The 57,029-nt window shown below is 62.4% G+C and carries 52 protein-coding genes (2 of these 52 cut by a window edge); 29 read left to right on the top strand and 23 right to left on the bottom strand.

Features of this window, described 5'->3' with window-relative positions; translation table 11 throughout:
* Positions 1-730, top strand: the 3' portion of a protein-coding gene (gene serA, locus ACUN9V_RS14765) for a phosphoglycerate dehydrogenase (protein WP_445511960.1). It extends 521 nt beyond the left edge of the window; the window shows 730 of its 1,251 coding nt (coding positions 522-1,251); its start codon lies off the left edge, out of view; it ends in the stop codon at positions 728-730.
* A gap of 103 nt (positions 731-833) precedes the next feature.
* Here serA and ACUN9V_RS14760 read toward each other — a convergent pair whose 3' ends face one another.
* The gene (locus ACUN9V_RS14760; RefSeq protein ID WP_110693390.1) at positions 834-1,013 is read right to left on the bottom strand and encodes a hypothetical protein; all 180 of its coding nucleotides are present in this window, start codon (positions 1,011-1,013) and stop codon (positions 834-836) included.
* 113 nt (positions 1,014-1,126) lie between these two features.
* Positions 1,127-3,211 (bottom strand): TonB-dependent receptor family protein, encoded by a 2,085-nt coding sequence (locus ACUN9V_RS14755; protein ID WP_445511959.1) that lies wholly within the window; start codon positions 3,209-3,211, stop codon positions 1,127-1,129.
* Positions 3,212-3,424: 213 nt separating this feature from the next.
* Between ACUN9V_RS14755 and ACUN9V_RS14750 the strand changes: the two genes are divergently transcribed.
* The gene (locus tag ACUN9V_RS14750) at positions 3,425-4,222 is read left to right on the top strand and encodes an SDR family NAD(P)-dependent oxidoreductase (RefSeq protein WP_445511958.1); all 798 of its coding nucleotides are present in this window, start codon (positions 3,425-3,427) and stop codon (positions 4,220-4,222) included.
* A gap of 78 nt (positions 4,223-4,300) precedes the next feature.
* Here ACUN9V_RS14750 and ACUN9V_RS14745 read toward each other — a convergent pair whose 3' ends face one another.
* On the bottom strand, positions 4,301-5,041 hold the full coding sequence (locus ACUN9V_RS14745; protein ID WP_139313558.1) for a DUF481 domain-containing protein: 741 nt from the start codon (positions 5,039-5,041) through the stop codon (positions 4,301-4,303).
* A gap of 484 nt (positions 5,042-5,525) precedes the next feature.
* Entirely contained in the window at positions 5,526-6,761 is a 1,236-nt protein-coding gene (locus ACUN9V_RS14740; RefSeq protein ID WP_445511957.1) for an amino acid deaminase, read from the bottom strand.
* A gap of 165 nt (positions 6,762-6,926) precedes the next feature.
* On the opposite strand from ACUN9V_RS14740, the gene ACUN9V_RS14735 reads away from it, so the two are divergent.
* The 4 genes from ACUN9V_RS14735 to ACUN9V_RS14720 all read left to right on the top strand — a co-directional run bounded on the left by ACUN9V_RS14735 (position 6,927) and on the right by ACUN9V_RS14720 (position 11,430).
* Positions 6,927-7,790, top strand: coding sequence for a MurR/RpiR family transcriptional regulator (locus tag ACUN9V_RS14735; RefSeq protein ID WP_110693395.1), 864 nt, complete (start codon positions 6,927-6,929; stop codon positions 7,788-7,790).
* A gap of 43 nt (positions 7,791-7,833) precedes the next feature.
* Positions 7,834-9,303, top strand: coding sequence for an N-acyl-D-amino-acid deacylase family protein (locus tag ACUN9V_RS14730; protein WP_445511956.1), 1,470 nt, complete (start codon positions 7,834-7,836; stop codon positions 9,301-9,303).
* 52 nt (positions 9,304-9,355) lie between these two features.
* Positions 9,356-9,748 (top strand): RidA family protein, encoded by a 393-nt coding sequence (locus ACUN9V_RS14725; RefSeq protein ID WP_075560924.1) that lies wholly within the window; start codon positions 9,356-9,358, stop codon positions 9,746-9,748.
* A gap of 188 nt (positions 9,749-9,936) precedes the next feature.
* Positions 9,937-11,430: a sodium:solute symporter family protein gene (locus ACUN9V_RS14720; protein WP_445511955.1), complete on the top strand. Its 1,494-nt coding sequence runs from the start codon at positions 9,937-9,939 to the stop codon at positions 11,428-11,430.
* A gap of 60 nt (positions 11,431-11,490) precedes the next feature.
* Here ACUN9V_RS14720 and ACUN9V_RS14715 read toward each other — a convergent pair whose 3' ends face one another.
* Complete coding sequence (locus tag ACUN9V_RS14715) at positions 11,491-11,976, bottom strand: ureidoglycolate lyase (protein ID WP_445511954.1); 486 nt, start codon at positions 11,974-11,976, stop codon at positions 11,491-11,493.
* Positions 11,977-12,377: 401 nt separating this feature from the next.
* Between ACUN9V_RS14715 and ACUN9V_RS14710 the strand changes: the two genes are divergently transcribed.
* Complete coding sequence (locus ACUN9V_RS14710; RefSeq protein ID WP_445511953.1) at positions 12,378-13,805, top strand: NCS1 family nucleobase:cation symporter-1; 1,428 nt, start codon at positions 12,378-12,380, stop codon at positions 13,803-13,805.
* 28 nt (positions 13,806-13,833) lie between these two features.
* Here ACUN9V_RS14710 and ACUN9V_RS14705 read toward each other — a convergent pair whose 3' ends face one another.
* A complete protein-coding gene (locus tag ACUN9V_RS14705; protein WP_332779875.1) occupies positions 13,834-14,727 on the bottom strand; it encodes a LysR family transcriptional regulator in 894 nt (297 codons plus the stop codon).
* A gap of 158 nt (positions 14,728-14,885) precedes the next feature.
* On the opposite strand from ACUN9V_RS14705, the gene ACUN9V_RS14700 reads away from it, so the two are divergent.
* The 6 genes from ACUN9V_RS14700 to ACUN9V_RS14675 all read left to right on the top strand — a co-directional run bounded on the left by ACUN9V_RS14700 (position 14,886) and on the right by ACUN9V_RS14675 (position 21,096).
* Entirely contained in the window at positions 14,886-15,599 is a 714-nt protein-coding gene (locus tag ACUN9V_RS14700) for an SDR family oxidoreductase (RefSeq protein ID WP_445511952.1), read from the top strand.
* A gap of 63 nt (positions 15,600-15,662) precedes the next feature.
* Complete coding sequence (locus ACUN9V_RS14695; RefSeq protein ID WP_445511951.1) at positions 15,663-16,715, top strand: SDR family oxidoreductase; 1,053 nt, start codon at positions 15,663-15,665, stop codon at positions 16,713-16,715.
* 241 nt (positions 16,716-16,956) lie between these two features.
* Positions 16,957-17,913: a 4-hydroxyproline epimerase gene (locus ACUN9V_RS14690; RefSeq protein WP_445511950.1), complete on the top strand. Its 957-nt coding sequence runs from the start codon at positions 16,957-16,959 to the stop codon at positions 17,911-17,913.
* Positions 17,914-17,979: 66 nt separating this feature from the next.
* Positions 17,980-18,927 carry a dihydrodipicolinate synthase family protein gene (locus ACUN9V_RS14685; RefSeq protein ID WP_445511949.1) on the top strand — a complete coding sequence of 316 codons (948 nt, stop codon included), beginning with the start codon at positions 17,980-17,982 and terminating at the stop codon, positions 18,925-18,927.
* A 150-nt stretch (positions 18,928-19,077) separates the two neighbouring features.
* Positions 19,078-19,740, top strand: a complete 663-nt coding sequence (locus tag ACUN9V_RS14680; RefSeq protein WP_439302936.1) for a GntR family transcriptional regulator — start codon at positions 19,078-19,080, stop codon at positions 19,738-19,740.
* A gap of 42 nt (positions 19,741-19,782) precedes the next feature.
* The gene (locus ACUN9V_RS14675) at positions 19,783-21,096 is read left to right on the top strand and encodes an NAD(P)/FAD-dependent oxidoreductase (protein ID WP_445511948.1); all 1,314 of its coding nucleotides are present in this window, start codon (positions 19,783-19,785) and stop codon (positions 21,094-21,096) included.
* 16 nt (positions 21,097-21,112) lie between these two features.
* Here ACUN9V_RS14675 and ACUN9V_RS14670 read toward each other — a convergent pair whose 3' ends face one another.
* The 3 genes from ACUN9V_RS14670 to puuE are packed head-to-tail and all read right to left on the bottom strand — an operon-like array spanning position 21,113 to position 23,566.
* Complete coding sequence (locus ACUN9V_RS14670; RefSeq protein ID WP_445511947.1) at positions 21,113-21,961, bottom strand: bifunctional allantoicase/(S)-ureidoglycine aminohydrolase; 849 nt, start codon at positions 21,959-21,961, stop codon at positions 21,113-21,115.
* 27 nt (positions 21,962-21,988) lie between these two features.
* Complete coding sequence (locus ACUN9V_RS14665; protein WP_445511946.1) at positions 21,989-22,609, bottom strand: hypothetical protein; 621 nt, start codon at positions 22,607-22,609, stop codon at positions 21,989-21,991.
* 36 nt (positions 22,610-22,645) lie between these two features.
* Positions 22,646-23,566, bottom strand: coding sequence for an allantoinase PuuE (puuE, locus tag ACUN9V_RS14660; RefSeq protein WP_445511945.1), 921 nt, complete (start codon positions 23,564-23,566; stop codon positions 22,646-22,648).
* 134 nt (positions 23,567-23,700) lie between these two features.
* Between puuE and ACUN9V_RS14655 the strand changes: the two genes are divergently transcribed.
* On the top strand, positions 23,701-24,432 hold the full coding sequence (locus ACUN9V_RS14655; RefSeq protein WP_445511944.1) for an aspartate/glutamate racemase family protein: 732 nt from the start codon (positions 23,701-23,703) through the stop codon (positions 24,430-24,432).
* 6 nt (positions 24,433-24,438) lie between these two features.
* On the opposite strand, the gene ACUN9V_RS14650 is transcribed toward ACUN9V_RS14655, so the two are convergent.
* The 3 genes from ACUN9V_RS14650 to uraH all read right to left on the bottom strand — a co-directional run bounded on the left by ACUN9V_RS14650 (position 24,439) and on the right by uraH (position 27,065).
* Positions 24,439-25,209 (bottom strand): GntR family transcriptional regulator, encoded by a 771-nt coding sequence (locus ACUN9V_RS14650; RefSeq protein WP_445511943.1) that lies wholly within the window; start codon positions 25,207-25,209, stop codon positions 24,439-24,441.
* Between the two features lie 111 nt (positions 25,210-25,320).
* Positions 25,321-26,688: an 8-oxoguanine deaminase gene (locus ACUN9V_RS14645; protein WP_445511942.1), complete on the bottom strand. Its 1,368-nt coding sequence runs from the start codon at positions 26,686-26,688 to the stop codon at positions 25,321-25,323.
* On the bottom strand, positions 26,688-27,065 hold the full coding sequence (uraH, locus tag ACUN9V_RS14640; protein WP_445511941.1) for a hydroxyisourate hydrolase: 378 nt from the start codon (positions 27,063-27,065) through the stop codon (positions 26,688-26,690). The genes ACUN9V_RS14645 and uraH overlap by 1 nt, the downstream gene beginning before the upstream one ends.
* Before the next feature lie 114 nt (positions 27,066-27,179).
* Here uraH and uraD point away from each other — a divergent pair, with 114 nt between their 5' ends.
* Both uraD and ACUN9V_RS14630 read left to right on the top strand, forming a co-directional pair.
* On the top strand, positions 27,180-27,719 hold the full coding sequence (gene uraD / locus ACUN9V_RS14635) for a 2-oxo-4-hydroxy-4-carboxy-5-ureidoimidazoline decarboxylase (RefSeq protein ID WP_445511940.1): 540 nt from the start codon (positions 27,180-27,182) through the stop codon (positions 27,717-27,719).
* A gap of 70 nt (positions 27,720-27,789) precedes the next feature.
* Positions 27,790-28,719, top strand: a complete 930-nt coding sequence (locus tag ACUN9V_RS14630) for an IclR family transcriptional regulator (RefSeq protein WP_445511939.1) — start codon at positions 27,790-27,792, stop codon at positions 28,717-28,719.
* A 48-nt stretch (positions 28,720-28,767) separates the two neighbouring features.
* On the opposite strand, the gene ACUN9V_RS14625 is transcribed toward ACUN9V_RS14630, so the two are convergent.
* Entirely contained in the window at positions 28,768-29,622 is an 855-nt protein-coding gene (locus ACUN9V_RS14625) for an SDR family oxidoreductase (RefSeq protein WP_445511938.1), read from the bottom strand.
* Positions 29,623-29,865: 243 nt separating this feature from the next.
* Here ACUN9V_RS14625 and ACUN9V_RS14620 point away from each other — a divergent pair, with 243 nt between their 5' ends.
* The gene (locus tag ACUN9V_RS14620) at positions 29,866-30,945 is read left to right on the top strand and encodes an aspartate carbamoyltransferase (RefSeq protein WP_445511979.1); all 1,080 of its coding nucleotides are present in this window, start codon (positions 29,866-29,868) and stop codon (positions 30,943-30,945) included.
* Position 30,946: 1 nt separating this feature from the next.
* Here the strand turns inward: ACUN9V_RS14620 and ACUN9V_RS14615 are convergent, their stop codons facing one another.
* The gene (locus tag ACUN9V_RS14615; protein WP_445511937.1) at positions 30,947-31,783 is read right to left on the bottom strand and encodes a response regulator transcription factor; all 837 of its coding nucleotides are present in this window, start codon (positions 31,781-31,783) and stop codon (positions 30,947-30,949) included.
* 193 nt (positions 31,784-31,976) lie between these two features.
* On the opposite strand from ACUN9V_RS14615, the gene ACUN9V_RS14610 reads away from it, so the two are divergent.
* Positions 31,977-32,789, top strand: a complete 813-nt coding sequence (locus tag ACUN9V_RS14610; protein ID WP_445511936.1) for a carbon-nitrogen hydrolase family protein — start codon at positions 31,977-31,979, stop codon at positions 32,787-32,789.
* A gap of 86 nt (positions 32,790-32,875) precedes the next feature.
* Positions 32,876-34,195, top strand: coding sequence for an APC family permease (locus tag ACUN9V_RS14605; RefSeq protein ID WP_445511935.1), 1,320 nt, complete (start codon positions 32,876-32,878; stop codon positions 34,193-34,195).
* Positions 34,196-34,290: 95 nt separating this feature from the next.
* Here ACUN9V_RS14605 and ruvX read toward each other — a convergent pair whose 3' ends face one another.
* The 3 genes from ruvX to gshB all read right to left on the bottom strand — a co-directional run bounded on the left by ruvX (position 34,291) and on the right by gshB (position 36,477).
* Positions 34,291-34,728: a Holliday junction resolvase RuvX gene (gene ruvX / locus ACUN9V_RS14600; RefSeq protein WP_445511934.1), complete on the bottom strand. Its 438-nt coding sequence runs from the start codon at positions 34,726-34,728 to the stop codon at positions 34,291-34,293.
* Positions 34,728-35,285 carry a YqgE/AlgH family protein gene (locus ACUN9V_RS14595; RefSeq protein WP_110693414.1) on the bottom strand — a complete coding sequence of 186 codons (558 nt, stop codon included), beginning with the start codon at positions 35,283-35,285 and terminating at the stop codon, positions 34,728-34,730. The genes ruvX and ACUN9V_RS14595 overlap by 1 nt, the downstream gene beginning before the upstream one ends.
* A gap of 217 nt (positions 35,286-35,502) precedes the next feature.
* Positions 35,503-36,477 carry a glutathione synthase gene (gene gshB, locus ACUN9V_RS14590; RefSeq protein WP_110693415.1) on the bottom strand — a complete coding sequence of 325 codons (975 nt, stop codon included), beginning with the start codon at positions 36,475-36,477 and terminating at the stop codon, positions 35,503-35,505.
* 439 nt (positions 36,478-36,916) lie between these two features.
* On the opposite strand from gshB, the gene ACUN9V_RS14585 reads away from it, so the two are divergent.
* The 4 genes from ACUN9V_RS14585 to ACUN9V_RS14570 all read left to right on the top strand — a co-directional run bounded on the left by ACUN9V_RS14585 (position 36,917) and on the right by ACUN9V_RS14570 (position 40,765).
* Positions 36,917-37,927: a TRAP transporter substrate-binding protein gene (locus ACUN9V_RS14585; RefSeq protein ID WP_110693416.1), complete on the top strand. Its 1,011-nt coding sequence runs from the start codon at positions 36,917-36,919 to the stop codon at positions 37,925-37,927.
* A gap of 63 nt (positions 37,928-37,990) precedes the next feature.
* Positions 37,991-38,542 (top strand): TRAP transporter small permease, encoded by a 552-nt coding sequence (locus ACUN9V_RS14580; RefSeq protein WP_445511933.1) that lies wholly within the window; start codon positions 37,991-37,993, stop codon positions 38,540-38,542.
* Positions 38,539-39,819: a TRAP transporter large permease subunit gene (locus tag ACUN9V_RS14575; RefSeq protein WP_075561606.1), complete on the top strand. Its 1,281-nt coding sequence runs from the start codon at positions 38,539-38,541 to the stop codon at positions 39,817-39,819. Before ACUN9V_RS14580 ends, ACUN9V_RS14575 begins: the two co-directional genes overlap by 4 nt.
* 10 nt (positions 39,820-39,829) lie before the next feature.
* Positions 39,830-40,765, top strand: a complete 936-nt coding sequence (locus tag ACUN9V_RS14570) for an amidohydrolase family protein (protein ID WP_445511932.1) — start codon at positions 39,830-39,832, stop codon at positions 40,763-40,765.
* A 75-nt stretch (positions 40,766-40,840) separates the two neighbouring features.
* On the opposite strand, the gene ACUN9V_RS14565 is transcribed toward ACUN9V_RS14570, so the two are convergent.
* Together ACUN9V_RS14565 and ACUN9V_RS14560 are read right to left on the bottom strand one after the other, a co-directional pair.
* Positions 40,841-43,015: a prolyl oligopeptidase family serine peptidase gene (locus ACUN9V_RS14565; protein WP_445511931.1), complete on the bottom strand. Its 2,175-nt coding sequence runs from the start codon at positions 43,013-43,015 to the stop codon at positions 40,841-40,843.
* A gap of 110 nt (positions 43,016-43,125) precedes the next feature.
* A complete protein-coding gene (locus ACUN9V_RS14560) occupies positions 43,126-44,703 on the bottom strand; it encodes an FMN-binding glutamate synthase family protein (protein ID WP_445511930.1) in 1,578 nt (525 codons plus the stop codon).
* A gap of 160 nt (positions 44,704-44,863) precedes the next feature.
* Here ACUN9V_RS14560 and ACUN9V_RS14555 point away from each other — a divergent pair, with 160 nt between their 5' ends.
* From ACUN9V_RS14555 to ACUN9V_RS14545, 3 genes are all read left to right on the top strand, one after another.
* Positions 44,864-46,243: a GntP family permease gene (locus tag ACUN9V_RS14555; RefSeq protein WP_445511929.1), complete on the top strand. Its 1,380-nt coding sequence runs from the start codon at positions 44,864-44,866 to the stop codon at positions 46,241-46,243.
* Positions 46,244-46,268: 25 nt separating this feature from the next.
* Positions 46,269-47,036, top strand: coding sequence for a glucose 1-dehydrogenase (locus ACUN9V_RS14550; protein ID WP_445511928.1), 768 nt, complete (start codon positions 46,269-46,271; stop codon positions 47,034-47,036).
* A 201-nt stretch (positions 47,037-47,237) separates the two neighbouring features.
* Entirely contained in the window at positions 47,238-48,371 is a 1,134-nt protein-coding gene (locus ACUN9V_RS14545; RefSeq protein WP_445511927.1) for an alkene reductase, read from the top strand.
* 89 nt (positions 48,372-48,460) lie between these two features.
* Here ACUN9V_RS14545 and poxB read toward each other — a convergent pair whose 3' ends face one another.
* Complete coding sequence (poxB, locus tag ACUN9V_RS14540; protein ID WP_445511926.1) at positions 48,461-50,197, bottom strand: ubiquinone-dependent pyruvate dehydrogenase; 1,737 nt, start codon at positions 50,195-50,197, stop codon at positions 48,461-48,463.
* Between the two features lie 235 nt (positions 50,198-50,432).
* Positions 50,433-51,155: a ribonuclease PH gene (gene rph, locus ACUN9V_RS14535; protein ID WP_110693424.1), complete on the bottom strand. Its 723-nt coding sequence runs from the start codon at positions 51,153-51,155 to the stop codon at positions 50,433-50,435.
* A 173-nt stretch (positions 51,156-51,328) separates the two neighbouring features.
* Between rph and ACUN9V_RS14530 the strand changes: the two genes are divergently transcribed.
* From ACUN9V_RS14530 to ACUN9V_RS14520, 3 genes are read left to right on the top strand one after another with little or no spacing between them, the layout of a single operon-like run.
* On the top strand, positions 51,329-52,192 hold the full coding sequence (locus ACUN9V_RS14530; protein WP_445511925.1) for a YicC/YloC family endoribonuclease: 864 nt from the start codon (positions 51,329-51,331) through the stop codon (positions 52,190-52,192).
* Between the two features lie 52 nt (positions 52,193-52,244).
* Positions 52,245-52,991, top strand: a complete 747-nt coding sequence (locus ACUN9V_RS14525; protein ID WP_445511924.1) for a HipA family kinase — start codon at positions 52,245-52,247, stop codon at positions 52,989-52,991.
* Positions 52,988-53,821 carry a DUF3037 domain-containing protein gene (locus ACUN9V_RS14520; protein WP_445511923.1) on the top strand — a complete coding sequence of 278 codons (834 nt, stop codon included), beginning with the start codon at positions 52,988-52,990 and terminating at the stop codon, positions 53,819-53,821. The genes ACUN9V_RS14525 and ACUN9V_RS14520 overlap by 4 nt, the downstream gene beginning before the upstream one ends.
* Positions 53,822-54,047: 226 nt before the next feature.
* On the opposite strand, the gene ACUN9V_RS14515 is transcribed toward ACUN9V_RS14520, so the two are convergent.
* Together ACUN9V_RS14515 and ACUN9V_RS14510 are read right to left on the bottom strand one after the other, a co-directional pair.
* Positions 54,048-54,686 (bottom strand): hypothetical protein, encoded by a 639-nt coding sequence (locus tag ACUN9V_RS14515; RefSeq protein ID WP_445511922.1) that lies wholly within the window; start codon positions 54,684-54,686, stop codon positions 54,048-54,050.
* 87 nt (positions 54,687-54,773) lie between these two features.
* Positions 54,774-57,029 carry the 3' portion of a DEAD/DEAH box helicase family protein gene (locus ACUN9V_RS14510; protein ID WP_445511921.1) on the bottom strand. 1,146 nt of this gene lie beyond the right edge of the window, so 2,256 of the gene's 3,402 nt are visible here — the last part of the coding sequence; its start codon lies off the right edge, out of view — the gene reads right to left on this strand; its stop codon occupies positions 54,774-54,776.

Below are 57,029 nucleotides of genomic sequence, written 5' to 3'. Positions count from 1 at the left end.
CCTCGACGTGCTCTACTACGACGTGGTGACCAAGCTGGCGATGGGTAACGCGCGTCAGGTGGGAAGTCTCGAGGAGCTGCTGGCGCGGGCCGACGTGGTCAGCCTCCACGTGCCGGACCTGCCCTCGACGCGCTGGATGATCGGTGCCGAGCAGATCGCGCTGATGAAGCAGTCCGGCATCCTGATCAACGCCTCCCGCGGTTCGGTGGTGGATATCGACGCGCTGGCCGATTCGCTCAAGAGCGGCAAGCTGCTGGGCGCGGCCATCGACGTGTTTCCGGTCGAGCCCAAGGGCGCCGAAGAAGAGTTCACCTCGCCGCTGCGCGGACTCGAGAACGTGATCCTGACCCCGCACATCGGCGGCTCCACGCTGGAAGCGCAGCAGAACATCGGCATCGAAGTCGCCGAGAAGCTGGTGACCTACTCCGACAACGGCACCACCATCACCTCGGTCAACTTCCCCGAAGTGGCGCTGCCGTCACATCCGGACAAGCATCGTCTGCTGCACATTCACGAGAACGTGCCCGGCGTGCTGTTCGAGATCAACCGGGTGCTCTCCGAAGACGGCATCAACATCGCCGGCCAGTTCCTGCAGACCAACGACAAGGTCGGCTACGTCGTCATCGACGTCGACAAGGCCTACGGCAAGCAGGCGTTGGAAGCGCTCAAGCAGGTAGAGCACACCCTGCGTCTGCGCGTGCTCTACTCCGAGAGCGATTATCAGGCCTGACCTGGACTTTTCTGACACGCAGGTTGATGACGCAGAAAGCCGCCTACGGGCGGCTTTCTGCTATGGCGGTATAACGGCATGACGGCGAGCAAACGGTAAGCGTTTACGGCAGTTCGCCGGATCCATTCTGACCGCGCGAGGCGTCCGCCGGGTTGCTGGTGGGGCCATTTTGAGGCACTCCGGGCTCGACCTCGCGCTGTCCATCGTTGTAGCGATTGAATGTGCAGCCGCCGATCAGGGACAGCAGGACCAGAGCGCCGACAAACGGGATGAAAACACGCATAACGTTTCCTTGAATCATCGTTGTATCAACTCGAGTGTCTCGAGTCATAGTGGACGGCGGCGATACTCGGTCGCCGCTCTCGTGTTGCCAACCTCGACGCGCAAATCTCCGCGTCAGAAGTCGATGCCGATACCAGCATAGACCGTTCGCCCCGGTGCCGGCTCGAAGTAGCGATCGTTATTGGCGTTGATACGCACATTGGCGTAGTGCTCGATATCGAACAGGTTGCGAACACCGCCGTAAAGCTTGAGCACGGTGTCGCCACCCAGGCGCCAGCCGTCGCCGCCGCGCAGGTTGACCAGCCAGTAGTCGCCGACATCCACGTCGTTGGCGTTGTCCGCCACCATGTCGCCGACGTACTGGGTTTCGAGCGCGGCAAAGCGCTGTCCCAGCCCCTGCCACGTCAGGCGATTGACCCAGGTCTGCTCGGGCAGGCCGGGAATGCGATTGCCGCTGTAGTCGTCCGCCTCACCGTCGTAGCTATCGAATTCGTACTTGGCCAGCGTCAAGGCGCTGTCGATTCGCCAGCTCGGATCGAACTGCCAGCCCAGCGCAACCTCGAGTCCGTCACGATCGCTGTCGCCGGCGTTGTCGTAGAAGGTGCGGCCGTCGTCGCCCTCGTAGGGCACCAGCTCGTCGCGGACGCGCACCGAAAACAGCGCTACGTCGTAGTCGAGCCCGTTGTCGAAGTTGCCGCGCAGGCCGATTTCCCGATTCCAGGACTTCTGCGGTTCGATATCCGGATTGAAGCCGCCGATACCCGCCGGATTGGCGAACTCGGAGAAGGTCGGCGTCTCGTAGGCGGTTCCGGTATTGACGTAGACCTGATGGTTGCGACGATAGCGGTAGCTCAACCCGGCCGAGCCGCTCCATTCGTGGAATACGCGGTCGCCGCTGTTGTCGCCGTCGCTGAGATAGTCGTCGTCGATATCCAGATCGACCCGGTCGTAACGACCGCCCAGCGACAGCGTCCAGCGCTCGGTAAGATCGAGATCGCCCTGCAGAAAGGTACCCACCGACGTGGCGGTCTGGGTTTCATCGGCGACCTTGCCAGTGACGTCGCCATTGAAGGCGACGTTCTGGCGACCGCGATCGTCTTCCTGGCGCGCCAGATCGACGCCGGCCACATAGCGCAGCGGCATGTCGCCCAGGCTCAACGTCTGATGATATTCGGCACTGCCGCCGTAATAGTCACGGTCGTAGTCGATCAGGCTATCGCCGGGGTAGGGCAACTGCTGCTCGAAATCGCGCTGGAGGTAGAACCCCTTGAGGTAGAACTCGCCCGGCCCCGCCGACAGATCCTCGTACTGAAGCCCCAGCACCTGCTGATCGACGCTCTGGCCGGTGTCGTACTCCTCGGTAAATGCGCCCGCCTGATCGCGATCTTCGTGGACCTGTTCGCGGGTCAGCCCGCCCGGATCTTCCGAACGAGGGTTGTCGAGCAGATTGACGATCGCCGTCAGCGCCCGGTCACTGCCCAGTTCGCGGCGCAGCTTGGCGTTGAGCAGGTATTTCTCGGTCGAACTGTGATCGCGATAACCGTCGACGTTGAGCGCGGAGACGCTAACATGATGCGACCACGGGCCGTTCACGCCGCCGTTGCTGACAGCATACTTCTGATAGCCGTCACTGCCGCCTTCCATGCGAATGTGACTGCCCGGATCGTCGCTGCCATCGGCGGTGGTGACGCTGATCACGCCACCGGCGGCGTTGCCGTACTGCACCGCCGCCGGCCCGCGAATCACCTCGATGCGCTCGGCGCTGTCGAGATCGATGGCGTCGAGCTGCGCCTGCCCGTCCGGCAGGGTGTAGGGAATTCCGTCGACGATCACCGTGATGCCGCGCACCCCAAACGGCGCCCGCGCGCCGAAGCCGCGAATGGAGACGCGCTGGCCCTGGGCGAAGTTGTCGCGATTCTGCAGGAACACGCCGGGCACTGTGACCAGCGACTCATCCAGCCGAACCCGCTGTTGGCCCTGCTGGATCTCGTCACGCTCGACGACCGACACGGCGGCCGGCGTGGCGTAAAGCTCGCGAGAAAGCCGGGGCGCGGTGACTTCGATCACCGGCTGCGCTTGTGCCTGCGAACTCGTGGAAGACGGTGCCGAGGCTGGGGGCGTCGAGGCGGATTGCGCCAGCGCCGCGCCGGGCGTGGCGACGCCCAGACATAGCGCCGTCGACAGATAACGGAATTTCATGGCGTTCCCTGCAATGAGAATGTCACCGCTTTTCCAGCGGTTTTGAATCGATGATATCGAGTGCGGAGCCCTATTCTTGCGCCGCGATGCCACCACCGCAAGACAAAGCCCGTTTGCAGCCGGAATTGGCGAGAATCCGCGACCTTGACCATGCTGGAGATTCGAAAATCTCTACCTTCGCAGCAATCCGGCATTGAGCAAGGAGGCTTGACCATGGATCTGGCTATTCGCGGCAAGACAGCGCTGATCACGGGCGCTCAGAGCGGTATCGGTCTGGCAACGGCAAGACAGCTGGCCGCCGAAGGCGTCAATCTGATTCTCAGCGATCTCGATGCAGACGCCCTCGCCCAGGCTGCCAGCGAAATCGATGGCGATCCGCTCTGTGTCATCGCCGACGTGACCCATCAGGAAGAAGTCGATGCGCTGGTTCGCCAGGGAGTCGAGCGCTTCGGTGCGGTCGACATCGTCGTCCACACGGCAGGCGTCACCGGCGCCAAGGGCGATCCGCTGGAACTCAGCGACGACGATTACCGCGACGCCTGGGAGATCGATTTCTTCTCGGCGGTGCGACTGGCGCGAGCGACGATTCCGACGATGCGCGAGCGCGGCTGGGGCCGCTTCATCTGCATCACCTCGGAAAACACCGTTCAGCCCTACTGGGAAGAAGCGGTCTACAACACCGCCAAAGCCTCGCTCAGCACGTTCATCAAGAATCTCTCCTACCAGGAAGCCGCCCATGGAGTGCTCTGCAACACCGTGGCCCCAGCCTTCATTGCGACTCCGATGACCGACGGCATGATGAAACAGCGCGCCGAGCAACTCGGCTGTTCCTTCGAACAGGCGATCGAAAGCTTTCTCGAGGAAGAACGTCCCGGAATCGTCGCCAAACGCCGTGGCGAGGTCGAGGAAGTGGCTTTCGTCATCGCCATGCTGGTGTCGCAGCACGCCTCGTTCGTCAACGGCAGCAACGTTCGTGTCGACGGGGGCTCCGTCATATCGGTTCAGAACTGAACCGGCGGAGATGACGGCATGGAGCAAACGAGAAACGGGGCCGAGGCCCCATTTTTTGATTTCGCGATCATGCGGCGATCACAAATTATAGACCAGCGAGACACCCGTGGTGGTATCGGTCTGACTGGAAGCGCCCGGCGGCGGGTTGTCGTTGAACTCGACCTCGTAGGACACCTTGAGCGACAGCGTATCGTTCATCGCCACCGTCAGTGCCGTTTCCGAGCGGCCGATGATGTTCTCCTCCGAGGCCTCGGTCGCCAGCGCTTGCGAGAACTTCGACGTCTCGGAGAATTGCCAGTCGTAGTCCAACCCGGCGTAGAGCAGGCCGACGTTGTCATGGCCGCCCTCTTCATACTCGTCGTGGCGTACACCCGGGCCCGCTTCCACGGTCAGCGATTGCGGCGGACCGATGAGCAACTGTCGCCCGTAGCCGCCAACCAGGGTCGACTGAGAGTCGTAACCCGAGAAGCGGTCCTTGTCCCAGCGGGCCAGGCCAAACAGATAGTTGTAGGTGGAGAGGTTGTAACGCGTGCGCCCGGCGACCAGATACTCCTCCGCCGAGGTCTCGTCATCGTCACTGGCGCTCCTCGCGCTCAGCTGCAGATTGTAGGACCAGGGCGCGTTGAACCAGGTCATGTCCGCTCCGGCAAGCAGGCTCTCGCTATTACTATTGCCGCTGATCTTGTGATAGCCGAGCTCGGCCGTGCCCTCGAAAGGCTTTTCCGCCGTGGCCGGATTCTTCATGACATCCAGCTCCTCGAGCTGTGCCTGAGCCAGCCCGGCACAGGTCAGGCTCGTGATTCCCAAGCCAGTGACCATGAGCGCTTTCAGCCGCTCTGAAACTCCTTGAGCGGGCGTTCGTCCTTGATGAGTCACACTATCGCCTCTTGTGGCAGTCGAGATACGCCATACGTCGAGTTGACGTCAGCACTTTGCATTAGACTTAACCCACGGCAAGGAAACAACCAAACAGCGTTTTGATTCACATTTCCCATCCTGGCATCGAGCTCGGCCCAACCCGATCCGGCTCGAAAGACAGGCATAAAAAAGGCGAGCCAAATGGCTCGCCACAACAACTTCCGTCAATGATTCGTTAGGTCTCATCCCGACGGAAGAGCGCTCGGGAAATGAACCGCGCAATCGCCGAGTCGGCTTGCCGCGCGCTTCATCCTGAATGTCGGCACCGATAACGAGACCCGCCCGTTACCGAATGCTCACGAACGCCAAGTTAAGCGAGCAACGGCCGGCCGTCAATATTTATGGAAACCATTTCCACTTTTTTAATTGCCGAAGCGACAGCCGCTCAGAACCAGGTCTCCAGCACTTCCATAACCGCCAGCTGCTCGTCGACCAGCAGCATGCGCCGCCACTTGTCGAAGGTCAGACAGGGATGCGAGGTGCCGAAAGCGATGACATCGCCAACGGCGATCTCGGCAGTCGTCGGCACCTCGAGAAAGACGTGCTGATCCATGATGTTTGTCGTTCGCCACCCGCTGATGTCGATCGGCGCCGCGTTCTCGCCATGCAGGGAATAGAGCCGTAGCGGCAGCGGCAGATCCGGCTCGTGGCCGATATCGCGCTTGCCCAGCGCAATGATCGCCAGACCCGGCTCGGGTAGCGACTGCACGTGGGCGAACACCTCGAGCGCCGGCTGTAGCTCGCCTTCGAGCTTGGGGTCACGAGCCTTGACCGCATCCATCGCGCCGGCATAGAGCTTGTGATCGTGCACCACGTAGCAGCCCGGTCGCAGCACCGGCGTGTAGTGTTCGCGCAGTTCTGCTAGGTCAAACGCCTCGGCGATCAGGTCGAACCATTTGGAACCGGAAGCGGTAACGATCGGCGCCTGACGTTTGAGCACACCGCTGGCCTGCAACGTGCGAACGGTGTCGACCAGCCGCTCACCGTAGGCGCGTACGGCCGCGACCTCGTCACCGCCGCCAATCATGCCTTCGTACCCTTCGATGCCCACCAGCGCCAGTGCCGGCTGCTCGGCAATGGCGGTTACCAGCGCGTCGACCTGCGAGGCAGTACGGCAGCCGCAGCGGCCGCCATCGATGCCCAGCTCGATCAGTACATTGAGCGTAAGACCTCGTGCGGCGAAGAACGCCCCCAGGTCGCGAACGTTATCCGCACCGTCGACCACGCAGTAGTAATCCAGCCCTGCCTCGATGGCGTCCGCGACCAGCGCCATGTTGGGTCGCCCCACCAGTTGATTGACCATCAGCACCCGGTCGATGCCGTGAGCATGCGCCGCCACCGTCTGCACTGCCGTCGCCAGCGTGACGCCCCAGGCCCCCGCTTCGATCTGACGTTTGAACAGCTTGGGTGCCATGGTCGTCTTGCCGTGAGGCGCGAGCTTGGCGCCGTGGTCGTCCGCGAAGCGCTGCATCCAGGCCAGATTGTGCGCCAGCGGCGCCTCGAAGATCGCCGCCGCCGGCAACGGGACGTCCATCAGCAGATTGGCGGGGGTCGAAAGCGGCGTGCCTTTCTGTTTCGCAGGAATCACAGCCCTTCCCGGAAACTTGATTGAGTCAGCCATTGGCGTCTTCTCCTGAAACAGATGTTGTGTTTGTGGAACGGAATCGGCAGTAGCACTTCGGGCCAGATACGTCGTCTGCGCCCTTTGGGGTATTTACTAACACACAAAATAAAAATATGTTAGCAACTAACACGTGCCGACTACTCATCGATTACCGAGACCAATGTGAGCCAGCAGATCGACATCCTGTCGCATATCACCGCCTGTCTGCCGAGTCTGCGGGAGGCGGAGAAGAAGGTCGCCAACCTGATCTTCGATGATATCGATTTCGTCGCGGAAGCGAGCATCGGCGAGATCGCCAGGCGCGCCGAGGTGAGCGATGCCAGCGTGACTCGTTTCGCCCGCGCGGTGGACTGCCGCAACGTGCGCGATCTCAAGACGCGCCTGACTCGGGCGCTGGCGGCCGGTCGCCGTTTTATCCAGGAAGCCAGCGAGGACGATGGACTGGGGGTGATCTACGACACCGCCGCCCAGACCCTGGCGCTCAATCGCACGCTGATGGAGCAGGCCGACGTCGAGGGCGCGGTGGCGATGCTCGACGATGCCCGCCAGATTCTGGTGTTCGGTGCCGGCGGCGGTTCGACGGTGATGGCGCAGGAGATGCAGTTCCGGCTGGTTCGTCTCGGCTATGCGATCAGCGCCTATCCCCAGTCGCTGTTGCCGCGCATGGTCGCCTCGACCCTGGAACCCGATGACGTCGTGGTGGCGCTTTCGGTCACCGGCTATACCCCGGAAATCGTCGAGGCGGCCGAGCTGGCTCGCCAGTATGGCGCTCGGGTGCTGGCCGTCACCGCGGCCGGTTCGCCGCTGGCCAAGGTCGCCAATATCACGTTGCCGCTGGCGGCCCGCGAGACCGACTACATCTATTTTCCGTCGTCGTCGCGCTACGCCATGATGGCCGCCATCGACATGCTGGCGCTTGGCCTGGCCTTGCGGCATCGCTCGCGCACTCGCGACAAGCTGCGACGACTCAAGATCACTCTCGATGCCCACCGCGGCGGCGACAACCGCCAGCCGCTGGGGGATTGAGCGCCCAGGAGCGCTCTCCGGGAACCATCATCCAGGAGTCACGATGTCCCACGATTTGTTGATTCGCCGCGCCAGCATCATCGACGGCAGCGGACGCGAGCCTTTCATCGCCGACATCGCGATCGACGACGACAGAATCGTCGCCATCGGCGATCTGGACGGCGAGGAGGCGGGAACGGTCATCGATGCCGAAGGGCTGATTCTCACCCCCGGCTTCATCGATGTGCATACCCATGACGACACCAATGTCATTCGCCAGCCGGAAATGCTGCCGAAACTGTCCCAGGGCGTCACCACGGTAGTGGTCGGCAACTGCGGCATCAGCGCCAGCCCCGTGCGGCTCTCCGGCGAAGTGCCGGACCCGATGAACCTGTTGGGTCGGGCGGAAGACTTCCGCTATCCGACTTTTGCCGCCTATGCCGAGGCGATCGCCAAGGCACAGCCGAGCGTCAACGTGGCGGCGCTGATCGGCCACACCAGCCTGCGCAGCCAGGTCATGGATCGCTTCGACCGGGCCGCCAGCGATGGTGAAATTGCCGCGATGCGCGAACAGCTGGAAATCGCGCTGGCCGAGGGCGCCGTGGGCATGAGCTCCGGGCTCGCCTACCGCAACGCCTATCACGCGCCCACGGCCGAGATGAATACGCTGGTCGAGGCCGTCGGCCGCGCCGGTGGCGTCTATACCACGCATCTGCGTGATGAGTTCGCGGGCCTCCCCGAGGCGATGGACGAGGCCTTCGCCACCGCCAGGCACGGCCAGGCACCGCTGGTGATCTCGCATCTCAAGTGCGCCGGCGCCGGCAACTGGGGCAACGCGCCCAAGGCGCTAGCCAAGCTCGACGATGCCGCGCTATCCCACGGCGTGCACTGCGACTGTTACCCCTACACCGCCGGCTCCTCGACGCTGGATCTGGGTCAGGTCACCGACGAGATCGACATTTTCATCACCTGGTCCGACCCGCATCCGGAGATGGCCCGCCAGCCGCTGAAGGCGATCGCCGAACAGTGGGAGCTGTCGCTGATGGACGCGGCCCGTCGTCTGCAGCCGGCCGGCGCGGTCTATCACAACATGAGCGAGGCGGACATGCGTCAGGTGCTGTCGCATCCGTTGTCGATGGTCGGCTCCGACGGCCTGCCCAACGATCCGCATCCGCATCCGCGGCTGTGGGGCGCGTTCCCGCGGGTACTGGCGCATTACAGTCGCGATCTGAAACTGCTGCCGCTGACCGAGGCGGTGCGCAAGATGACCGGGCTTTCCGCCGCCAACTTCGGCCTGACCGATCGCGGCGTGATCCGTGTCGGCGCCTTCGCTGATCTGGTGCTGTTCGACCTCGACACGCTCGAGGACACCGCGACCTACACCGTGCCGATCGCCAGGGCCGGCGGCATCGAGCTGGTCGTCGTCAACGGCGTGGTCAGCTATCGCCAGGGCGAGGCCAGCGAACATAGGGCCGGACGACTGCTGCGGCGTCAGGTCCGGCTGTCGGCCCGGCCTTCCCGCACCTCATCATGATTTTTACTCGAGTTACCCACCCGATCATTGAGACAACCCAGGAGAAAACCGTATGAGCATCAAACGTTATGGCGTCGAAGGCGGCGTCGGCACCGGTGGCCAGAAACTGCCCTTCGCCCGCGCCACCGAAGCGGCCGGCTGGCTGTTCGTCTCCGGCCAGACTCCGATGACCGACGGCGAAGTCGTCGAAGGCAGCATCGTCGAGCAGTCGCGGCTGGCGTTCGCCAACTGCCTGAAGATCGCCGAGGAAGCCGGCTACGGCGTGGAAGACGTGGTTCACGTCACCGCGGTGCTGACCGACGCGCGTTATTTCAGCTCGTTCAACAAGGTGTTCAAGGAAGTGTTTGGCGATCACCCGCCGGCGCGGATCTGCAGCGTTCAGGATCTGGTCGTCGACTGCAAGGTTGAGGTCGACATCAAGTGCTATCGCGCCGATCGCGCCTGATAAGCGCCTGCGCGTACATATCGCCCGAAAGTTGATCGAATGCGTTGAAGAGACGCTTTGGAACATCTGCAAGAAAGGTGGCCGCGCCCCGGCAAGGGCGCGACCGCAGTGAAAAACCCCATAGGCCATGACATTCCACACTGCTCCGGTCGCGGCAACGACCGGAACGACAATTATAAGAGGTCATTATGAACAGTCACGTTTTCCTCGGGACCTTTATCGCCTACGTGATCATCATGATCGCGTTCGGGTGGTGGGTTTCTCGCAACAGTCGCGGCAGCGGCGACGATTTCCTGCTCGGCGGACGTAGCGTCCCGATCTTTCTGACCATCGGCACCACGGTGGCAACCATGGTCGGTACCGGTTCCAGCATGGGCGCCGTCGGTTTTGGCTACGCCAACGGCTGGGCCGGCGCGCTCTACGGTATCGGCGGTTCCATCGGCGTGATCCTGCTGGCGTTGTGCTTCGCGCCGGTACGCCGCTTCCGCTTCATGACCATGAGCGAAGAGCTTTCCTACTACGTCGGCGCCAACCGTTGGGTGCGCAATATCGTCGCCGTGCTGATCTATATCGCCTGTATCGGCTGGCTGGGCGCGCATATCCTCGGCGGCGGGCTCTATCTGTCGTGGATGGCGGGGATCGATCTGACCACGGCGCGCATTCTGGTCGCGCTGGGCTTCGGTATCTACTGCGTGATCGGCGGCTACATGGCGGTGATCTGGACCGATACCGTGCAGGCCGTGATCCTGTTCGTCGGTTTCATCGTGATGGCGATCATCGCGCTGGTCGAGGTCGGCGGCTTCTCCGGTCTCGGCACCAACATGGACATCGCCTCCACCAGCTTCCTGGGTGTCGACAAGATCGGGGTAGTACCGGCCATCTCCCTTGCCGCCGTCATCGCCGTCGGCGTGCTGGCAACGCCCTCCTACCGCCAGCGGATCTACTCCGGCAATTCGGTCGGCTCGGTGCGCAAGTCGTTCATCATCACCGGCGTTCTCTATCTGTTCTTCTCGATCATTCCGGCGATCATCGGCATGGCGACCCATGCGCTGAACCCTAGCCTCGACAACAGCAACTTCGCTTTCCCGTTTCTGGCCACCGAGATTCTGCCGCTGTGGCTCGGCCTGCTGCTGCTGGTCGCCGGGCTATCGGCGACCATGTCCAGCGCGAGTTCGGATGCCATCGCTGGCGTCTCGATCCTGCTGCGCGACGTCTACGTGCTGTTCACCGGTCACACACCGTCGGCCCGCAAGGTCGTGGGCCTATCACGGCTGGCGCTGGTCGCCACCATCGGCCTGGCGCTGCTGTTCGCGCTGACCTCCAACAACGTCATCAGCTATATCACCAGCATGATCGCGACCGTAATGGCGGGGATGTTCGTATGTGGCGTACTGGGCCGATTCTGGCCACGCTACAACTGGCAGGGCGCCATCGCTACGCTGATCGCTGCGTCTGCCACGTCTCTGGCGGTGATCAACGTGGATAGCTGGACGGCCTTCTGGGGCAACCCCAGTATTCCGGCGGTGCTGGTCGCGCTGGTCGTTGGCGTCGTCGTCAGCCTGGTCACGCCGGCCTCCAAAGTGACTCCGGAGCAGGCGCTCAAGATCATCGATGACGAACGCGAGCGCATGGAGCTGGATGAAGATCCGGCTGCGGCGATCAGCGGCAGCAAATCGGTCTGAGCCAATGGCAAGATGATGCCTTCGACGCCCCGCTCTCTAGCGGGGCGTCGTCGTTCCATGTCATGCCATCAGCACCCGAATCGCCATCGGTCGCTCGTCGAGATTGTCCGAGCCGCCGCGGTCGACGACCAGAAACTCGCCTTCATGCTCCAGCACCGAATGGATCGCATGCCAGGTACCGGCGCGATAGTTGACGCCCTGGCGACCGTCGGTGACGAAGGCACAGACCCTCATCGGATCGATCTCGTATCCCGGCGGCGCCACCACGACGATGAAGCGCTCCTCGTGGAGCGGCATGAACGCCTGGCTGCCCAGCGGATGGCGCTCCAGCAGCTCGATCTCCAGCGGCAACGAGACCGGCTGGCTCACGAACACGCTGATCAGCGGTCGTGACGGCGCGTCCAGAATCTCCACCCGAGCCAGATCGTGATGTCGCTGGGTGCGCCCGTTGTTGATCGGGAAAGCGGCGCTGGTGCGCGCATCGATCACGTCCCCGAACGGCGCGAACGCCTCCGCCGTCAGGGGCCGCGCGGTCAATTCCATCATGATCTCTATTCCCCTTTGGTCAGTTTCAGATGTCGGCCGCAAATGTTGGTTTCGGCTTCCTGAATCCGGCTATCGTACACAAAACCCACCGATACCGTTTCTCGCACCGATAGAGTGCAGAGGAACAATATTTTGCGCCTTGATCATGCTCTGCCACTCATCATGAGCCTCTAAACCTGTTTAATGGTCTCTGTAGAGCGCGCTTTACCGAGATCCAGCGAACAGGTCCTTATGAAACCCCACGGCCTAACGCCTTGGTCTGCGACGTGATTATTCGTCGCCGACCGTCTCCTGCCCAATTGCGACAACCTTAGACCATCGTTAATGGCCAAAATGGCACACATCTTGTATACAAAAAATGTGATCACAATCACAAGACGGCCCCGCGGAGGGCACACGCCATGTCGCAACAACCTCCCGGCTACAGCGATCGGCTCTACAACGCCGACCTGGCGCCAACCACGCAGAACTGGAACTGGTACAACATCCTCGCTTTCTGGCTCTCCGACGTTCACAGCGTCGGCGGCTACGTGGTCGCCGCCAGCCTGTTCGCGCTCGGCCTGGCCGGTTGGCAGGTGCTGATCTCGCTGTTGGTGGGCATCTGCATCGTCCAGATCTTCGCCAACCTGATGGCGAGGCCGAGCCAGAAAGCCGCAGTGCCGTTCCCGGTGATCTGTCGGCTCTCGTTCGGTGTACTGGGCGCCAACATTCCGGCGATGATTCGCGGCCTGATCGCGGTGGTGTGGTACGGCATTCAGACGTTTCTCGCCTCCAACGCCCTGACCATCGTGATCCTGCGCCTGTTCCCCGGCATGGAATCGCTGGCCGGACCCAGCTTCCTGGGGCTCTCCTACCTGGGCTGGATCAGCTTCATGCTGCTGTGGTGTCTGCAGGCGATCGTATTCTGGCGCGGCATGGATTCGATCCGGCGCTTCATCGACTGGAGCGGCCCGGCGGTCTATCTGGTGATGTTCGCGCTCGCCGCCTGGCTGGTGTGGCAGGCGGGCTGGGCCAATATCAGCTTTACCCTGAGCGATATCCAGCTCTCTCCCGGCGAACAGCTGTGGCAGATGGTGATCGCGGCCGCCATCGTCGCCGGCTATTTTGCCGGCCCGACGCTCAACTTTGGCGATTTCACCCGCTATGCGCGCACCTTCGATGACGTCAAACGCGGCAACTTCTGGGGCCTGCCGGTCAACTTCCTGGTGTTCTCGGCGACCACGGTGATGATGGTCTCGGCGACGATTCCGGTATTTGGCGAGATGATCGACGACCCGATCGAGACCGTCTCGCGCCTCGACAACACCTTTATCGCCGTACTGGGGGCCGCGACGTTCGTGACGACGACCATCGGCATCAACATCGTCGCCAATTTCGTCGCCCCGGCGTTCGACTTCTCCAACATGGCACCGAGCAGGATCAGCTTTCGCACCGGCGGCTACATCGCCGCCGTCGGCTCGATCTTTCTGACCCCGTGGAACCTGTTCAGCAACCCGGAGATCATCCACTACACCGTCGATCTGCTGGCAGCGGCCATCGGCCCTCTCTACGGCATCCTGATCATGGACTACTACCGCATCCGCCGCGGGCATATCGATGTCGATGCCCTGTTCAGCGTCGATCCCGGCGGCCCCTACTGGTATCGCAACGGTTTCAATCCGGCGGCGGTGAAGGCGGTGATCGCGGCGAGCGTGATCGGCATCGTGATCAACTTCCTGCCGCTGGGCGATCTCGGGCACTTCTCGGTCTTCATCGGCGGCGCGCTCGGGGCGATGTTCTATTCGATGGCGATGCGCCGCGCCACCGCCGCGGCGGCTGTGGCGTCATGAGCTGAGCAACGCTTTCGGCCTGCCAAGGCTACGGCCGGATATCCGCCAGAGCCGCGACCATAGCATCGAGAAACAGGCGCGTCTTACGCGGTAACTGCTTCCCCATGGGATACAGCGCCATGATCGGCGCTTCGCCGAGATGCCATTCCGGCAGCACACGCTCGATGGTTCCCGCCGCCAGATCGGCGGCGACATCGACCTGAGACTTGATAAGAATCCCCTGGCCCGCCCGCGCCCAATCGTAAGCCGCATCGGCATTGTTGACCGACAGCCGCGTTTGGCCGATCCCGGAAGCGGCTCGCCCGTCGTCATTTATGAGCCGGACGTTCGCGGTGAAGCTGCCATGGCGAATGAAGGCATGCGCCTTCAACGCATCAGGCGTGGTGGGTCGACCATAGCGGTCGAGATATGCGGTCGAGGCCACCAGTATCCGGCGATTGTCCGCCAGTTTTCTCAACCGAAGCGTGCTATCGGCTGGCTGCCCGATGCGAATCGCGATATCCACGCCATCCGCGACCAGATCGACCAGAGAGTCATCCAGTCCGAGCGATACCTTGAGCTGGGGATGGTCCTCGCTGAGCTGAAGCAGGACCGGCGAAACGTGGCGACGTCCGAAAGAAACGGGAGCCACGACCGTCAAGGTGCCGAAAACTTCATCGCGGCCCGAGACCAATCTGGCTTCGCCGATCGCCAAGGCCTCTAAGGCTCGCTCGACATCGTTGCGTAGTCGCTCGCCCTCTTCCGTCGCGGAAAGAGCCCGGGTGGTGCGATGGATCAATTCGACGCCGACACGCTGCTCCAGCGATTTCAGCCGTTTGCTGACAACGGCAACACTGGTATCTAGCTCGCGTGCCGCGGCAGAAAGACTGCCTAAGCTTAATATGTAGCAGAAGGTCTTGAGTTCATTGAGATCATCAAGCACACGACACCTTTATCAACCCATATTTGAATATGTTTCTAACCTAAGACCATTTTTATCGCTCAATGCAACAGCTAAGCTGATTTTCGATCACGGTTGATACGAACAATTCAATCTTTGGCCATCCCCCCTGAATAGAAAGACACGTCGGGAGTCATCATATGTTTTCACTCGAGCAACAGCGCGTTCTCGTCATCGGTGGTAGCTCCGGCATCGGCTTGGCAACGGCCATGAGCGCTGTGGCAGCGGGAGCTGCTGTCACCATCGCCTCACGTTCGCAGGACAAGTTGGACACCGCCGCCGCTCGAATCGCCGGCAGCGTCGAAACTGCGACACTCGACACCAGCGACAATGCAGCCATCGAAGCGTTCTTCGCCAATTATGCGCCTTGGGATCATATCGTTATATCAGCAGCCCAGACTCCGACTGGACCGGTAAGGGAGTTGCCGCTAGATCAAGCCCACGCCGCGCTCGAAAGCAAATTCTGGGGGACATACCGCATTGCGCGTGCAGCATCGCTCAATCAAAGCGGCTCGCTGACGTTCGTTTCCGGCTTTCTTGCCGACAGACCGTCGGCCAGCTCGGTGCTGCAAGGCGCGATCAACGCAGCGCTGGAAGGCTTGGCCCGCGGCTTGGCACTCGAACTGGCCCCGGTACGCGTGAATGCCGTTTCACCCGGCATGATTGATACGCCGTTGTGGCATGGCATGGACGAGGCCAAGCGCAACCGGACCTTCGAAGCGGTCGCTGACGCATTGCCCGTCGGGCGAGTCGGCCAGGCCCAAGATATCGCCAACGCTATCGTTTATCTGATGGCGACCGGCTTCGCTACGGGCTCCACGGTCCGCGTGGATGGCGGCGGCGCCATCGCCTGACGCCCCGCCCCCGAAAACAGCTTCGAACACGATATCGCCAATGCACCATCCAGGAGTCATGTCATGAGCACAGGCACTCAGAATCCCGTTGCCCTTGTCGCCGGCGCCGGCGGAATCATCGGCCATGCTACCGCTCACGAGTTGGCCGACAGCGGCTGGAAGGTACGCGCTCTAGGCCGACGAGACGTAGAAGGTTTCGATACCCTCAAGGCCGATCTCACCGACCCCGAGACCACACGCGAAGCCCTGAAACGGGCGGCCGACACGACGCATGTCTTCTATGCGGCGCTAAAGCCGGGAGACGATCTCGCCAAGGAAGCGGAAGAGAACGGCCAGATGCTGGCCAATCTCCTCGATGGGCTGAAAGCCGTCGGCGCACCGCTCCAACGTGTCGTGATCTACCAGGGGTTCAAGATCTACGGTATTCATCTGGGAGCCAAGGTTCGCACGCCCGCGCGTGAATCCGATCCGCCGCACATGCCACCCAACATCTACCAATCACAAGAGGCTCAGCTCAGCGCGCGTGCCGAAAAGGCGGACTGGGACTTTGTCGCGTTGCGGCCAGACGTGGTGGTGGGCGATATCCATGGCAATCCGATGAACATCGCACTGGTGATCGGCGTCTATGCCGAAATTTCTCGCGCGCTGGGGATTCCGCTTCGATTCCCCGGCAGCGACAAGGCGTTCCAGCAACTCGTGCAGACCACCGATTCCGCCCTGCTCGGACGCGCCAGCCGCTGGGCCGCTCTACACGCGCCGGGTGGCGAAGCCTTCAACGTCACCAATACCGATACCTTCCGCTGGGAGCGGATGTTTGGCGACGTCGCCAGACATCTCGGCATGCCATCTGCCGAACCGGTGCCGCTGAACCTTAAGACGCACATGGCTGACAAGGGCCCGCTCTGGCGCGAGCTGGCTTCAAAGCACAATCTGGTGGAGCCGGACCTCGCCAAACTCGTTGGCTGGGGATTTGGTGACTTCATCTTCCACACTGAAACCGACGTCGTCTCCGACACCAACAAGATCTACTCCGCGGGTTTCACCGAACGCATGGATTCGAGTCAGTCGCTGCTGGCCGCCATCGATAGACTCAAGGCCCAGCGAATCATTCCTTGAGCCTGCATGCCGCAGGAAAACGGGATTCTCGAAAGGGCGTGATTCACGCTGAGATCTTCTCTCCTTTCCTGGTCTTCTCTTGCCGGCGCCTTTGGCGCCGGCTTTTTCGTTTTCCCTTTGTCATACGGTATGACTTCACATCGCGCCATGAAGATTGTATAAAATCTACAATATTGGGAAATTCATGCGTTCGGTGCCTGCCGAACGTTTCGCAGGTCCGCTCAGATCGGGGGAAACCAGCATGAAGCGAATCCACGTCATCGATTCCCACACCGGGGGAGAACCGACGCGCCTGGTCATGTCCGGCTTCCCGGCGCTGCCCGGCGACACTCTCGTCGAGAAGCGCGACGCGCTGCGGGAATCCCACGACCACTGGCGGCGCGCCTGCCTGCTGGAGCCACGTGGCAATGACGTACTGGTCGGCGCGCTCTACTGCGAACCGGTTACGCCAGGCGCGACCTGCGGCGTGATCTTCTTCAACAACTCAGGCTACCTGGGCATGTGCGGCCACGGCACGATCGGTCTGGTGGCATCGCTGCATCATCTCGGAATGATCGCGCCCGGCGAACACAAGATCGACACCACCGTCGGTCCGGTCAGCGCCACGCTGCACCAGGACGGCACGGTGACGGTGCGCAACGTGCCCGCCTATCGCTACCGCCAGCGCGTGCCGGTCGAGGTGCCGGGCTACGGCGTGGTGCATGGCGATATCGCCTGGGGCGGCAATTGGTTCTTTCTGGTCGGCGAGCATGATCAGACGGTAACCCTGGCCAACGAGGAAGCGCTGACGGCCTTTACCTGGGCGATCCGCCAGGCCCTGGACACACAGGCAATCACCGGTGAAAACGGCGGCCACATCGATCATATCGAGCTGTTCGCCGACGACGCTGGCACGGAAAACCCGGCCGATAGCCGCAACTTCGTGCTCTGCCCCGGCAAGGCCTACGACCGCTCCCCCTGCGGCACCGGCACCAGCGCCAAGCTGGCCTGTCTCGCCGCCGACGGCAAGCTGGCTCCCGGCGAGATCTGGGTCCAGGCCAGCATCACCGGCAGCCGCTTCGAGGGACGCTATGCATGGGAAGACCAGGCGCAGGGCATGGTGCGCCCGTTCATTACCGGCAGCGCTTACATGACCGCCGATGCCACCCTGCTGATCGACGAAAACGATTCATTTGCCTGGGGTATCACTGCGTCGTAGCCATACGGGAAATAGCCATCCGTAGGCTCATCCCGACAGATCATCAACAGATTCCAGAGGACAACCATGAACGACTCCATCTTTACCGGCTGCATTCCTGCCCTGATGACCCCCTGCACCGCCGATCGCACGCCCGACTATGGCGCGCTGGTTGCCAAGGGACGCGAGCTGGTCGATCTCGGCATGCGCGCGGTGGTCTACTGCGGCTCGATGGGCGACTGGCCGCTACTGAGCGAGGCCGAACGCCAGGAAGGCGTGGCGCGACTGGTTGCCGCCGGCGTACCCGTCATCGTCGGTACCGGCGCGGTCAACTCGAAGGAAGCCGTCTCCCACGCCGCCCACGCGGCCAAGGTCGGCGCCCAGGGGCTGATGGTCATTCCTCGCGTGCTCTCTCGCGGTACCGCGCCCGCGGCGCAGAAGGCGCACTTCTCGGCGATTCTGAAAGCCGCCCCTGAGCTGCCGGCGGTGATCTACAACAGCCCCTATTACGGCTTCGCCACCCGCGCCGAGCTGTTCTTCGCGCTGCGACGCGAACATCCCAATCTGATCGGATTTAAGGAGTTCGGCGGTGCAGACGACCTGCGCTACGCGGCCGAGCACATCACCTCCCAGGATGACGACGTCAGCCTGATGGTGGGGGTCGATACCCAGGTGTTCCACGGTTTCGTCAACTGCAACGCCACTGGCGCCATTACCGGGGTCGGCAATGCGCTGCCACGGGAAGTGCTGCAGCTGGTCGCGCTGAGCCAGAAAGCCGCCAAGGGCGATCCCCAAGCCCGGCGCCTGGCCCAGGAGCTGGAGTCCGCGCTGGCGGTGCTCTCCTCCTTCGATGAAGGCGTGGATCTGGTGCTTTTCTACAAGTACCTGATGGTACTCAACGGCGACAGCGCCTACGAACTGCACTTCAACGAAAGCGATGTCCTGAGCGATGCGCAGCGCCGCTACGTCGATACCCAGTACGCGCTGTTCCGAGAGTGGTATGCGCAGTGGTCGGCGCAGCTCGACGCGGCGTGAGCCGGTCTTGCCGCCACACCGATCTTGCCACACCGATCGTGCAACGCTGATCTTGCAACGCTGATCTTGAAGAGAGCACGGGCCTGAAAAGTCGGCGGGAGCCATATGGATTGCATACAATATCCAGATTCTGCGAAACGACGAGACTTCATGGCGACTTTCAAGACCCGAGCCCAGTACGTAGCGGACGATCTGCGCGAACGCATTCTCGGCGGCGAGTTCAAGGGTGGCTCCCAGCTACGCCAGGATGCGCTGGCCAAGGATTACGACGTCAGCCGCATCCCCGTCCGTGAGGCACTGCTGACGCTGGAGTCCGAAGGGCTGGTGGAATTCCACGCCCATCGTGGCGCTTTTACCACCGAGCTCTCCGTGGCGGCGATTCGCGAGCTGTTCGACCTGCGCGTGCTGCTCGAGACCTACGTGCTGCGTTACGCGATTCCGAACCTGACGACGGCGGATCTCGATCACGCCGAAAGCATCCTGCGCCAGTACGATGCGGCGCTCGACTCCGGCAGCCAGATCGACAACTGGAGCGACTACAACTTTGCGTTTCATCACGCCCTGTACGCGCCCTCGAAGCTACCGGAAACACTGGCCATGATTGGCCAGCTCAACACCAAATCCGGGCGCTATATCCGCATGCAGCTGGTCTACACCCGCGAGATCGAGAAGGCGGAAGCCGAGCATCGCCAGCTTCTGGAGCTGGCCCGCCAGGGCGATGTCGACAGAACCTGCCAGTTGCTGGAAACCCACATCAAGGACGCCGCGGAAGGTATCGCGGCGGTGCTGGAAAAGAGTCTGCGCAACGCCTGATTCGTCAGCCTTTCCCCTATTGCCCCGGTCGTGAGGTAGCGCATGTCGGACCCATCTCATCCTGTTCCGCCTGAGACAGAGAGCAATGCCGACATCATCATTGTCGGGGCCGGTCTCGTCGGTGTCACCAGCGCCCTGGCGCTGGCGCGTCAAGGTCACCGTGTGCTGGTGCTGGACAAACAGGAGCCGGGACGTGGCGCTTCCTACGGTAACGCCGGACACATGGCCACGGAGCAGGTCTTCCCGATCGCCGATGCTTCAATTCTCAGATCGCTGCCCGGCATGCTGATGGACCCGATGGGGCCACTGCGGCTGGACTGGAAATACCTGCCCCGGGCGCTGCCGTGGCTGACCCGGCTGGTACTGAATCTGCGCCCGGCGCCTTTTCGCCAAAGCGTTGCCGGTATCCGCGCCCTCAACGAACGCAGCCTGGCGGCGTGGCAACGCCTGCTGGCATCGGTCGATAGCAGCCACCTGCTCAAGGCGGACGGCTCGCTGCTAGTCTACGAGAAGCCGGAGTCGCACTCGAAGCTCGAAGCGCTCGAGTCGCGCATGCGCGAACAGCAGGTGCCGGTCGAGCTTTGGGATAGGGACGCGATTCAGCGCGCGGCGCCGAAGCTCTCGGACGCGCTGCAGGGCGGGCTGTTCTTTCCCGCCACGGGCCACGTGCTGGATCCGTGGCGGGTGGTCACCACCCTGATGGAAGCTGCCCGGCGCGAGGGCGTTCGTTTCCAGCAGGAAACCGTGCAGTCGACTCGGTTGACCGCGAAAGGCGTCGCCGTGACGACCAATGCTGCCGAACGCGAGGCCGGGCAGGTGCTCGTCGCCTGTGGCGCCCACTCGGCGGCGTTGACCGCCCAGCTCACCGGCAAGCGCGTACCGCTGGATACCGAACGCGGCTATCACCTGATGCTGCCCCGCGAGTCCGACCGTCTGCCCTTCGCGGTCACATCATTGGAGCGCCGCTTCATCATGACGCCGATGGAAACCGGCCTCAGGCTCGCTGGCACCGTGGAGTTCGCGGGACTGGAGGCACCGCCCAACATGGGGCGAGCGTGGCAGTTGCATCGCCTGAGCCAGGGCCTGTTCAAGACCGATCTCGACGCCGAGGACGCGACGCCGTGGATGGGCTTTCGCCCGTCGCTGCCGGACTCGCTGCCGATCATCGATCGCGTGTGCGACGGCCGTGTGCTGCTGGCGTTCGGCCACCACCACCTGGGGCTGACCCAGTCGGCAATCACCGCAGAGCTGATCGCCGATCTGGCCGGCCCCGGCGAACACGCCACGTCCGTCACGACGACCCACCGCGACGACCTGCCACCACTGGAGCCCTATCGGCTTTCCCGCTTTGGCTGAAAGCGGTTGATCGCCGTCAGGACAGGCTGAGCTTCATGTGTCGATTGACGTCCTTGTAGAGCAGGTAGCGGAACGGCTCCGACCCGGCGGCATAGCAGGATTGCGGGCAGAAGGCGCGCAGCCACATGTAGTCGCCGGCCTCGACCTCGACCCAGTCCTGGTTGAGGTGATAGACCGCGCGGCCCTCGAGCACGTAGAGCCCGTGCTCCATCACGTGGGTCTCATCGAAGGGAATCACGCCGCCCGGCTGAAAGGTGACGATGGTCACGTGCATATCGTGGCGCAGATCCGCGGGATCGACGAAGCGCGTGGTCGCCCAGCGCCCGTCGGTATCCGGCATCGGCGTCGGCGCGATAGTCTGCTCGTTGGTCACGAACGCCGGCGGTGCGTCGATACCTTCGACGAATTCGTACGCCTTGCGGATCCAGTGGAAGCGCACCGGAGTATCGCTCGCGTTGCGAAGTTGCCAATCGCAGCCCGGCGGCAGATAGGCGTAGCCGCCCGGTGCCATCTCGTGCGTCTCTCCCGCGATAGTCAGCGTCATCTCCCCTTCGACCACGAACAGCACGCCTTCGGCGCCACTGTCCGGCTCCGGGCGCTCGCTGCCGCCGCCGGGGGAGACTTCCATGATGTACTGGGAAAAGGTTTCGGCGAAACCGGACAGCGGCCGCGACAGTACCCATAGCCGGGTCTTTTCCCAGTGCGGCAGGAAACTGGTGACGATGTCGCTCATCACGCCCTTGGGGATCACCGCATAGGCCTCGGTGAAGACCGCGCGACCGTGGATCAGCTGACTCTGCGGCGGCAAGCCGCCGTGGGGGGCGTAGTAGGTTCTATCGGGCGTGTCGTGACTGCGTTGCGGCATGCTCTCTCCCCTAGTAAATAAATGATTCTACGATCTACTTGCTTTCGCACGCTGTATTTTTATTGCACTATGATATGGCCAATTCAACGAGCTAAAAATCAACGCCGCGAAGAGCAGCAAAACACCACCACCTAATAAACCTAAAAACCTTAATTTATCGTCAAACAGAGAAATAAATGCGACTAAAAAGACTAATAATGCATATACACCAACCAAGTAACTAAATGCGCTTACCACCCATCTCCAAATCACGTCTTTCGACCGAATTTTTACATCAATTGAATCTTTTCGTTGAACTAGGTAAGGATAGGCTCTTCTGAGATTGTGCCAGCCTATGAGGCTCTGATGAGCTTTATAAAACCGAAAAAGAGAATTACGCATCCCTGCACAAGCATTTATGCGATAAATTTTTTTAAAAATATATCCATCTATATATTCTTCTATATGCTCCTTTGAGTCCTGCGTTATATCGACACTTTGAGATATGTTGATCAAATGATCGATATTTTTATGTTTTTGCTCATGAAAATGAATAAATATTTTGGACGGCTCTTTTTTAACAAGATAGATAAGCGCCAACGTAACGATTGCTGTTCCAAAACCTTCGAGTCCTAAATTACTGACAATACCTTCTAATTGCTCCCACATAATTTATCCTTAAATTCCATACGAGTTACGACATCGTTATCTAGCGTGCACCGTCGCCCAGTGACGGGCGATATCCACACGCCGAGTTATCCACACCCGGTCGTGCGTTTCGAGATAATCGAGGAAGCGCTGCAACGCCCGAAACCGCCCGGGGCGACCGACCAGCCGGCAGTGCAGCCCGATCGACAGCATCTTCGGCGTCTCCGCGCCTTCTGCGTAGAGCACGTCGAAGGCGTCGCGCAGATACTGGAAGAACGGTTCGCCGTGATCGAAGCCGGTCGGCGAGGCGAAGCGCATGTCGTTGGTATCCAGCGTGTAGGGGACGACAAGATGCTGATGGGTATTGCCCTGGCTGTCCTCAGCCGGCATCCAGAACGGCAGGTCGTCACCGTAGTAGTCGCTGTCGTAGAGGAAGCCGCCCTGGTCGAGCAGCAAACGCCGGGTATTGGGGCTGTCTCGGCCGGTGTACCAACCCAGCGGCTGCTCGCCGTAGAGCAACTGGAAAATGGCCAGGGCGCGCTGAAGATGCTCGCGCTCGACCGCTTCCGGCACGTTCTGGTAGTGGATCCAGCGATAGCCGTGGCAGGCGATTTCATGGCCCAGCTCATGGAACGCTTTGGCCACTTCCGGGTTGCGCTCCAATGCCATCGCCACGCCGAAAATCGTCAGCGGCAGACCGCGGCGCTCGAACTCGCGCAGCACGCGCCACACCCCGGCCCGCGAGCCGTACTCGTAGATCGACTCCATGCTCAGGTGGCGGTCAGGATAGGCGTCGGCACCGGCGATTTCGGACAAAAACTGTTCGGAATGGCTATCGCCATGCAGGACGCTGTTTTCGCCGCCCTCTTCGTAGTTGAGCACGAACTGCACGGCGATGCGCGCCCCGCCCGGCCAGTTGGCGTGCGGTGGCGTACGGCCGTAACCGATCAGGTCGCGAGGATAGTCTGGAGAGAGCATGCGCAACGCCTTTTTGTCTTTCGTCGAGATGCCGGTTTCGGACCGGCCTTCATCGATATTGTATTCAAAATCGGTTATTTTTGTGGACAAAACAAACCTATCGCGATTTTCTCGCCTCGCCAAGGTGGCATGCCATGCAGATCCACGTCATCAACCCCAATACGACCGCCAGCATGACCGACAAGATCGGTGCCTGCGCCAGCCGCGTGGCCGCGGAAAGCACCCGGATCCATGTCAGCCAGCCGGATAGCGGGCCGGTATCGATCGAAAGTCACTTCGACGAGGCGATTAGTGCGGTCGGCGTACTCGAGGAGATTCGCCGGGGTGAAGCGCTGGGCATGGACGCCTATGTCATCGCCTGCTTCGGCGATCCGGGCCTGCTCGCCGCCCGCGAGCTGACTCGCGCTCCGGTCATCGGCATCGCCGAAGCGGGCTTTCACCTGGCGACGTTGATCAGCACGCGCTTCTCGGTCGTCACCACACTCACGCGCACCGCGATCATCGCCGAACATTTGCTCGACCAGTACGGCTTCCGCCATCACTGTCGCCGAGTCCGAGCCACCGACCTGCCGGTGCTGGAACTGGAGAATCCGGCGGGCAACGCCTATCAGGCGCTGCTCGACGAGTGCCAGCGGGCGAAAGATAACGACGGCATCGGTGCCATCGTGCTCGGCTGCGGCGGCATGGCCGATCTCACCGAGCGGTTGACGCATGACCTCGGCATGCCGGTGATCGAAGGCGTCAGCGCCGCGGTGAAACTGGCGGAATCGCTGGTATCGCTGGGCCTGGGCACCAGCAAGCACGGCGATCTCGCCTTTCCGCGACCCAAGCCGTTCAGTGGGCGCTTCGCCGATTGGGGCAAGTAGTCGAATCTAGCCAGAGCCTTGGCCGAAGATCGCTCTTAAGTCCGGCGCTTCATCGGTGCTCTCCTCGATCGACAGCGACGCCTCGATCGCCTTGAGATGACGCTGCATGAAGGCCACCGCGCGCTCCTCCTTGCCGGCTTCCAGTAGCGCGATCAACTCGTCGTGATCGTGGGATTCGCAGCCCAGATGCCCCGAATCCCCATAGACCGCAAGGATCAGCGACGAGCGCGAGCAGAGCCGTTCGATGAACTCCGCCAACGGCGTATTGCCCGAGAGTTCGGCCAGACGCTGGTGAAACTGGGCGGAAAGCTGAATGGCGCGGCTCTGCTCGCCGCTGCGCAAAGCCTGGCGCTCGCTCGTTGCCAGCGTGCGCAACGCCTTGGCGTCGGCCGGTTTGAGGCGGCGGGAAACCCACGGCATCAGCTGGCATTCGACCAGCTGGCGCGCAGCGAACACGTCCCGCGCCTCCTCGATCGTGGGTCGGCTGACGCTGGCGCCCCGGCGTGGTGTCAGCGTTACCAGATACTCGAGCGCCAGTCGCTGGAGAATCTTGCGAATGCCGGTGCGGCTGACCCCGAACACTTCCGCCAGCGCGTCCTCGCGCAGCCGCGCACCCGGCTTGAGACGGTGCTCGACGATCGCCTCGCGAATCTGCTGATAGATCGTTTCGTGACGTTCGGCACCGTCGCCGGCCTTGCCCGCGCCGCGACTGCGTCCGCTCGCTTTGCTGTTTCGTCGTTCATCCTGCGCCGTCGCTGCGTTTGCGCTCGTTGCCATCGTTGTTCGCTCCACCCAGCGTGCGTCTTCCACATCCCTCGACCGATGAGCCGATTGTATACGCCGGTCCTGGAGATGACAGCCTCGGGATGGCCGTCGCCCCCGGGGCCGTCAAGCCTCCACCAGCCGCCGGGCGCAGACGTTATGCCTCGCCACCATGGCATCGAGATCATGGCCGAGGAGTTGGCCATTCTCGACACGGCGCACGCCGTTGACGATCGACAGATCGACGCTCGGCGGCTGGCAGAACACTAGCGACGCCAGCGGGTCGTGAATCGCGCCACCCGCCAACGCCAGTGAGTCGAGCCGGTAGCCGATGATGTCGGCGGCCTTGCCCACCGCGAGTTGGCCAATATCGTCTCGGCCCAGGGTGGATGCCCCACCGCGGGTGGCGAACCACAGCATTCGGCGCGCGGTGAACTCGCTCATGTCACCCTGCAGCCGGCCCAGCAGCATTGCCTGGCGCGCTTCCGCCAGCAGGTGCGAGCCATCGTTGGAGGCGCTGCCATCGACCCCCAGACCGACGCGCATGCCGGCGCGATGCATCGCCATCACCGGGGCGATTCCGGAGCCGAGCCGCATGTTGGAACTGGGGCAGTGCGCGGTACCGCAGCAGTGGCCACCCAGCCGCGTGATCTCGTCTGCATGCGGATGCACCATGTGCGCGAACCAGACGTCGCTGCCGACCCAGCCGACCTGCTCGGCGTATTCCACCGGCGTGCAGCCGAAGCGTTCGCGGCAGAAAGCTTCCTCGTCCCGGCTCTCGGCCAGGTGCGTATGCAGATGCACGCCGTAATGGCGGGCCAGCGCGGCGCTCTCGACCATTAGCTCACGGGAGACCGAGAACGGCGAGCAGGGCGCGACCACGATGCGGGTCATCGCTCGCTCGGACGCATCGTGATAGCGCTCGATGGCGCGCTGGGTATCGTCGAGAATCGCCCGCTCCGATTCCACCACGCTGTCCGGCGGCAGCCCGCCCTGGGATTCGCCCACCGACATCGAACCGCGCGAGGCGTGAAAGCGCAGCCCCAGCTCGGAAACCGCCGCGATCTGATCGTCGATGCGCGCCCCGTTGGGCCAGATATAGGTGTGATCGGCTGCCGTGGTGCAGCCCGACAGCAGCAGTTCGGCCGCGGCGATCTGGCTGCTGGCGTGAAGCGATTCCGGATCGAGCCGCGCCCAGATCGGGTAGTGGGTCACCAGCCAGTCGAACAGCTCGGCGTTCTGCCCGGCAGGAAGGTTGCGCGTCAGGGTCTGATAGAAGTGATGATGCGTGTTCACCAATCCGGGCAAAAGCACATGACCCCGCGCATCGATGACGACGTCGGCCGGCCCGGCTCGCTCTTCTGTCAGCGCCTCCGCCGGGCCGATGGCGACGATGCGATCGTCCTCCAGCCGGATACTGGCGTTGCGCAACTCGCGCTGGGTATCGTCGAACGTCGCGATCAGCTCGGCGTTATGGATCAGCGTCGTCGTCATCAACTACCTCGGTACGCCGAGTAGCTGTACGGCGATAACAACAACGGCACGTGATAATGCTCGTCGGGAGAGTCGACGATGAACTGCAGCGGAATCCGATCGAGAAAACGTCCAGCGGATTGCTGACCGGCGCCTAGGGAGTCGGCGTCCAGATAGTCACCAGCGTGAAACAGCAATTCGTAGATCCCTGCGGTAAAGTCCGCGCCTTCCAGCAGCGGGCCATCGCAGCGGCCGTCGGCATTGGTTACGACATCGGCCAGCTTCAGACGGGTCCCGCCCTCCAACCGATAGAGTTCGATGCGCAGATCGCTGGCGGGGCGACCGCGGGCCGTGTCCAGCACGTGCGTGGTCAGATAACCTTTGAGGGTGTCGCTCATGATGACCTCGATGGAGTGACGGGCGCGGCAGGCTCGAAAACAGTGGATTGCCGAGCGCGCAAGGCGTTAGCCTCATTCAAATGTGTTTGTATACAAAGGTCAACCGGAGGCCCCATGACCCCAGCGCTTCTCTCCCCACGGCCCAGCCAGCTGGACCGCGCCACCTTCATTGCCAGCTATGGCGAGATCTACGAACACTCGCCGTGGATCGCGGCGCAGAGCTGGGATCTCGGCCTCGATGAGGCCCAGGATACCCCCGCCGGACTGGCAGAGCGGCTGCGCCGGCAGGTGGATGCGGCCTCGGCCGATGCCCAGCTGGCGCTGATCCGCGCTCACCCGGATCTGGCCGGTAAGGCGGCGATCGGCGGCGAGCTGACGCAGGATTCCCGCAGCGAGCAGGCCGGCGCGGGGCTCGATCAATGCACCGCGGAAGAGTTCGCACGCTTCGAGCGGCTCAATCACGCTTACCGTGAACGCTTCGAGTTTCCCTTCGTCATCGCCGTTCGCGGGCTCGATCGCCATGCGATCCTCGCGGCGTTCGAGACGCGCCTGCATCACTCGCCCGAACAGGAACGCCGCACCGCCATCGATCAGATCCACCGGATCGCGCGGCTGCGCCTGGAGCAGCGAGCCACCGAAAGTCGTAGCCGATAGCGCACAGACACCACCGGATCGAGCGGTTATCCTGAGCGCCTGATAAAGGCGATCATGAGAGCGGCGACGGGTGACGGACGAAGAGCAGAACCGGGCGACTGAACAGCAGCGGCATCGGGCGACTGAACGGCAGCAGGGGCGGGCGACTGACACGCAGCAGGATCAGCAAACAGAACCCAAGCGGCGATCGGTCGGTCGACCGGCGGGCGGCGCCAAGAGCAGCGGCGGGCACAGCCAGTCTCTGGTCCGGGGTCTGACCATTCTGGAGGGTCTGGCGGCGGCGCCGGATGGGCTGGCGCTTTCCGATATCGCCGAAGACGTCGAGCTGGCGCCCTCGACCACCCACCGCCTGCTGCAGGCGCTGTTCCATCAGGGCTTTATCACCCAGGACGTCGAAAGCGGCCTGTGGAAGATCGACGTCAAGACCTTTCGCATCGGCAACAGCTTTCTCGAAGCGCGGGACTTTGTCGCCACCGCCCGCCCGTTCTTGCGCCGACTCACCGCCACCAGCGGTGAAACCGCCAATCTGGGTATCCGCGACGACGGCATGGTGGTCTATCTCGCCCAGAGCGAGTCCAAACAGATGATGCGCATGATCACCCGTCTCGGGTCTCGGGCGCCGCTTCACGCCTCCGGTGTCGGCAAGGCGTTGCTGGCGTGGATGCCACCCCAGGAGTTCGAGCAGATCGTCGCCGGGCGCACGCTCGAGGGCGAAACGCCCAATACGCTGACCGATGTCGATAGGCTGCGCGACCAACTGGTCGAGATTCGACGCCAGGGCTACGCCGTCGATCGCGAAGAGCATGCCATCGGCCTCAACTGCGTCGCCGCCACGCTCCACGATGAAAGCGGCCTGCCGCTGGCCGCCATCTCCGTTTCCGGACCGGTGGCGCGCATCGACGACTCCCGCCTGCCCGAACTGGCCGCACTGGTAGCAGAGACGGCCCGCGAGATCACCGCCAAGATCGGCGGCAAGACGCCCCCCGAGCCGCCAGCATAGGTTGGGGCCGAAAAGTCGCCGAGCGCAGGTACTTTGCGCCCGGGACCCTCAGGTATTCAGGATCACGCCGCCGTTCAGGTGAATCGTCTGGCCGGTCATGTAGGAAGACTCCTGGCTGGCCAGATAGACATAGGCCGGGCCCATCTCGCTGGGCTGGCCGGCGCGCTTCATCGGCACCTGACCACCGAAGCCCTCGACCTTCTCGTCATCGAAACTGGCTGGAATCAATGGCGTCCAGACCGGCCCCGGCGCGACCGCGTTGACACGGATCTCGCGCTCCACCAGCGACTGCGCCAATGAGCGCACCAGCCCCTGAATCGCACCCTTGGTCGACGAGTAATCGATCAGCGTGGCGTTGCCCTTGAAGGCATTGACCGACGAGGTCGCGATAATGGTATCGCCAGCGCCCATATGCGGCAGGGCTTCACGCACGAAATAGAAATGGCTGAAGATGTTGGTGGCAAAGGTGCGCTGCAGCTGCTCGTCGGTGATTTGCGTCACGTCGTCCCAGTCATGCTGCTCGGCAGCGTTGTTGACCAGAATGTTGAGCCCGCCGAGTTCGCTGCGCGTGCGCTCGACCGCCTCGCGGCAAAATGCGGAGTCGACCACGTCACCTTTGAGCAGCAGACAGCGCTGACCTTCGGCTTCGACCAGCGCCTTGGTGTCTTCCGCATCGCGATCTTCATCGAGGTAGACCACGGCGCAGTCGGCCCCTTCGCGGGCATAGTGCACCGCTACCGCACGGCCGATACCGCTATCGCCGCCGGTGATCAATGCCACCTTGCCCTTGAGCTTGTCGGTACCGCGATAGTCATCGCGGATGAACTCCGGCTCGGGCTGCATGTCGTGCTCGTCGCCCGGCTGGTGAGTCTGATGCTGCGGGGGAAAATGCGATTCTGACATCCTGGCTCCCTCCTGAATGGAATCGAATGAAACCGTGTCTATCGAACAAGACAACGTCTGCTGGCCGAGAAATCCTCCAATGGATTGGCCCGGCGCCCCCTGAGCATAGAAAGCCTGCAGGTTTTGTCCAAACCTCTGTTTTAACTTTTAACTCAAGTTAATCATGTGAAATGAACTGCCTGTCCTCGGCGAAGGTCACCTTGATGCGGAGGGCGTGAAGCCAGCCGCCAGCGGCGCTACACTATCGCCGCCGCACGCGCTGTCACATTTGCCCGCCAAAGAGGTTTCCCGATGCCTTCGCACCTGCTCTCCGTCGATTCGCTCTCCCGCGATGCCGTCGATCACCTGCTCCGCATCGCCGAGCGCATGGAGCCGATCGCCCAGCGCCGCAAGGTGACCCGCGTGCTGGAAGGCGCCGTGCTAGGCAATCTGTTCTTCGAGGCCAGCACCCGAACCCGCATCAGCTTCAACGCCGCGTTCTGTCGGCTCGGCGGCAGCGTCTGCGACACGACCGGTTTCACCTTCTCGTCGATGGCCAAGGGCGAATCGCTCTACGACACCAGCCGGGTGATGGGCGGCTATGTCGATGCCATCGTCATGCGCCACCCCGAGCAGGGGTCGGTGGCGGAGTTCGCCGAGGCGACCCAGGTGCCGGTGATCAACGGCGGCGACGGCCCCGGCGAGCATCCGAGCCAGGCGCTGCTGGACGTCTACACCATCACCAAGGAGTTCGCCCGGCTGGGCAAGCCGCTCGCGGGCGCGCATCTGCTGCTGACCGGCGACCTGAAATACGGCCGTACGGTGCACTCGCTGATCAAGCTACTGTCGCTATACGAACCGCTGCGGATCACGCTGGTGTCGCCGCCGGGGCTGGAGATGCCCCAGCACCTGATCGATCTGGTCGCCTCGCGCGGGCATCGCATCGAAACCCGGCCCAACCTGGCCGAAAGCTTCGACGATGTCGACGTGATCTACGCCACCCGCATCCAGCGCGAGCGGTTTACGGCGGAGATGTCGGAAAGCTTCGCCGAACTGACCTCGGACTTCGTCGTCGACCGCGGTTTTCTCGATCGTCGCTGCTCGCCGACCACCCTCGTGATGCACCCGCTGCCGCGGGACAGCCGCCCCGGTGCCAACGATCTCAGTACCGATCTCAACGGCGACCCGCGTCTGGCGATTTTCCGCCAGACCGATAACGGCATCCCGATGCGCATGGCGATCTTCGCCCATCTGCTGCAGGTGGAGGATCTGATCGAGAAGGATCTGCGCGACGTGGGCTGGTTCGTGCCGCCCAGCTTCGGGGTGGATGACCGCACGCTCTGAATCAGCCTCGCGCCTGCCAGAACAGTGAAAACAGCTCCGACTGGGAATTGACTCCCAGCTTGGCGTAGAGATGCTTCTTGTGGGCGCGCACCGTCTCGATCGAGATCGCCAGTCGGCGGGCGATCTCCTTGGTCGAGCTGCCTCCCAGCATCAGTTGACTCACTTCGCGCTCGCGTTCGGTCAGCGCATAGCGGGAATCGAATTCAAGTGCTCTGTCCGGCAGCGGATGCCAGGGATGGAGCCCAGCCTCTCCGTCGTCTTGCGGCTCGAAATGCATGCGCAAGCGCATCAGCGCCAGCAACCACGGCTGCATCAACGTGAGGCTGCCCAATGCCTGACGGGAAAAGGAACGGGTCGAGCCCAGCGACAGGCACAGGGTTCGGCCCGCATCCAGCTTCTGATTGAAGTGAACCTCGTCGGCGACGATGTTGCGTCGAAAATAGCGCTGATAGTACTGGGTGCGGGTGAAGTGCTGCGGCGCCACTTCCGCCAGTGTGAACAGGCCGGAGCGCTCACGCTCGCAGGCATCGATGTAGAACGGATCGAGCAGATACAGGCCGCGCTGATAGTCCTGAAACAGCGCGTCGTCGGCACCGTCGTCCTCGTCGCTCTCGGCGAGAATGCGGGGCGGCTGATGGCGATCGAACACCAGTGCCACCCAGGTGTCGAAATGCACTTCCGTCGCCAGACGCCGAACGAGCGCCAGCCAGAAGCCGGCACGATCGACGCTTTCCGCCAGCTGGCCGAAGGCACGATGCCATTCCAGGCTCTCCAGCGGCGTCGTCTCGACCGGGCGCGTCTCGACGGTGTTCGTCTCCGGCCGGGGGCGATGGGTCATCGTTTCTCCCTCTCTCTGTCAGAACGCTTCAGAACACCTCGAGACACTTCACTCAATCGTATTGGCGACACGCCCTGAAGTCAGGCCACGTCCCCCGAACGGGTTACCCCGCTTGCGGGATAGGCACCGGCGCGGGATTGGGGATACTGGAGATGGCCGACTCCCGTTCCAATCACAACTCCCGGAGTGTTCCATGCAGCTTGTCCTGGCACAACTCGCCAGCCGCGAAGGCGACATCGCCCACAACCTCGGCCGAGCACTGGAGGTCGTGCATGCCGCCGAGGCCGGCACTGCGCTGATCGTCTTCCCCGAAACCCATCTGAGCGGCTTTGCCGAATCCGGCCATGTGCTCGATCGCGCCCTGGCGGTGGACGGGCCGGAGCTCGAGGCACTGATCGAGGCCAGCCGCGAGCGCGACCTGGCGATCGCCATCGGCCTGCTGGAACGGGATGGCGAGACGGTATTCAACACCACCGTGCTGATCACACCCGAAGACGGCATCGCACTGCGCTATCGCAAGACCCATCTGTGGCCGGACGAGCGCGAGCTGGTTCGACCCGGCGATGCGCTTCACTGCCTCGAATGGCGCGGCCGGTGTATCGGCCTGCTGATCTGCTACGACCTGGAATTCCCCGAACCGGCGCGCGCGCTGGCCGCTATGGGGGCCGATCTGCTGGTGGTGACCAACGGCAACATGGATCCCTATGGCCCCGTACACGCCCGCGCCGCCCAGACCAGAGCCCAGGAAAACCAGTGCTTTCTAGCCATGAGCAATCGGGTCGGCGAGGGCGCCGGGCTGACCTTCGCCGGCGAAAGTGCGCTGATCGGCCCCGATGGCGAACCGCTGTTTCGGGCCGGTCGCGAAGAGGTTGTCCAGCCGCTGCATCTGGATCCGGCGCGCCTGTCCAGCGCCAGGCGGGACTACGACTACAACGGAGATCGGCGTCTGAATCTCCAGGGTCATCTCGAAACCCAAGGCCCGCGGCGCAGCTGGTACTTCGGCTGAACGCCGTTTCCCTCTTCTTTCATCGCAACCCCCGCAGCCAATCGCAATAACCACGGTTCACAAAATAACCACAACAGGAAACGACAATGTCGGAAATGAAGAAGACCCTCACCCTCTCCCAGGTCGTGCTGTTCGGCCTGGCCTACATGACCCCGATCATCGTGCTGGGCACGTTCGGCGTGCTGGCGGTAGTCACCCAAGGCGCGGTAGCGGGCGCCTATCTCGCCGCGCTGATCGCCATGCTGTTCACCGCCCATAGTTATGGCCGCATGGCCGCCGCCTACCCGGTGGCCGGTTCGGCCTATGCCTACGTTCGTCACGCCATCGATGATCGGCTGGGCTTTCTGGCCGGCTGGGCGATTCTGCTCGATTATCTGTTCCTGCCGATGGTGATCTGGCTGATCGGGGCGGCCTATCTGAATTCCGCCTTCCCGGCCGTCCCGACGGCGCTGTGGCTGCTGGCTTTCATCGGCGTGACCACGGTGATCAACGTGCTGGGTCTGAAGCTGGCCAGCCTGATCAATAGCGCCATGATGCTGATCCAGATGCTGGTGCTGGTGGCCTTCGTCAGTCTCAGCGTGCACTACATTCTCGGCGACCCGAACCAGCCCCTGTTCAGCCTGGCGCCGTTTCTGGGCGCTGACCATGGCTCGTTACCGGTACTGATGGCCGGTGCCGCCGTGGCCTGCTACTCGTTTCTCGGTTTCGATGCGGTGACCACGCTGACCGAGGAAACCCGCGACCCGCAGCGCACCCTGCCTCGGGCGATCCTGCTGATCACGCTGCTGGGCGGGCTGATCTTCGTCGTTGTTTCCTACTGCGTACAGCTCGCGGCGCCGGGCTTCGACTTCGCCAACCCGGACGCCGCCGCCTACACCATCGCGCGCAATATCGGCGGCGATCTTTTCGTCTCGATCTTTCTGATCGGGTTGGTCGTAGGCCAGTTCGCCTCCGGCATCGCCGCCCAGGCCAGCGGCGCACGACTGATCTACGCCATGGGCCGCGACGACGTGTTGCCGCGACGCTGGCTGGGGACGCTAGGTCGCTATGGCACGCCACTGGGCGGCCTGATCCTGAGTGCGGTGGTGGCCCTTCTGGCGCTGACGATGGATGTTCTATCCGCGGCCTCGTTCATCAACTTCGGCGCGTTCCTGGCCTTTGCCCTGGTCAATCTGGCGGTGATCTTTCATTACTACCTGAAGGGCAATCGTCGTGGCCCGGGCGATACCCTGCGCTTCCTGGTGTGTCCGGCGATCGGCCTCGCCGCGATCGTGTGGCTGCTGTTCAGCCTCGATTACCGGGCGATCACGCTCGGCTCGCTATGGCTATTGGCAGGATTGGCCTGGCTGCTGTGGCTGACCCGCGGCTTCCGCCGCCCGACGCCGGAACTGCATATCGACGCCTGAGGTCATCGTGTGGAAGGGATTAACGTCTGGAAAAGACCGTCGTCTGAAAAAGGGAATCTTGCGGAAGGAAACGGGGTCACGCCCCGTTTGTCCGGCTACTGGTTGAACCAGTTCTCGAGAATCAGCTGGGCAGCAATACCGTCGACGCCACGGTCACGGTAGTTGCCCTTGTGGCCCTGCTCCCGGGCGATCAGCTTGGCGGCGCGGGTGGTCCCGCGCTCGTCGAACATCTCCACCGGCTTGCCGAAGCGACCGTGCAGGCGATTACCGAACTTGCGTGCCCGCACGCTCATGTCGGACTCGCTGCCGTCGTCGTGGATCGGTAGCCCGACCACCAGCAGGTCGGGCTGCCACTCCTTCAGCAGATTCTCGACCTTGACCCAGTCGGGGATTCCGTCGCGGGCCGTCAGCGGTTCTAGGCCGCTGGCCGAGCGCAGCATCTCGTTGCCGACCGAGACGCCGATGCGCCGGGTGCCGTAGTCGAACGCCATCACCAGGCGCTGGCCGGTTTTATCGCTTACTGCCGACGACATCAGGCGTGACCGGCGTCGCGGGTCATCAGGTTGAGATCAACACCGAGAATCCCGGCGGCCGCGCTCAGGCGCTGCTCCGGCGGGCGGTCGAACAGGATCCCGGCGTCGCCTTCGGCAATCAGCCAGGTGTTCTGCTTGAGCTCGTCCTCGAGCTGCCCGGACTTCCAGCCCGCGCAACCCAGCGTCACCAGGTACTGCTCGGGGCCGCGTCGCTGGGCGATCGCCTGCAGGATGTCCACCGAAGTGGTCAGTGCCAGTCCGTCTGCGACCTGAATGCTGGAGTCCCACTCTTCGGCGTTGCCGCGGTGCAGGATGAATCCGCGGTCGCGATAGGTCGGTCCGCCGTTGTAGACCAGCACGTCGTTGTGCGGGCCGGATTCGGACTCGATATCGAGCTGCTCGAACAGCCCGTCCAGGGTCAGGTCGGAGGGGCGATTGACGACGACACCCAGGGTGCCGTCGTCGTCGTGATCGCAGAGATACGTCAGCGTTCCCGCAAAGTTGGGATCTTCCATATGCGGCATCGCCATCAGGAAGTAGTGCTTGAGACTCTGCATCGGGGGCGTTGGCCTGATCGTTGGCATAAGACTCCATCGGACATCGCGCGGCGGCCCGGCGATCGCGCCGCCGCCGCCAGTCGTAAACGAAATAGGTCCATTGTATCACTTCTGCCAAATGACCTTTGATCCGCGCAATCGGCCCAGCGCTGTGACTCAATTCCTATGACTTCAGCCCTGTGACTCGAGCCCTGTAACTTCAGTCCTGATTTCAGCCCTATGACTTCAGCCGTTTGGCGATTGCGGCCATCAACTGGGCGGCGATGTCCGTGCCGCGCTGGTCGTCGATCTCGCGCACGCAGGTGGGGCTGGTGACGTTGATCTCGGTGATGTAGTCGCCGATCACGTCGAGGCCGACGAACAACAGCCCCTTCTCGCGGATCATCGGCTGCACCTGCTCGACCAGCCAGTAGTCGCGGTCGGTCAGCTCGCGGGAGACGCCGCGGCCGCCGGCGGCCAGGTTGCCGCGGGTCTCGCCGGCGCTGGGGATGCGCGCCAGACCGTAGGGTACCGGCTCGCCGTCGACCAGCAGGATGCGGGTGTCGCCATCCTTGATCTCGGGCAGGTAGCGCTGGGCCATGATCTGGCGCTGGCCACGCTCGGTAAGCTGCTCGATCACCGCGCCGAGATTGCGGCCCTCGGGGCCGATATGAAAGATGCCGGTGCCGCCCATGCCGTCCAGCGGCTTGAAGATGGTGTCGCCATGCTCGGCCTGGAAGGCGCGCAGCACCGCGTCGCGACACGACACCACCGTGGGCGGTATGCAGTGGGCGAACTGCTGCGCGAACAGCTTCTCGTTGCACTCGAACAGCGCCCGGGTCGGGTTGACCACCAGCGTGCCCTCGCGCTCGGCGAAGGCCAGCAGATGCACGGCATTGAGAAAGTGGCTGTCCACCGGCGGATCCTTGCGCATCAGTATCACGTCGAGCTCGCCCAACGGCATCGCCTCACGCTCGCCCAGGTCATACCAGTGCTGCGGATCGCGATGGACCTTGAGCGAACGCGCACTGCCCATCGCCCGCCCCTCGTAGAGGTAAAGGTCTTCCTGCTCGAGATAGTAGAGCGACCAGCCCATCGATTCCGCCGCCCACAGCAGCGTCAGGGAGGTGTCCTTCTTGTAGGTGATGTCGGCGATGGGATCCATCACCACGCCGAGCTTCACCGTGCCGGTCTTCAACGTGCCCTGGCTCATTGATCGGGTTTCCCAGAAAGAGGATTGAATGAGCCGCAGTATGACGTAGCTCCCGCCTGATCTGTAGGGGTCCGGTGAAACCGGAGCGCGGCGCAAGATCCTCGAAGCCTGCCGCGACTAATGGCTAGGCGAAAAACGAGGTCGAGCCGACCAACGTATAATGTATACATTGATTCAATAGGCGCAATCTCCCTGTTGAAGAGCATCGACTGACTGGCTGGAGAAAGCCCCTGGCGTCTGCGTTATTCGACTCGGCGGCCGTCTTCCAGCGCTCGATCATGGCGGGAAAGCGCTTTCGGGTTCGCAGCCGATCTCTTCTTCAAGGCACGGGTTTCAAGGTACTGGTCTTCACGGTACTAGCCCTCGACCCAATGCCCTGGCGCGCTGATTTCCCATTGGTGTGCCAACCAGAAGGATGTCTTCACTCGGAGATCGCCGCATGACCGCCCAGAACTCAACGTCGCACCCTTTTCTCGCTCGCCTGCTGGCTGCCGCGGTGCTTCTCGTGCCAATGGCTGGCGCCCACGCCGCTACCACGCTGAACTTCGCCCATACCCAGCCGGCGGCGGACGTTCAGAATATTGCCGCGGAACACTTTGCCAAGCTCGTCGACGAGCGCAGCAACGGTGACTTGAAAATTCGTGTCTTTCCCAGCGGGCAACTGGGCAGCGACACCGCGCTGGTATCCAGCGTCCGCGGCGGTCAGATCGATATCGTGCTGACCGGCAACCCCTACTACACCGGGCTGGTTGGCGAACTGAACGTGCTCGACCTGCCGTTTCTGTTCGACAACTACGCCCATGCCTACGCCGTGCTGGACGGCGAGATCGGCAAGTCGCTGCTCGCCAAGCTGGGTGAGCACGATCTCAAGGGGCTGGCGTTCTGGGAAATCGGCTTTCGCAACCTGACCAACTCCCGCCACCCGGTAAAGACCGCAGCCGATATCAAGGGACTGAAACTGCGCACCACGCCCAACCCCGCGCATATCGCGGCCTTTGAAGCACTGGGAGCCAACCCGACACCAATGCCATTCACGGAGCTGTTCACGGCCCTGGAAACGCGCACGGTGGATGGTCAGGAGAATCCGATCAGCCTGATCCGCTCGGCCAAATTCTACGAGGTCCAAAAATACCTGTCGCTGACGGCACATGCTTACACCGCGGCACCACTGGTCATGAACAAGGCCAAGTTCGAGAGCTTGAGTCCGGAACAGCAGCAGATACTGGTGAAAGCGGCCATCGATTCCGCTCAATTCGAGCGCCAGGAAGCCGCCAAAAGCCTGTCGGGCGATCTCGAGTTTCTCAAGCAACAGGGCATGCAGATCGTCGAGGAACCGGACCGTGCTTCGATGCGTGACATCGTCGAAGGCCCGGTGCAGGCCACTTTCGAGGAAAAATACGGCCCCGAGTTGATCGAGGCCATCAAGGCCGCTCGGCCTGAAACTCAGTAGATCGGCGCTGAGATTCCAGCCACAACCTTCGACCACTGATCGCGACTTCCGGGGAGGTCCGCCATGTCCAGACCGGCGCAAGCTACGGTTCGACCACCGCAGGGCTCGCTCCAGACGATGCTGTGCCGCCTGTCACGCATTGCCGAGTCGACCCTCAATCTGCTCATGGTGCTGGCACTGGTGGCGATGATCGCGCTGGTGTTCACCAATGTCGTCCTGCGCTATGGCTTCAACAGCGGCATCTCGATCAGCGTCGAGTTGTCCCGGTTTTTGTTCGTGTGGGTCATTTTCCTCGGCACGGTCGTGGGCCTGATGCGGCATGAACATCTCAGGGTGACGACTCTATCCGATCGCCTGCCGCAAAAACTGCAGGGTCTGCTGCAACGCCTGGTGACACTGGCGATGCTGGGGTGCTGCCTGATGCTGATCAAAGGCAGCTACGCCCAGACACGGCTCAACTGGAGCGATCTGTCACCGATCAGTGGCATTCCCGTCGGCGTTTTCTATCTTGCCGCACTGGTCGCCGGCGTCCTGATGGCGCTGATCCTGATATTACGATTGCTGATGCCGTTTTCTCTGCAGCCGATATCGCATCATCAGGAGATCGCGCCATGACGATCGGCCTGTTCCTCGCCTCGCTGCTGGCATCGATCGGCCTCAGCCTGCCGATTGCCTTCGCCCTGCTGGTCAGCGCCGTGGTGCTGATGCTGCATCTGGGGCTGTTCGACTCTCAGATCCTGGCCCAGAACCTGGTCAACGGCGCCGACAGCTACACGCTGCTGGCGATCCCTTTCTTCCTGGTCGCCGGTGAGGTGATGTCGCGGGGTGGGCTATCGAAGCGCATCGTGCTGCTGGCGATGAGCATGGTCGGGCATCGCAAGGGCGGACTGGGCTTCGTGGCCATCTTCGCTGCCATCGTCATGGCGAGTCTGTCCGGATCGGCCGTGGCCGATACCGCCGCACTGGGTTCGATGCTGTTGCCGATGATGCGCCAAGCCGGTTATCCCCCGGGCCGCTCGGCCGGGCTGATGGCAGCGGGAGGCATCATCGCGCCGATCATTCCGCCGTCGATTCCGCTGATCATCATCGGGGTGGCGGGCAGCATCTCGATCAGCAAACTGTTCCTGGCCGGGATCGTGCCGGGGCTGATCATGGGTGTGACCCTGGTGCTGATGTGGCTGTTCATCACTCGCAAGGAGACGCTGGTGGTGGCCGCGAAGGCCACCGGCGCCGAGCGGCTGACCGCGCTGCGCAAGAGCTTCTGGGCCATGCTGCTGCCGGTGATCATCATCGGCGGTATCAAGACCGGGATCTTCACGCCCACTGAGGCCGGTGTGGTGGCGGCCGTCTACGCCATGCTGGTATCCACACTGATCTATCGCGAGCTCAATCTCGTCGAGCTGTATGAGGTACTGGTACTGGCGGCGCGCAATACGGCCGTGGTGATGTTCCTGATCGCCGCGGCCAGCGTCGCATCCTGGCTGATCAGCATCGCCCAGCTGCCGATGATGGTGGCGGATCTACTCTCGCCGCTGACCGATAGTCCACGCCTTTTGATGCTGGCCATCATGGCCATCGTGTTGATCATTGGCATGGTGATGGATCTGACACCGACGATCCTGGTGCTGACCCCGATCCTGATGCCGGTCGTGCAGATCGCCGGTATCGACCCGGTCTACTTCGGCATCATGTTCGTGCTCAACTGCGCCATTGGCCTGATCACGCCGCCGGTGGGCAACGTGCTCAATGTCATCGCCAGCGTGGGGCAGCTCAAGTTCGAGAAGGCGGTCATGGGCGTGCTGCCCTTCGTCATGGCCTACGTCGTGCTGTTGCTGCTGTTCGTGGCGTTCCCGCAGATCATCACCGTGCCGCTGTACTGGCTGGCAAACTGAGGTCATTCCGATGAACGAACAGGCCCTGATCGATAGCCATCACCACTTCTGGGCGCTGGACGGCAGCGTGAATTACCCCTGGCTCGAGGACGAGATCGACGCTCACTTCTTCCTCGGCGATTACGCGCGCATCCGTCAGCCGTTCCTGCCGGCGGATCTCCGCTCACAGATCCCTCCCGGCTATCGTTTGGCAGGCACCGTGCACTGCGAGGCCGAATCGATCCGGCAGGCGCCGGAGGTGGAAACCCGCTGGCTGACACAGCTGGCCGAGGAGCAGGGGCTGCCCACGGCGCTGGTCGGCTGGGCGGCGTTCGCCGATCCGGCCTGTGAATCCCAGCTTGAAGATCAGATGCGTTCACCTCTGTTTCGCGGTGTGCGCGCCAAGCCGGTGACGGCAGCGAGACCGGATCAGTACGCCGCCACGCTTGGCGCATCGGGCTCGCTGCAGGACACTGACTGGGCCCGCGGGCTGCGACTGCTGGAGGAACGCGATCTGTGCTGGGATCTGCGCGTGCCGGCCTGGCATCTGGCGGATGCCGCCAGGGTGCTGGAAGCCACTCCGGACCTGCGCGTGATTCTCAACCATACCGGCCTGCCCTGGGATCGCAGCGAGCAGGGGCTGACGCGCTGGCGCGAGGGCATGCGTGCCATCGCCGCCAACCCCAACGTCGCGGTCAAGCTTTCGGAACTGGGGAGCCCCATGGCCGCCTGGGACGAGCAGCAGAACATCGCGGTGCTCGCCGAAACGATCGGCATCTTCGGTGCCGAGCGCTGCCTGTTTGCCAGCAACTTCCCTGTCACCGGACTCAATGTCAGCTATGCGACCTGGCTGGGCATGGTCGAGCAGGCGATCGCCGATGCCGCGCCGGACGCGCGCCAGGCGATCCTGCACGACAACGCCGTCCACTGGTATCGCCTTGGCGTACAGGAAAAGACCGCCGGCTAGCTCACGAAACCCTGAAACCTTGGAACCCTGAAGCCCTGAAGCCCTGAAGCCCTGAAGCCCTGAAGCCGAAATGTCTCAGCCGGCGTCGGGGGCTGCGCTCAACCGGTCCCACAGGAAGCGCCACGCCAGGGCGCTCAGCTTCGCCCGCTGGGCATTGTCCGCCGCGCCGCCGTGGCCGCCTTCGGTGTTCTCGTAGTAATAGACCTCGCCTGCGTTCATCGCTTCCATCTTCGCCATCATCTTGCGGGCGTGGCCGGGGTGAACCCGATCGTCGCGGGTCGAGGTGGTGAACAGTACCGCGGGATAGTCCACGCCCTCGTGCAGGTTGTGATAGGGCGAGTAGTCCTTGAGAAAGGCTTCCCAGTCGTCGCTGTCCGGATCGCCGTACTCCGCCATCCACGAGGCACCCGCCAGCAGCTGGTGATAACGCTGCATGTCGAGCAGCGACACTTCACACACCGCCGCGGCGAAGTGGTCCGGATAGCGCGTGATCATGTTGCCGACCAGCAGACCGCCGTTGGAACCGCCCTGGATGCCCAACTGACGCGGCGTGGTGATACCGGTAGCGAACAGATCTTCGGCGACGGCGGCGAAATCCTCGAACGCCTTGTGGCGCTCGCCCTTGAGCGCGGCGCGATGCCAGCGCGGGCCATACTCGCCGCCGCCGCGAATGTTGGCGACCACGTAGGCGCCGCCACGGGTGAGCCAGCTGCGTCCGGCCCCGGCGATATAGTGCGGCGTCAGCGAAATCTCGAAGCCGCCGTAGCCGTAAAGCAGCGTCGGCAGCGGCTGGGGCGGCTTTCCCGCTTCCATGCCGGCCGGCAGCACCAGAAAGTAGGGAATCTGCGTGCCGTCGGCGCTGGTGGCAAAACGCTGTGTCACCTGCATGCCGTCGGTCTCGAAGAAGCTCGGCGCGCGCTTGATCGTATCCGGCGCTCGATCCACCGCGGCGAGATCCATCCGCGCCAGCGTGGTGGGAGTGAGATAGTCGGTGACGATCAGGAAGACCTCGTCACTCTCTTCGTCATCGATGGCCGCGACGCCGATTTCACCGGCCGTCGGCAAACCCGGGATCGGGCGCGGTGACCAGTCGGCGCCCTGCCCCGGCGTTAGCACCTGCAGCCGATGTTTGACGTCTTCGAGAACGTCCAGCACCAGGTAGTTTCGGGTCCACTCGAACCCTTCCAGCGAGCGGTGCGCATCCGGCGTGAACAGCGTGGTGAAATCGCGTTCGCCACGCTTGAACGACGCGTAGTCGATCGCCAGCAGCGCGCCGCTTGGGAAGTTCAGATCGTTTTCTTCGAGCTGCCAGTCGTCGCGCAGATGCACCAGCAGCCACTCCCGATGCACCACCGCCTGGGCCGACAGCGGCACCTCGATGGGGAACGCCTCGCCGTCGGGCAGGAGTTCGATCAGTCGCTGCTCGTAGAATGCCATTGCGTGATGGATGAAATCGCGCTCAAAACCGCGAGTGCTGTCGTGAAACGCCAGCGCCATCAGGTCCTGTTCGGCGGCCTCGAAGATCGTCTCTGCCGCCGCCATCGGCTCGCCCCGGCGCCAGCGCTTGACCAGGCGGGGATAGCCAGAACTGGTCAAAGCGCTTTCACCCGAGTCCGTGGTACCGAAATCGGTGTAGACGAACAGCGTGTCGCGGTCGATCCAGCTCATGCCGCCCTTGGCTTCCGGACGCTCGAAGCCGGACTCGCCGTTATCGTCGGCCCCGATCCAGCGCTTGGCGATCAGATCGAACTCGCGGGTCACGTCGGCGTCCGCGCCGCCGCGAGAGAGCGACACCAGCGCCCGCTCCCAGGGGCCACCCGGCTTTTCCGGTTCGAGACAATCGGCGCCGTGCCAGACCCAGTTCTCGTTTTCCGAGGCATTGAGCGCATCGACATCGATCAGCACTTCCCACTCGGGCCGCGCCTGAAGATAGGATTCCCACCGGGTACGACGCCACAGACCGCGCGGATGCTCGGCGTCCTGCCAGAAGTTGTAGTAGTGCTCGCCGCGCTTGACCACGAACGGAATGCGGTCGTCGGCGTCGAGAATCTCGCGCAACCCCGTCTGCAACGTGGCGAAATCGGCGTCCTCGAAGCGCTCGAGCGTGCGTCGGTTGTGACCCTCGACCCAGGCCAGCGCCTCGGCGCTGTCGACCGCTTCCAGCCAGCGATGAGGGTCGCCGCTGCCGGCCCCACCGGAAGCGGGATCGGAAGTGGCGGATTGATAGCGATAGGCGGGAAAAGGAAACATGCGGTGCCTCGATGACAGGGTGCGACGAAAGAGTGCGATGACAGAGTGACTGCCATCGAGGTTAGCACGTGGCGCCGCCGGTGCGAGTCGGGGCCGGAGCCCCGATCCGCCTAGAAGCGATCGACGGCCGCCGCTTGCCAGTGCTCGCGCCATTCCGGGGGAATCTCTTCACCCAGCAGTTGCGCCTCTTCGAGCTTCGGCAGCTCGAAATCGGCATAGCCGCGAGCCGGCGCGTAGGCGCTGCGGTGGCGAATATGATCCGGCGTCAGCTCGTCGAAATGCGACAGCCCCATCGCCCCGGTCAACGCCGCGAAGCCGTCCAGCGTGGCCTTGTGGTAGCGGGCCACGCGCTCGGCTTTCTCCGGCACGTCGATCGCCCGCGAGCGCTTGGGATCCTGCGTCGTCACCCCGGTCGGGCACTTGTTGGTGTGGCAGCGCCGCGCCTGAATGCAGCCGACGGCGAACATGAACGGTCGCGCGGCGTTGCACATGTCGGCGCCCAACGCCGTCTTGACCACCATGTCGTAACCCAGCGCCACTTTGCCGCTGGCCACCAGCCGGATCTTGTCGCGCAGGCCGACGCCACGCAGGGCGCTGTCGACGAACGGCAGCGCCTCGTCGATGAACACGCCAAGGCTGTCCGAGAACTCCTGCGGCGCCGCGCCGGTACCGCCCTCGGCGCCATCGATGACGATGAAATCGAGCAGGGTGCCGGTCTCGACCATCGCCTTGCAGATACTCAGAAATTCGCTGCGCCGACCCAGGCAGAGCTTGATCCCGACCGGCTTGCCGTCGCTGAGCTCGCGCAGGCGGTCGACGAACGCCATCAGCTCGCGCGGGGTGGAAAACTCCGGATGCGACGATGGCGATGCGCAGTCCTTGCCTACCTCGATCTGACGCGTACTCGCGATCTCACGATTGACCTTGGCCCCTGGCAGCAGCCCGCCGTGAGAGGGCTTGGCGCCCTGGGATATCTTGATCTCGACCATCTTGACCTGCGCGCTTCGCGCCTTGTCCCGAAACGTCTCGGCATCGAAACGGCCGTTCTTCTGGCGGCAACCGAAATAGCCTGTGCCCAGCTCCCAGATCAGGTCGCCGCCGTGCTTTTCGTGGTAAGGGCTGATCGCGCCCTCACCGGTATCGTGGGCGAACCCGCCCTGGCTGGCGCCCAGATTCATCGCCTCGACGGCATTGCCGGAGAGCGAGCCGAAGCTCATCGCCGAAATATTCAACCGTGAGGAGGAGTAAGGGCGCGAACACTGCGGCCCGCCAATGACGATCCGGCGTGCCTCGTCCGGCACGCTGCCGGGCTGGATCGAGTGATACGAAAAATTGTACCCGGGCGCACCGACGTCGCGAATGGTGCCGAACGGCGAGGTATCCCCGCTACCGTCGGCCCGGGCGTTGATCAGGTTGCGCTGTTCGCGGGAGAACGGGCGACCGCTGGTTTCGGACTCGAAGAAGTACTGACGTAGCTCCGGGCGCACGAACTCGAGCAGATAACGCAGATGCCCGATCAGCGGATAGTTGTAGAGCACGTTGTGCGGGGAGCGCAGATCCCGCCAGCCGATCAGGGCCAGCGGCACCCAGAGAATGAGTAGCCACAGAAAAGCGTGCCAGAAGACGCCGATGACCAGAGTGGCCGCGATCAGCGCGGCCGTCAGCAGATAAAAAAATTGGCGATACATGATGGGCTGTCCGACGATGAGGGGTGACCTTTCAAGTGTTGGATAAGCTCGAGGATTGTTCAAATCGGGTCCGTTTTCGCCAACCACCAATGTCGTATTTCTTGATATATCACGCTATGCCACCGTGGAACCGCACCGACCACTTCCAGGAGAGAGTCACATGGACGACTGGACACAAACCCTGACGGCAGGGCCACTGCTGGGTATCGCCGCTGCCGCGATCGCCCTGCTGTTGATTCTGATCATTCGCTTTCATCTACACGCTTTCCCGACGCTGGTGTTGGTCAGCCTGCTGACCGCGTTCGCCACCGGCATCCCCGCGGGCGCCATCGTCGATACCATGACCGACAGCTTCGCCGGTACCCTGGGCTCGGTGGCACTGCTGGTCGGCTTCGGCGCGATGCTGGGCAAGCTGGTGGAGCACTCCGGTGGCGCTCAGGTGCTGTCCGAGAAGATGGTCTCGCTGTTCGGCGAGGCCCGGGCGCCCTTCGCGCTGGGCATCGCGTCGCTGATCATGGGCTTTCCGATCTTCTTCGACGCCGGCCTGATCGTGATGCTGCCGATCATCTTCGCGGTGGCCAAGCGCCTGGGCGGCCCGGTACTGCTCTACGCGCTGCCGGCAGCGGCGGCGTTTTCGGTGATGCACGTGTTCGTACCGCCGCACCCCGGCCCGGTCACCGCCACCGAGCTCTACGGCGCCAATCTGGGTCTGGTGCTGCTGGTGGGGATCATCATCGCCTTTCCGATGTGGTATCTCTCGGGTTATCTGTGGGGGCGCTTCGCCGCCAGCCGTTTCGACTTCAAGCTGGAAGTGAGCCTGTTCGGCGGCCAGGACGACGACGAAATCGAGAATCCGCCCAGCGTGGGCACGGTCATCGCACTGCTGCTGTTGCCGCTGGCGCTGATCTTTCTCAATACCGGGCTCGACTTCGCCCGCGCCGCCGGCGTGGCCGACAGCGACGCCACCTGGTTCCAGTTCCTCTCCTCGCTGGGCGAGACCCCGATCGCACTGCTGATCTCGGTGCTGGTGGCGATCTACGTGCTGGGCAGCCGCCGGGGTGAAGGCGGCAGCGCGCTGGAGAAGATCGTCGACTCCTCGCTGGGGCCGATCTGCTCGGTGATCCTGATCACCGGCGCCGGCGGCATGTTCGGCGGTGTGCTGCAGGCTTCCGGCATCGGCGATGCGCTGTCGGATTCGATGAGCGATCTGGGCCTGCCGGTGATCGGCGCTGCGTATCTCGTCGCGGTGGTCATGCGACTGGCGCAGGGCTCCGCTACCGTGGCACTGGTCACCGCCGCCGGTTTAATGGCGCCGGCCGTCGCCGGAGGTGATTTCTCGGCCATGCAGATCGTCGCGATCACCCTCGCCACCGCTGCCGGCTCGGTCTTCGCCGGCCACGTCAACGACTCCGGTTTCTGGCTGGTGGGGCGCCTGCTGGGCATGGACGTCAAGACCACGCTGATGACCTGGACCGTGCAGCAGGCGCTGGAGTCGGTGGTCGGGTTCGTGCTGGCCTGCGCCGTCTATCTGATCTTCTAGAGCACTCACCGATACGAGGACAACGATGACCAACCTATTCGATATTCAAGGTCGCCTGGCACTGATCACCGGTTCCACCCGCGGGCTGGGCAACGCGCTGGCCCGCGGGCTGGCCGAACAGGGTGCCCGAGTGATCATCCACGGACGTAGCCAGGAAGCGGCCGAGGAAGCCGCCCGGAAACTGGCGGCGGAAACCGGCGCCACGGTCGACGCCGTCGCCTTCGACGTGACCGATGCCGAGGCGGTGAAAGCGGCCATCGATCCGCTGCTCGAACGCCTCGGCGTGCCGGATATTCTGGTCAACAACGCCGGCCTGCAGAAACGCGGCCCGTTCAACGACTTCGATCCCGCCGACTGGGACGCCGTGATCGCCACCAACCTCTCCAGCGCCTTTTACGTTTCGAAGGCGGTGAGCCCGGCGATGTCGGCGCGCGGCAGCGGCAAGATCGTCAATATCGGCTCGGTGCAGTCGAAACTCGCCCGCGAGACCATCGTGCCCTATGCCGCGTCCAAGGGCGGCGTGGCACTGCTGACTCAGGGCATGGCCGCCGATCTGGCGCGCTACGGCATCCAGGTCAACTGCCTCTCCCCCGGCTACTTCCAGACCGACATGAACCAGGCGCTGTGGCAGGACGCCGACTTCAACGCCTGGATCGAGAAGCGCACCCCGGCGCAGCGCTGGGGTCAGGTCGAGGAGCTGGTGGGCACGCTGGTCTATCTCTGCTCCGGCGCGTCGAACTTCGTCTCCGGACAGAATGTATCCGTCGATGGCGGGATGACGTCGGTGGTCTGAAAACGCCGCCACGCCAACGAACCCATGGCCTGATCTCGACAGTCGATAGTTTTGCTGCATCGATATAGTCGTCAGGATTCATTGTTGGTCGGCTAATCGTTTCCTAGACTATGGTCTATTCGAGCGAGCCCGAAAGGGCTCGCCTTATTTTTGGCCTGACGTCATCGCGACCGAATGTCAGCGTAAAAAGGAGTTCACGATATGACATCGCTATTCGAACCGTTCGATCTTGCCGGCACCCGCCTGAACAACCGTATCGTCATGGCGCCGATGACCCGCGCCCGCGCCAAGGGTGACGTGCCCGACGAAATGGGCGCGCTCTATTATCGCCAGCGTGCCAGCGCCGGACTGATCGTCTCCGAAGGCAGCCCGATTTCTCGTGAGGGCCAGGGTTATCTGTTCAATCCCGGCATCTACGGCCCGGATCAGATCGCCGGCTGGAAGAAAGCGACCCAGGCCGTGCACGAGCGCGGCGGCGTGATCTTCTGTCAGACCTGGCACGTCGGCCGTGTCTCGCACACCTCGATCCAGCAGAACGGTGCCGCACCGATCAGCAGCAGCGCCAAGCAGGGCGGCATGGCGTTCGGCTACAACGAAGACGGTCAGCCCGACATGATGGCGGCAACGACGCCCCGCGCTGCCACGACCGAGGAGTGCCGTCGACTGGTCAACGATTTCGCCCAGGCGGCGCTGAATGCGCGTAACGCCGGCTTCGATGGCGTCGAGCTGCACGGTGCCAACGGCTATCTGCTCGAGCAGTTCGTCAACGCCGGCCTCAACGATCGCACCGACGACTACGGCGGCTCGCGGGAGAATCGCTGCCAGCTGCTGCTGGAAGCGATCGACGCTTCCATCGCGCTGATCGGCGCACATCGTGTCGGTGTGCGTCTGACGCCCTACGGCACGTTGTTCGACATGCCGCTGTATGACGACATCGAAGGCACCTATCTCTATCTCGCCGAGGAGTTGAGCAAGCGCAACCTGGCTTATGTCCACCTCATGGATCAGGGCGCCCAGGGTCAGGACGGTCTGCCGCGCGAGTTCCTGCGTCAGTTCCGTGATGCCTATCACGGCACGCTGCTGTTCGCCGGCAACCTCGACAAGGCCGAAGCGCAGAAGCTGGTCGACGACGGCACCATCGACCTGCCGGTGTTCGGTCGCCCGTTCACCTCCAACCCGGACCTGGTCGAGCGCCTGCAGAACGATTGGCCGCTGGCCGAGTTCGATCCGGATACCTTCTACGGTGGCGATGCGCGTGGCTATGTCGACTTCCCCACCTACGAGGAAGAACAGGCGCGCCTGGCACGCGAAAAGATGATCGAAGAGAAATCCTGAGCGCGGGCCGAAAGTAGGATCGTCCCAAACTCGAACGCCCCGATCGCAGGATCGGGGCGTTTTTGTGGGCGACGATTTGATCAGGCCGGCTACTTCTTGCGCCGCCACGGCCAGTTGGTCTTGGCCAGATCCATCACCTCGTCGCCGCGCCCGCTCATCACCGCGCGCACGGTGTAGAGGCTGAAGCCCTTGGCCTGCTCGGCCTGAATGCGCGGCGGAATCGACAGTTCCTGCTTGGCGGTGCGCACATCGACGAGCGCCGGGCCGTCATGGGTGAAAGCCTGGCGCAGCGCATCGTCGATCGATTCGGAGGACTCGACGCGCACGCTGAACATGCCCAGCGATTCCGCCACCTTGGCGAAGTCCGCCGCCGGCAGGTTGGTCACTTCATCGACAAAGCCCGCCGCCTTCATCTCCATCGCCACAAAGCCCAGCGTCTGGTTGTTGTAGACCACGATCTTCACCGGCAGCTGGTGCTCGACCAGCGTGATCAGGTCGCCCATCAGCATGCTGACGCCGCCATCGCCGGCCAGCGCCACCACCTGACGGTCCGGAAACGCCGCCTGCCAACCCATCGCCTGCGGCACCGCCGTGGCCATCGAGCCATGCATGAACGAGCCAGTCAGCCGGCGCTGGCCGTTCATCGCCAGATAGCGCGCAGCCCATACCGTTGGTGTGCCGACATCACAGGTGAACACGGTATCGCTGTCCGCCAGCTCGCTGACCCGCGCGGTCAGATACTGCGGATGCAGCGGTTCGCCGATATCTCGCGGCGCAGCGAGATCGTCGAGCCCCTGGCGCGCCTTGCGGTAATCCTTCTGCGCTTCGTCCAAAAAGTCGCGCTCGGTCTTCTCTTTCAAACGCGGCAGCAGCGCATCGATAGTGGCACCGATATCACCCACCAGCCCCTTCAACAGCGGGCTGCGCCGGCCCAGATGCGGGCCGCGCTCGTCAATCTGGACGATCCGGCCGTGCTCGGGGAAGAAGTCGCGATAGGGAAAGTTGGTCCCCAGCATCAGCAGGAAGTCACAATCCTTGAGTGCGTGATAGCCGGAGCTGAAACCGATCAGCCCGGTCATGCCGACATCGAAAGGATTGTCGTACTCCAGCGACTGCTTGCCGCGCAGCGCATGAATCACCGGCGCCTTCAACCGCTCGGCCAGGGCGACGACCTGAGCGTGGTAACCGTCGCAGCCGTAACCGCCGAGAATCGTCACGCGCTGGTGGCCATCGATCAATTCGGCCAGCTCGTCGAGCGCCGAGGCGGGCGGCACCGGCACGGCGCGCACGGGCTCGGACCAGTTCGAGCCCTTGACCGGCGCCGGCTGCAAGGCGACATCCCCCGGTATCACGATCACCGCCACGCTGCGCTGGGTGATCGCCGTGTTCATGGCGGTTTCCAGTACCCGCGGCATCTGATCGGGTGACGACACCAGCTCGCAATAGTCGCTGCACTCGCGGAACAGGTTTTCGGGGTGGGTCTCCTGGAAGTAACCCAGGCCGATCTCGCTGGAGGGAATCTGCGCCGCGATCGCCAGCATCGGCACGTTGGCGCGCTGGGCTTCATACAGGCCGTTGATCAGATGCAGATTGCCCGGCCCGCAGGAGCCGGCGCAGACGGATAACTGTCTGGTGGCATCCGCCTCGGCGCTGGCGGCCAGCGCCGCGACCTCTTCATGGCGCACGCCGCGCCAGCGGATCCGTTCCTGACGTCTCAGGCTCTCGGTCAGGCCGTTGAGCGAATCGCCCGGGAGCCCCCAGATGTTACGCACGCCGGCGCGGTCCAGCGTCTCGATGATGAGATCCGCGATAGTCGGTTCGGACACAGTTGTCTCCCTGACATGGACGACGGGCCACGGCATCCAAGCTCACCGCCCTGGCCCGATAGCTTCAGGCTTTAGTCTAGTCGACGTGACCGACCCTGCAGCCGGACGCGATCTTGCGGGAACGACGGTGAGAAGGGAGAAGGGAGAAGGGAGAAGGGAGAAGGGAAATTAGAGGGAATGAAGAAGATAAGAAAACCCGAGATGGCGGCCATGGTGGCCGCCATCACTTCGCGAACTAGCGGCGAATGCCCAGCGCCTCATGCTGCTTGGCAAACAGCGCCTGGCACCCGCTCTCGGCCAGGTCGAGCATGCCGTTGAGTTCGGCGCGGGAGAACGCCTCGGCTTCCGCGGTGCCCTGTACCTCGATCAGCTTGCCGTCTTCGGTCATCACCACGTTCATGTCGGTGTCGGCGGCGCTGTCTTCCGGGTAGTCCAGATCGAGCACCGGCGTGCCCTTGTAGACGCCCACCGAGATCGAGCTGACCAGCTGACGGAACGGATCGGTCTTGATCATCTTCTTGCGCTGCATGTACTGCAGCGCCTCGATCAGCGCCACGCAGGCCCCGGTGATCGACGCCGTGCGCGTGCCGCCATCGGCCTGCAGCACGTCGCAATCCACCGTGATGGTGTATTCGCCGAGCTTCTTCAGATCCACCGCCGCGCGCAGCGAACGGCCGATCAGGCGCTGGATTTCCAGCGTGCGCCCGCCCTGCTTGCCTCGCGCCGCTTCACGGCCGCTACGGGAATGGGTCGCGCGCGGCAGCATGCCGTACTCCGCCGTCACCCAGCCCTGGTTCTTGCCGCGCAGCCAACGCGGCACGCCGGCCTCGACGCTGGCGTTGCACAGCACCTGGGTATCCCCGAAGCTCACCAGCACCGAGCCTTCGGCGTGACGGGTAAAACCGCGGGTCAGCGTGACCTCACGGGGCTGATCGGGTTGTCGTCCACTCGGGCGCATGAAAGCCTCTCGATCCAAACATCAATGACAGAAGCGCCACACCTTCGACGCCTCACAGCAGGCCGGCCATTCTACACGGGTCAGCCGTACATTCACCGCCGACGAGCGGCGGCCAACCTCTTCACGGATGGGTTACACTCGATCGATCAGCTCGACGATTCAAGGAATTCCCCATGCCCCATAGCATGACCGCGTTCTCCCGCCAGACCCGTGATGCCGACTGGGGCAGCCTGCAGCTCGAACTGCGCTCGGTGAATCAGCGCTATCTGGAGCCACACTTCCGACTTCCCGATACCCTGCGCGATCTCGAACCGCACTTTCGCGAAGCGATGCGCCAGCGACTCGCCCGCGGCAAGGTGGAGTGCTCGCTGCGCTTCGACCCGGCTGAAGGCAACGCCGCCCCCGGCATCAACGCCGATCAGCTCGAGGCGCTCTCGCAGGCACTGGAACAGGTTCGCGCCCAACTGCCGGAAGCGCCGATGCCCAACGCCCTGGAACTACTCGCCCATCCCGGCGTGATGGCCACCCAGCGCCTGGATATCGATCAGGTCAAAGCTGCAGGCCTCGAACTGTTCGACGCCGCGCTGAAGGATCTGGAAACCGGCCGCGCCCGCGAAGGCGAACGCCTGGCGGAACTGATTCGCGAGCGTCTGATTGGTATTCGCGAACAGGTAGCAACCGTGCGCGAGCACCTGCCGACGATTCTCGAGCGCCAGCGTACCCAGCTACTGGAACGACTGGAGAGCGCCAAGACCGAACTCGACCCGCAGCGGCTGGAAGCGGAAATGGTGATGATGGCCCACAAGGCAGACGTCGCCGAAGAACTCGACCGGCTGGAAACCCACGTCACCGAGGTCGAACGTCAGCTCAAGCAAAAAGGCCCGATCGGCCGGCGCCTCGACTTCCTGATGCAGGAACTCAACCGCGAAGCCAACACCCTTTCCTCCAAGGCCATCGTCGCCGACACCACCCGCTGCGCGGTGGAATTGAAGGTGCTGATCGAGCAGATGCGGGAACAAATCCAAAATTTGGAGTGAAGACTCGGTCGTTTGGAAGGCCAGCGCTGAATTCGATTTTGTAAGGGCAGTCATGACAGCACGAAGGCTAAAGGCGGTAGAGATACTGAGGCGATCCGAGCAAGGACTTTGTCGCCCTTTCCTGATTAGAGACGACAAAGGGGGTGTCTACGTTGTCAAAGGTGTTGATGGCGTAGGTAAAGCGGCTTTGGCATCGGAACTTATCTGTGCAGAACTCGGTAAATGCCTGGGCCTTCCGATTCCTGCCTATGGGTTGATGCAGATACCCCAGCAGCTGATCGATTTCAGCGCGATTGACGGCATGTGGGATTTGGAAGGTGGCCCTGCCTTCGCCAGTCGGCTGATCGAAAACGCCACGACACTGGTCTACTCGCAGTTGGACCATATTGAGACTGCCCTTCAGCAACGTGTGCTAGTGTTCGATAAGTGGGTCAAGAACGGTGATCGCTGCCTTACGGAGAACGGCGGCAACGTCAATCTCCTTTGGTCTCCCGGTCAGGGCCTCGGCGTGATCGACCATAACGTGGCTTTTGCCATGGAAACACCAGACCAGGAAATTCTGACCAACCATGTCTTCGCCAGTCAGCGTCACTGCTGCAATGACATGGTGACCCGCGCCGAGCACATCGCCGCGCTTGACACGGCCTTGGCGGACTGGGATAGGATCACCGCCCTTTTGCCAGAGGAGTGGGTCTATCGCGATCTCTGGGACGAAGATTCGGAGGTAGCACCAACGCTCGAGGAACGGTACGCGTTGCTGCAGCGGTTCAATGACGACGATTTTTGGAGACTAGCATGAGCACCTTCTGCAATTACGCGGTGCTTCGATTCCAGCCCTACCCCGAAACAGGTGAGTTCGCGAACCTGGGAATCGTCATGCTCTGCTCCGACGGCCAGTTCCTGCAGCGCGTCGAGACCCAACGGCGCAAGCGAGTTACCGACTTCTTCGACAAGCTCGAACCCAGCGTTTTCCGGCAAGCACGCCAGGAGTTTACCGACGAGGTTAGACGCGTCGCCGAGCTCGCAAACGCGCACACTGGTGACTTCGTGCTAAAAATGGGCTTGTTCAAGCATCTGATCGCACCTAGCGAAACCATGTTCCGCTTCGGGCCACCGGGAACCATCGCCTCTGCCAATCCCGAAGAAACGCTGAACGAGCTATTCAATCGCTACGTCCACCACGAATTCGGTCAGCGGGAAGAAGCCGAAACACGGATCAAGCGCCGTCTTGGCACCCTGCTAAAAACACATTTTGCCGATCGCACCTACCGCGAGGAGCGCTTGGGCGATGAGCTCTATCACGTCAATTTTCCCTTTGTGTGGCGACGTGGCGAGCACACCCCGCGTCAGGCTATCCGGCCGCTATCCTTCGATCTGGATGATCCAAAGAGCATTCTCGACAAGGGCGACCGTTGGATCATGCAAATGAACCGGCTGAAGAAGCATGGCGGACTGCCGGAGGATACAGTGTTCGTCTGTCAGGCACCCGGCGACCAAGAAGCCAGAAAAACCCGCAGCTATCGGGAGATCATCGCCGAGTTGTCCAATACCCGACACATTCGCGTCATCCCCGAAGAGACACCGGTACCGCAGATGCGTGAAATGCTGGCTGAGGCCGTGAGGCACTAGCGGCAATGAACTCGTGCGGCGCAACGCTGTTTACAGTTAATCCCGCATGCGTGGTACGGAATAACGCCAGTATCCAATAGAGCGCGAACGCCGTTGACTGATCGCGTATCGAAGTCCAAATTCCACAGCAAGTGGACAGGGAGTGCCCGGTCGGCGTCTAAACCTCGGTGAGTTGCACCGGGGTTTTTCGCTTTCTAGGCGATATGCCCCAGATGAAAGGACGTACTTAGGGCTCAAAATCTTTGAATTGGGGCGGTTCGTAGTCGCTAGGCATTGCCTCTCCCACTGTCAGTGGAACACCCATTTTCGAAAGCTCTGAAGTAAATAGCGCAACGCTTTTTGTTAAAAGAATGCACCCCGCGATAATCAGCTTAATTCTGTTACTACTGGCTATATATTCCACCTGCTGAGTAACATTCTCACCCGAAGGTGATGTACCGCCAACACCGAGATGTAGCTCTTTGACTTTCAAGCTATCATTTTCTTTGATTTTCGTTCTGATATTGTCTGTCAAAGAGGCCATCGATTCGACTTGAGAATCGGATAACTCTTCTGTCTTGGCATGAGCAATTTGGTTTCTTATCTTGTTGATATGACCATAGGCTTTGGCGAGATCTTTAGGTAAGCCGCTCCCCTCAGCTAGCGCCAGTTTATGCGCAAAGCTAAACCTTCCGTGCGCCAAAATCTCGGGGTGCTGAGTGGCCTTGGAAACCCATAGATCAAGAATATTTTCAATTACCAGATGCAGCCGGAGAACGGTCGCTATGTCATCATTAACGTTGACGAGCTTTAGAATTCTTTCGTATCTGAACGCTTTTTCAAAATCCCCTCCGATAGCTGTATAGCCTCTTCTCGTATTTACCATATCGATCCTTTGGAGCCAGTTGCTCAACTGATTCTGCCAATTACCACCCAAAGCCAAACCATGAGTGTGTAGGGCGAAAAAAGACTCTTACCCCGCCTGCGTAGCGATTTTCGGCTTCGTGGCTTCCAGCGCACCAAAGATCCCATCAATGACGTTCTCTCGCCCTGCAAATAGCCCATCAGGCCCACCGGAATGCAGATGGCTAAATGGCGGCTCGTACAGAGCATTGGCATCCATGACGCCTCGAAACGTCAGTTGGTCGATGATCAGCTCGATGAATCGCATCTGAGCGGATGTCAGCGTGCGATCGGAGAGAAACTCGGAAAACTCAACCTGAGCAGCCTCGCGATCCATACCCACCAAACCGCGGATGAAATGCACAAGCGATGGCGCCTGACGCTGCTCCAAGAGATTCGCCAGCAACGTCTCGCCATCCTCCTCTCCGATCTGTTTTAGGGTGGCTTCCAGACTCTCCAGGTCGGTCGCCGTCAGTGGCTGATTAGTGCGAAGTTTGTGAATTACGATGTTGTTCCAGTGGCTGTTCAGATAGGCCTCGACCTTCTTGGCATATTGCACGCCAGTCATCTTCGGCATCTCAAAGACAGTCTCTTCTCGCACGCCCAGCACCTCGTCCTTGAAGTGGGTATAGACGATCTCGCGGCTCTTCTTATCGATAAACGGCACGAGCGCGCGCAGACGCAGGCGCATCTCCTCCAGCATCGGAACGTTAATATCCTCCCAGAAGCCGGGCTCTTGTATGGCCTGCAGATAGCCGAGCTGCTCCTTTACCAGAGGAATACTGGTCTTTTCCTCCAGCATCGCTGCTATGTCCATCACCCGAGCGCGCAGCCTATCGAAGTTGCCGGCGTCGACTTCGATCAACGCCAACTGCATGCGCAGCGCGGTGAGATCGAACATGCGTGACTCGATGTCATCGGTTTTCTTCTCGCTTGGCAGCTCGGCGACCTCATTGATTAACGCCTCCTGAGCTTCTAGGTCCAGTCGATCCCATGTCTTGCGATCCTGGAAGCGCTCCACGGCTTCGAGATGCAATCGCACAATGAAGTTTTCCGGGTTCATGGTGGCGACTTCGCCATGAAGTTCCGATGTGAGTTCGGGAGCCAGAGACCCGTCGGGGTCGAGGCCAGGCGTCGATTGAAGATGACTCAGTAGTTGTACGCGCGAGCGGAACAGCCGCGTACCCAGCGACACATTACCGCTCGCCTCGATGCCTTCCGGGTTCTCGCGGAAAAAGTCGAAGTTGAAGCAGAAATCGAAGACCCGGAAATCCCGCTTGTCGTCTTCTTCACCACCGGGGCCGAAGAGACCGGGGCAGAGCCGCGTACCGCGACCGATCATCTGCCAGAATTTGATCTTCGAAAAGACTGGCTTGAAGAACACCAGATTGGCGACTTCCGGTACGTCGATGCCGGTATCCAGCATGTCGACCGAAATGGCGATATGCGGCGGCTTTTCAGGCTGGGAGAAGTCATCGATCAGGCTCTGCGGATACTTGGCCTGATTATCAATGACTCTAGCGAAGTGGCCGGCGTAGTGCGGGTAGTGATGATCGAAGCGCTCCTCGATGAATGCGGCATGCTTATGGTTACGAGCGAAGATGATGGTCTTGGCCAGGCGGTCACCACCTTTCACGCGATACCCGTTCTCCATCAGGTGCTTCAGCACCTTGTCCACGGTATCCGTATTGAACAGCCAGTTATTGATGGCGGAGGCATTCACTTCCGTCGGCATGCCCACCTCTTCCGCCTCGTCTCCCCAGTCGAGACTCTCCCACTCGGCTTTTTCGTCCTCGCTGAGATCTTCATAGTCGATTCCTTCCCGCGGGAACTTGAGGTCCACCTGCTGAACCTTGGGCGGGACCAGAAAGCCATCCTTTACCGCACGATCCAGCTCATAGGCATCGGTGGGTACGCCGGGTTCGAGTTCGAACAGGTCGTAGGTATTTTTATCCACCTGCTCCCGCGGTGTAGCGGTCAGACCGACCAACAGGGAATCGAAGTAGCGAAAGATCGCGCCGTACTTCTGATACACCGAGCGGTGAGCCTCATCGATGATCACCAGATCGAAGTGCCCCACACCGAAGCGAGCCTCATCGCCTTGGGTGTCATCGATCAGCCCCATCATGGTCGGGTAGGTGCAAACATAGACCCGTCCCTCTTTGTGCTTCTCGGTCACCAAATTGACGGGGCTGGATTCCGGTAGATGCGCCTTGAAGGCATTGGCCGCCTGATTGACCAGAGAGACGCGGTCGGCCAGAAACAGCGCGCGTTTTACCCAGCCGGCCCGTTGCAGCACATCCACCAGCGCGACGGCGGTACGGGT

The sequence above is a fragment of the Salinicola sp. V024 genome (assembly GCF_052645315.1).
The sequence above is the reverse complement of the archived record's forward strand: the minus strand, read 5'-3'. Positions and strand labels throughout refer to the sequence as shown.

Coding starts and splice junctions, on each gene's coding strand:
- ACUN9V_RS14760 (WP_110693390.1), bottom strand. CDS start 1,013: ATGCGTGTTTTCATCCCGTTTGTCGGCGCTCTGGTCCTGCTGTCCCTG.
- ACUN9V_RS14755 (WP_445511959.1), bottom strand. CDS start 3,211: ATGAAATTCCGTTATCTGTCGACGGCGCTATGTCTGGGCGTCGCCACG.
- ACUN9V_RS14750 (WP_445511958.1), top strand. CDS start 3,425: ATGGATCTGGCTATTCGCGGCAAGACAGCGCTGATCACGGGCGCTCAG.
- ACUN9V_RS14745 (WP_139313558.1), bottom strand. CDS start 5,041: ATGGTCACTGGCTTGGGAATCACGAGCCTGACCTGTGCCGGGCTGGCT.
- ACUN9V_RS14740 (WP_445511957.1), bottom strand. CDS start 6,761: ATGGCTGACTCAATCAAGTTTCCGGGAAGGGCTGTGATTCCTGCGAAA.
- ACUN9V_RS14730 (WP_445511956.1), top strand. CDS start 7,834: ATGTCCCACGATTTGTTGATTCGCCGCGCCAGCATCATCGACGGCAGC.
- ACUN9V_RS14725 (WP_075560924.1), top strand. CDS start 9,356: ATGAGCATCAAACGTTATGGCGTCGAAGGCGGCGTCGGCACCGGTGGC.
- ACUN9V_RS14720 (WP_445511955.1), top strand. CDS start 9,937: ATGAACAGTCACGTTTTCCTCGGGACCTTTATCGCCTACGTGATCATC.
- ACUN9V_RS14715 (WP_445511954.1), bottom strand. CDS start 11,976: ATGATGGAATTGACCGCGCGGCCCCTGACGGCGGAGGCGTTCGCGCCG.
- ACUN9V_RS14710 (WP_445511953.1), top strand. CDS start 12,378: ATGTCGCAACAACCTCCCGGCTACAGCGATCGGCTCTACAACGCCGAC.
- ACUN9V_RS14700 (WP_445511952.1), top strand. CDS start 14,886: ATGTTTTCACTCGAGCAACAGCGCGTTCTCGTCATCGGTGGTAGCTCC.
- ACUN9V_RS14695 (WP_445511951.1), top strand. CDS start 15,663: ATGAGCACAGGCACTCAGAATCCCGTTGCCCTTGTCGCCGGCGCCGGC.
- ACUN9V_RS14690 (WP_445511950.1), top strand. CDS start 16,957: ATGAAGCGAATCCACGTCATCGATTCCCACACCGGGGGAGAACCGACG.
- ACUN9V_RS14685 (WP_445511949.1), top strand. CDS start 17,980: ATGAACGACTCCATCTTTACCGGCTGCATTCCTGCCCTGATGACCCCC.
- ACUN9V_RS14680 (WP_439302936.1), top strand. CDS start 19,078: ATGGCGACTTTCAAGACCCGAGCCCAGTACGTAGCGGACGATCTGCGC.
- ACUN9V_RS14675 (WP_445511948.1), top strand. CDS start 19,783: ATGTCGGACCCATCTCATCCTGTTCCGCCTGAGACAGAGAGCAATGCC.
- ACUN9V_RS14670 (WP_445511947.1), bottom strand. CDS start 21,961: ATGCCGCAACGCAGTCACGACACGCCCGATAGAACCTACTACGCCCCC.
- ACUN9V_RS14665 (WP_445511946.1), bottom strand. CDS start 22,609: ATGTGGGAGCAATTAGAAGGTATTGTCAGTAATTTAGGACTCGAAGGT.
- puuE (WP_445511945.1), bottom strand. CDS start 23,566: ATGCTCTCTCCAGACTATCCTCGCGACCTGATCGGTTACGGCCGTACG.
- ACUN9V_RS14655 (WP_445511944.1), top strand. CDS start 23,701: ATGCAGATCCACGTCATCAACCCCAATACGACCGCCAGCATGACCGAC.
- ACUN9V_RS14650 (WP_445511943.1), bottom strand. CDS start 25,209: ATGGCAACGAGCGCAAACGCAGCGACGGCGCAGGATGAACGACGAAAC.
- ACUN9V_RS14645 (WP_445511942.1), bottom strand. CDS start 26,688: ATGACGACGACGCTGATCCATAACGCCGAGCTGATCGCGACGTTCGAC.
- uraH (WP_445511941.1), bottom strand. CDS start 27,065: ATGAGCGACACCCTCAAAGGTTATCTGACCACGCACGTGCTGGACACG.
- uraD (WP_445511940.1), top strand. CDS start 27,180: ATGACCCCAGCGCTTCTCTCCCCACGGCCCAGCCAGCTGGACCGCGCC.
- ACUN9V_RS14625 (WP_445511938.1), bottom strand. CDS start 29,622: ATGTCAGAATCGCATTTTCCCCCGCAGCATCAGACTCACCAGCCGGGC.
- ACUN9V_RS14615 (WP_445511937.1), bottom strand. CDS start 31,783: ATGACCCATCGCCCCCGGCCGGAGACGAACACCGTCGAGACGCGCCCG.
- ACUN9V_RS14610 (WP_445511936.1), top strand. CDS start 31,977: ATGCAGCTTGTCCTGGCACAACTCGCCAGCCGCGAAGGCGACATCGCC.
- ACUN9V_RS14605 (WP_445511935.1), top strand. CDS start 32,876: ATGTCGGAAATGAAGAAGACCCTCACCCTCTCCCAGGTCGTGCTGTTC.
- ruvX (WP_445511934.1), bottom strand. CDS start 34,728: ATGTCGTCGGCAGTAAGCGATAAAACCGGCCAGCGCCTGGTGATGGCG.
- ACUN9V_RS14595 (WP_110693414.1), bottom strand. CDS start 35,285: ATGCAGAGTCTCAAGCACTACTTCCTGATGGCGATGCCGCATATGGAA.
- gshB (WP_110693415.1), bottom strand. CDS start 36,477: ATGAGCCAGGGCACGTTGAAGACCGGCACGGTGAAGCTCGGCGTGGTG.
- ACUN9V_RS14585 (WP_110693416.1), top strand. CDS start 36,917: ATGACCGCCCAGAACTCAACGTCGCACCCTTTTCTCGCTCGCCTGCTG.
- ACUN9V_RS14580 (WP_445511933.1), top strand. CDS start 37,991: ATGTCCAGACCGGCGCAAGCTACGGTTCGACCACCGCAGGGCTCGCTC.
- ACUN9V_RS14575 (WP_075561606.1), top strand. CDS start 38,539: ATGACGATCGGCCTGTTCCTCGCCTCGCTGCTGGCATCGATCGGCCTC.
- ACUN9V_RS14570 (WP_445511932.1), top strand. CDS start 39,830: ATGAACGAACAGGCCCTGATCGATAGCCATCACCACTTCTGGGCGCTG.
- ACUN9V_RS14565 (WP_445511931.1), bottom strand. CDS start 43,015: ATGTTTCCTTTTCCCGCCTATCGCTATCAATCCGCCACTTCCGATCCC.
- ACUN9V_RS14560 (WP_445511930.1), bottom strand. CDS start 44,703: ATGTATCGCCAATTTTTTTATCTGCTGACGGCCGCGCTGATCGCGGCC.
- ACUN9V_RS14555 (WP_445511929.1), top strand. CDS start 44,864: ATGGACGACTGGACACAAACCCTGACGGCAGGGCCACTGCTGGGTATC.
- ACUN9V_RS14550 (WP_445511928.1), top strand. CDS start 46,269: ATGACCAACCTATTCGATATTCAAGGTCGCCTGGCACTGATCACCGGT.
- ACUN9V_RS14545 (WP_445511927.1), top strand. CDS start 47,238: ATGACATCGCTATTCGAACCGTTCGATCTTGCCGGCACCCGCCTGAAC.
- rph (WP_110693424.1), bottom strand. CDS start 51,155: ATGCGCCCGAGTGGACGACAACCCGATCAGCCCCGTGAGGTCACGCTG.
- ACUN9V_RS14530 (WP_445511925.1), top strand. CDS start 51,329: ATGCCCCATAGCATGACCGCGTTCTCCCGCCAGACCCGTGATGCCGAC.
- ACUN9V_RS14525 (WP_445511924.1), top strand. CDS start 52,245: ATGACAGCACGAAGGCTAAAGGCGGTAGAGATACTGAGGCGATCCGAG.
- ACUN9V_RS14520 (WP_445511923.1), top strand. CDS start 52,988: ATGAGCACCTTCTGCAATTACGCGGTGCTTCGATTCCAGCCCTACCCC.
- ACUN9V_RS14515 (WP_445511922.1), bottom strand. CDS start 54,686: ATGGTAAATACGAGAAGAGGCTATACAGCTATCGGAGGGGATTTTGAA.